The organism is Streptomyces sp. NPDC026377, from assembly GCF_055567715.1.
The window spans coordinates 56730-114005 of record NZ_JBVHPV010000016.1; the positions used below are offsets into that span (position 1 = coordinate 56730).

The window sequence follows — 57276 nt, forward strand, 5'->3', positions numbered from 1 at the left end:
CATGATGGGCGACGGCAAGGCCCTGCAGCTGGGCACCAGCCACGAGCTCGGCACCAACTTCGCCAAGGCCTTCAACACCCAGTACCTGTCCAAGGAGGGCAAGCAGGAGCTGGTCTGGCAGACCTCGTGGGGCGTCTCCACCCGCATGGTCGGCGGTCTGATCATGTCGCACGGCGACGACAACGGCCTGCGGGTGCCGCCGCGCCTGGCGCACGTCCAGGTCGTCGTCATGGCGATCAAGGGCGACGAGGCCGTCGCCAAGGTCCGCGAGATCGGCGCCCGCCTCAAGGCGCTCGGCATCCGCGTCCAGGTCGACGACCGTGTGGACACCCCCTTCGGCCGCCGCGCGGTCGACTGGGAGCTCAAGGGCGTGCCCGTACGCGTGGAGATCGGCCCGCGCGACCTGGAGGCCGGCACCGCGATGCTCGCCCGCCGCATCCCCGGCGGCAAGGAGCCCGTCTCCATCGACGCGCTCGGCGACCTGCTGCCCGCGGTCCTGGAGGAGGACCAGGCGCAGCTGCTGCGCGAGTCCCGCGAGCGCCGCGAGGCCCGCACCAGCGACGTGACCACCCTCGAAGAGGCCGCCGAGGCGGCCACCGCGGGCGGCTGGGCGCGCATCCCCTGGGCCACGCTCGGCGCCGAGGGCGAGGCCAAGCTCGCCGAACAGGCCGTCTCCGTACGGTGTCTGGTCGCCGAGGACGGGTCGGTCCCCGAGACCGACGACGCACCCGGTACCGTCGCCATCGTCGCCCGCTCCTACTGAGTCGCTCCCGCGGAGCCGCTCTCACGGACCGTTCTCACGGAACGGCGCGCGGCCTGTTCCGGTCGGCCGAAAACGCCTCTTGCGTACCGGCCGGTTCCTGGAATCCCGGCGTGTGGACATCATCTACGCGCCGGGGCGTACGCGCCGCTACGTACTACCTTGGTGCGAGCTGTGAGGCTTCTGGGCAGATCAGCGCACCCGCCCTCGTCCGGACGCATCAACGGCAACTGACGGGTACGTGCAAATTATTTGGGATGCCCCGGAATAGGAACACCGGGGCACTCCGGCTCGTTGTCACGACGTGAGCACGACACCACCTGTTCTCGCCGCAGAGCTGGCGCAGGCGTGGGCCGACATTCAGCGGTACCACCCCGAGCTGCCTGACCTTGCCGCGCCCGAGTCCCTGATCGGAGAGTCGTCGTCCGCCTGCGGCGCCGAGCTCTCCTTCGAGCGACTGCTCCACGAAGCAGTCCACGGCATTGCCGCCGCCCGGGGTGTCCGCGACACATCCCGGGCCGGGCGGTACCACAACCGCAGATTCCTGGCGATCGCCGAGGAGCTCGGCCTCGACCATCCCGAGGAGCCGCACCCCAGCAGCGGCTTCTCCCTGGTCGCGCTGAATCCCGAGGCCAGGCGCCGCTACCGGCCCACCATCGAGCGGCTGCAGCGGGCCCTCAAGGCGCACACCGTGGCCACCGCCGCCGACACCAAGCGCTCCTTCCGGGGCCCGGCCGCACGGCACGGCTCCTCGGGCGGCGGCGTCCGCGTCAAGGCCGTCTGCGACTGCGGCCGCAACGTGCGCGTCGTCCCCTCCGTGCTCGCCCAGGCGCCGATCGTCTGCGGCGGCTGCGGCAAGCCCTTCCGCATCCCCGAGGTCGTGGCCGCGGCGAGCTGACCCCGGACCGGCCGCCCGACGGGGGCGGCGCGGGCCGGAAGGCGCGGACACACACCGTGCGCCGCCCGGGGGTGCCCCACGGACCCCCGGCGTGCCCGGCGCCGGCGTGTGGCACAATGGACAGCTGTACTCGACAGCCGCACAGGAACCCTCTCGCCTCCGGCTGACGCGTCCATCGGGCACTTTGAGTACCGCAACCCCACGTGGCATCCCGTTGTGCCCAACCACGTCAAGACCAGGAGACACCACTCCAGTGGCAGTCAAGATCAAGCTCAAGCGCCTCGGCAAGATTCGCCAGCCGCACTACCGCATCGTCGTCGCCGACGCCCGCACCCGTCGTGACGGTCGCGCGATCGAAGAGATCGGTATCTACCACCCGACGTACAACCCGTCGCGCATCGAGGTCAACGCCGAGCGTGCGCAGTACTGGCTGTCGGTCGGCGCCCAGCCCACCGAGGCTGTCCTCGCCATCCTGAAGCTCACCGGTGACTGGCAGGCGCACAAGGGCCTCCCGGCCCCCGCGCCGCTGCTGCAGCCGGAGACGAAGGAGAGCAAGCGCCGCTCCTTCGACGAGTTCGCCAAGGCTCTCGAGGGCGACGACACCAAGGGTGAGGCCATCACCCCCAAGGCCAAGAAGGCTGACAAGAAGGCGGACGAGGCTCCGGCCGACGCCGCCGAGTCGACCGAGGCCTGAGCATGCTCGAGGAGGCTCTTGAGCACCTCGTGAAGGGCATCGTCGACAACCCCGACGACGTGCAGGTCGCCTCGCGCGCCCTGCGCAAGGGGCGCGTGCTGGAGGTCCGGGTCCACCCCGACGACCTCGGCAAGGTGATCGGCCGCAACGGCCGCACCGCCCGCGCCCTGCGTACCGTCGTGGGCGCCATCGGTGGCCGTGGTATCCGCGTCGACCTCGTCGACGTGGACCAGGTCCACTGACAAAGTTGGTTGTTTTATCAGATGCGCCGGCTCGGGCCGGGGAGGGCCACGCGGCCTCCCCGGCCCGCAGTCGTCTGTGCGGCCGCGGTCGCCGTGCGGACGCGGTCACCGAGAACGCCGCACCACCAAGAACGCCGCAGCACCGAAAAGCCGTAGTCCCCGAAAAAGCCGTAGTCACCGAAAAGCCGTAGGCATCCGACAGGAAAGTTGAACGACGTGCAGCTGGTAGTCGCGCGGATCGGCCGCGCCCACGGCATCAAGGGCGAGGTCACCGTGGAGGTGCGCACCGACGAGCCGGAGCTGCGGCTCGCCCCCGGTGCCGTACTGGCCACCGACCCGGCCTCCACCGGACCGCTCACCATCGAGACCGGCCGCGTCCACAGCGGCCGCCTGCTGCTGCGCTTCGAGGGCGTACGCGACCGGACCGCCGCCGAGGCCCTGCGCAACACGCTGCTCATCGCCGACGTCGACCCCGACGAGCGCCCCGACGAGGACGACGAGTACTACGACCACCAGCTCATCGACCTCGACGTGGTCCTCACCGACGGCACCGAGGTCGGCCGGATCACCGAGATCTCGCACCTGCCGTCCCAGGACCTGTTCATCGTGGAGCGGCCCGACGGCACCGAGGTCATGATCCCGTTCGTCGAGGAGATCGTCACCGAGATCGACCTGGACGAGCAGCGCGCGGTCATCGACCCGCCCCCCGGCCTGATCGACGACCGCGCCGAGATCGCCTCCGGCCGGGACGAGGCCGACGAGGACGGGGCGGACGACGGCACCGGGACCGACGGGGACGAGACCGACGGGACCCGGAACTGATGCGGCTCGACGTCGTCACGATCTTCCCCGAGTACCTGGAACCGCTGAACGTCTCCCTCGTCGGCAAGGCACGCGCGCGTGGACAGCTCGACGTCCACGTGCGCGATCTGCGGGAGTGGACCCGCGACCGGCACAACACGGTCGACGACACCCCCTACGGCGGTGGCCCCGGCATGGTCATGAAGACCGACCCCTGGGGCGCCTGCCTCGACGACGCCCTGGCCGACGGCTACGAGGCGGGAGCGCACGGTCCCGTCATGATCGTCCCCACCCCCAGCGGACGGCCCTTCACCCAGGAACTCGCCGTCGAGCTCTCCCGCAAGCCGTGGCTGATCTTCACGCCCGCGCGCTACGAGGGCATCGACCGCCGCGTCATGGACGAGTACGCCACCCGCATCCCGGTGTACGAGGTCTCCATCGGCGACTACGTCCTCGCGGGCGGGGAAGCCGCCGTCCTGGTCGTCACCGAGGCGGTGGCCCGGCTGCTGCCCGGCGTCCTCGGCAACGCCGAGTCCCACCGCGACGACTCCTTCGCCCCCGGCGCCATGGCCAACCTCCTCGAAGGGCCGGTCTACACCAAGCCCCCCGAGTGGCGCGGACGCGGCATCCCGGACGTCCTGCTCAGCGGCCACCACGGCAGGATCGCCCGCTGGCGCCGGGACGAGGCGCTGCGCCGCACCGCCGAGAACCGGCCCGACCTGATCGAGCGCTGCGACCCCGCCGCCTTCGACAAGAAGGACCGCGAGGTGCTGTCCATCCTCGGCTGGGCCCCCGAGCCCGGCGGCCGATTTTGGCGCAGGCCGCAGGACGTGGAAGAATAAGCCGCTGCTGTACGCCCGGCCCATGCCCCTGCCACAGGGGGAAGGGCAAAGCGTTCCCCGCGCACGCGGGAGTCGCCCCACGGCGGTCCGGTCGCGGACAGCACCTCGAACCCCATCACGTATTCCGCTGATGACCTGTGGCATCGGCGAGGAAGCAGAAGAACATGGCCAGCCTGCTCGACTCCGTCAACGCCGCGACGCTGCGCAGCGACGTCCCCGCCTTCCGCCCGGGTGACACCGTCAACGTCCACGTCCGCGTGATCGAGGGCAACCGCTCCCGTATCCAGCAGTTCAAGGGCGTTGTCATCCGCCGCCAGGGCGCCGGCGTCTCCGAGACCTTCACGGTCCGCAAGGTCTCCTTCTCCGTCGGCGTCGAGCGCACCTTCCCGGTGAACTCCCCGATCTTCGAGAAGATCGAGCTCGTCACCCGCGGTGACGTCCGCCGCGCGAAGCTGTACTACCTGCGCGAGCTTCGCGGCAAGGCCGCGAAGATCAAGGAGAAGCGCGACAACTGAGCTCCGGCTCGGCGGTGAGCTGCGGCCCACCACGCGCGCGTACGGGTCCACAGGACGGGCGGATAGGCTCAGCCCCCGATGGACACCGAAGCACAGCACACGGAGCGCGACCTCCCCTCCACCCCTCAGCCGGGGCCGGAGCGGAGGTCGCGCTCCGCGCGTTTTCCCGCCCTCGCCGGCCACCTGGAAGGGCCCTGGCGCAAGAGCGCCGCCCTGCTCGCCGTGTGCCTGCTCTTCCTGCTGCTGCTCAGCCACTTCGTCATGCAGCCCTTCCTGATCCCCAGCGGCTCGATGGAGCCCACCCTGAAGGTGGGCGACCGGGTCATGGTCAACAAGCTGGCGTACCGGTTCGGCGGCCGTCCGGCCCGCGGTGACGTCGTCGTCTTCGACGGCCGCGGCTCGTTCACGGACGAGCCCCCCGAGGGGAACCCGGTGGGCAGGGCCCTTCGTTCAGCGGTGGCGGCCCTGGGCCTGAGGGAACCGGCCGGGAACGTGTACGTGAAGCGGGTCGTCGGAGTCGGCGGGGACCGGATCGTGTGCTGCGACAAGGGCGGGAGGGTCCAGGTGAACGGGACACCGGTGACCGAGGAGTACGTGCATCCGGGCGACGCACCCTCCCAGGTGCCGTTCGACATCGTGGTGCCCGACGGCACGCTGTTCGTCCTGGGCGACCACCGCTCGCGCTCCAGCGACTCCCGCGACCACCTGGGCTCCCCGGGCGGCGGCATGGTGCCGGTGGACCACGTGGTGGGCCGGGTCGACTGGATCGGCTGGCCGCTCGGCCGCTGGTCGGGAGTCGACGGCTCCGGCGCCTTCGCGCGCGTGCCCGCAGCGGGCGGCGCCCATGGGTAGCCGTGGGCGCCCGCGCTCGGCGCCCCGCCCGGCGGACGAGCCCCTGCCCACCGGCACGCGGCCGACCTCGCGCGCGGGGGCACGCTCGGCCCGGGGCGGCGCGGGGCGCGGTGACCTGCCGGGCGCGCCCCGACGACGTGCCAGGGCCGCCGAGGAGGCCGCGACCGGCCGACGTGCCGGGCCCGCAGAGGAGGCCGGGACCGAGCCGCTAGGCGACGCCTTCGCCGCCGACGGGACGCCGTCGGCGTACGCGAGCGGCTCCGCGGGGCTCTTCCGGGCTGCCGACGCCGTGGAGGCCGCGGACCCCGCGCAGGCCGCCCCGCCCGCCGCCGAGGCCGCACCGGCGGCCGCCTCCGCTCCCGCGCGCCCGCCCGGCCGCCGGGCCCAGCAGGGCCGGGCCGACCGGCGCAGGCTCGCCCGCAAGGTGAAGCGGCGCCGGCGCAGGTCCGCGGTCAAGGAGATACCCCTGCTCGTCGGAGTGGCGGTGCTCATCGCCCTCGTACTGAAGACGTTCCTCGTCCAGGCCTTCGTGATCCCCTCCGGCTCCATGCAGGAGACGATCACCATCGGCGACCGGGTGCTCGTCGACAAGCTCACGCCCTGGTTCGGCTCCCGGCCGCAACGCGGCGACGTCGTCGTGTTCAAGGACCCGGGCGGCTGGCTGAAGGACGAGAAGAAGACCACCGGAGACAGCGACCCGGTCGTCGTCAAACAGGTCAAACAGGCCCTCACCTTCATCGGCCTGCTGCCCTCCGACAACGAGCAGGACCTGATCAAACGGGTGGTCGCGGTCGGCGGCGACACCGTGAAGTGCTGCGACGGCAGCGGCAGGGTCATGGTCAACGGCAGACCCCTGGACGAGCCCTATGTGCATCCCGGCAACCCGCCCTCGGAGATCACCTTCGAGGTGAAGGTGCCCGAGGGGCGGCTCTTCGTGATGGGCGACCACCGCTCGAATTCAGCCGATTCCCGCTTCCACCTCGACGAGCCGTACCACGGCACCGTCTCGGAGAGCGGGGTCATCGGACGGGCCGTCCTGATCGGCTGGCCCTTCGACCACTGGCGCTGGCTGGAGGAGCCCGGGACATTCGGCTCGGTGCCGGACGCGCCCGGCAGGTCGGACACCGCACTCGGCATGTCGCATAGGGTGTCCTCCCGGGATCCGGCTGCGGATCCCGGCAGATCACATGAAGTCGCAGTACATACATCGATATCGGATGACCCGAAATCGAACGAAGCGATCCGGCTCCCGAGCCCTGCGGAACTCCCGCTCGTTATGGGAGTGGTGGGCCTGCGCCTGGCACGGCGCGGGCGGTGGCACGGAGTGAGGAGTGGATGTGGGGGATTTGGCGGTCGGCGCACGATCCGGACACGACGAGCCCGAGGAGCGGCCGGACGGGTCCGCCGACTCTCCCGCACAGGCCCGGACCGGCGGTGGCGGTGGCGGCACCGCCGACGGCGGCTCGGGAGGTGACGGCGAGCCGGGCGGCGGCTCGGACCTCGCCCCCAGGAAGCAGCGCTCCTTCTGGAAGGAGCTGCCGCTGCTCATCGGCATCGCGCTGATCCTCGCGCTGCTGATCAAGACGTTCCTGGTACAGGCGTTCTCGATCCCCTCGGACTCGATGCAGGACACCCTCCAGCGCGGAGACCGGGTCCTGGTGGACAAGCTGACCCCGTGGTTCGGCTCCACCCCCGAGCGCGGCGAGGTCGTCGTCTTCCACGACCCGGGCGGCTGGCTGGAGGACCAGAAGCCGGCCGAGCCCAACGCGGTGCAGAAGTTCCTCAGCTTCATCGGCCTGATGCCGTCCGCCGAGGAGAAGGACCTGATCAAGCGGGTCATCGCGACCGGCGGCGACACCGTGGAGTGCAAGAAGGGCGGCCCGGTCAAGGTCAACGGCAAGGCCCTGGACGAGCCGTACATCTACCCCGGCGACAGCGCCTGCGACGACATGCCGTTCGGCCCGATCAAGATCCCCAAGGGCCGGATCTGGGTGATGGGCGACCACCGGCAGAACTCGCTGGACTCGCGCTACCACCAGGAGCTGCCCGGCGGCGGCACGGTCTCCGACGACAAGGTCGTCGGCCGCGCCTTCACCATCGCCTGGCCGCTCAACCGCATCGACTGGCTCGGCATCCCGGGCACCTTCGACCAGAAGGGCCTCAACGGCATGGCCTCGACGGCCCCAATGGCGGCGGGGCTCGCGGGCGCGGTGCCGATCGTGCTGTGGCGTCGGCGCCGGTTCACCCGCACGAGTGACGTAAACGAGGGCACCGACCTCACCCGTGAGGGCTGACCGCACGGATACCGCCGGGTAGGGTGCCGTCCCAGATCGTCGATCTCCGGGGCCCGCGCAGGACGCGGGCGACCGGGGGAGGAGCACTGGGATGAGCGCGACAGGACGCAACGACGACGGCCGCGGCCGTGGTCTCGGCCATCTGCTGTCGGGACTGGCCGTGGCCGTCGGCTGTGTGCTCTTCCTCGGCGGGTTCGCCTGGGGCGCCATCGCGTACAAGCCGTACACGGTGCCGACCCAGTCCATGAACCCCACCGTCAAGGCGGGCGACCGGGTCCTCGCGCAGCGCATCGACGGAGCCGACGTCAAACGCGGTGACGTGGTGATCTTCAAGAACAAGGCCTGGGGCAACGTCCCCATGGTCAAGCGCGTCGTCGGCATCGGCGGCGACACCGTCAGCTGCTGCGACCGGGGCGGCAAACTCACCGTCAACGGCCGGGAGATCGACGAACCGTATCTGCACAACACGGCCGCCTCCACGACCAAGTTCCACGCCACCGTCCCCAAGGACCAGCTCTTCCTCCTCGGCGACGAGCGCGACGTCTCGCTGGACTCACGGGTGCACCTGGAGGACGCGGCCAACGGCTCCGTGCCGCGCTCGGCCGTCAGCGCGCGCGTGGACGCCGTGGCATGGCCGCTGGACGGCATGCTGAAGCGCCCGACGGGCTTCCAGGCCCTCCCGGGCGGCATCTCCCAGCCCGGCCCGCTGAGGCTGGTGGTGGGGGCGGTGGTCGCCGGAGCGGTACTGATCGTGGTGGGCGCGGCGTACGGGCCGGTGGCGCGGCGGTTCGGACGGGGGAGGGTGGCGGCCGGTGCCCGGTGAGGCCGGGGGGCCGGGCGAGCCCGCGGGCTCCGGTCGGCCGCAGGCGCGGGGCGAGACGGCGCAGGAGTTCCGCAGGGTCGCCCGGGTCGTCCTGCTCGACCCGCAGGACCGCATCCTGCTGATGCACGGATACGAACCGGACGACCCCGCAAAGACGTGGTGGTTCACCCCGGGCGGCGGCCTGGAGGGCGACGAGACGCGGGAGGAGGCCGCGCTGCGCGAACTGGCCGAGGAGACCGGGATCACCGAGGTACGGCTCGGCCCGGTGCTGTGGCGCCGGACGTGCTCGTTCCCCTTCGACGGCCGCCGCTGGAACCAGGACGAGTGGTACTTCCTCGCCCGTACCACCCGGACCGAGGCCGCGCCGACGGACCTCACCGAGCTGGAACGACGCAGTACCGCGGGGCTGAGGTGGTGGACCTCCGCCGAACTGTCGGCGGCCCGTGAGACGGTGTACCCGACCAGACTCGCCGAGCTGCTGCGCACGCTGCTCGACGAGGGTCCTCCGCGCGCGCCGGTGGTCCTCGCTCCCGAAATCGTCTAGGGGCCCGGGGGGCTGACGCACAATAGGGGGACGCACGGCTGAAGGGGAACATGCCATGAGCGCCGAGGACCTCGAAAAGTACGAGACCGAGATGGAGCTGAAGCTCTACCGGGAGTACCGCGACGTCGTCGGTCTGTTCAAATACGTGATCGAGACCGAGCGGCGTTTCTATCTCACCAACGACTACGAGATGCAGGTGCACTCCGTCCAGGGTGAGGTGTTCTTCGAGGTGTCGATGGCTGATGCCTGGGTCTGGGACATGTACAGGCCGGCCCGGTTCGTCAAGCAGGTCCGCGTCCTCACGTTCAAGGACGTGAATATCGAGGAGCTCAACAAGAGCGATCTGGAGCTTCCGGGGGGCTGAGCGGGCGGACGGTTCGGCTCCCGGCCGGAGGGGCCGGACTGATCGGTCTCGTCGGTCTCACCGGTCTTTCCGCCGGTCTGGCCGGTCTCGTCGGTCTTCCCGCCGGTCTGGCCGGTTTCACCGGTCCCACTGGCCTCAATGGGCTCGCGGGCCTCAATGGGCGCGTCTTCCCGGTGGACCGATCCCGCCGCCGTGCGTGCCACAGGCGTCAACGAATCGCAGAGATTCCCCCTTGCGGGTGGCTGGGTTTTCCACAACGTCCCGGCTGTCCACCAAGATCCACAAGGTGGCGGCGGGTGCGTGAAAGTCGGTGCCGGAGGTGGTGCCGAGATGAACGCACGAGGAGCGCTCGGACAGTACGGCGAAGACGTGGCGGCCCGACTGCTGGCCGACGCCGGAATGACCGTGGTCGCCCGCAACTGGCGGAGCGGCCGGACCGGAGAGATCGACATCGTCGCCCGCGACGGCGACGTCCTGGTGGTCTGCGAGGTCAAGACCCGCAGAGCGGGCGGCCCGTTCGAACACCCCATGGCGGCCCTCACCCCCGCCAAGGCCGAGCGGCTCAGGCACCTCGCCGAGCGATGGCTCGCCGACCACGGAGGACCACCGCACGGCGGCGTCCGCATCGACCTCGTCGGCATCGTCCTGCCCCGCCGCGGCGCGCCCCGAGCCGAACACGTGCGGGGGGTGGCGTAGATGGGATTCGCCCGCACCTGCTCGGTGGCGCTCGTCGGCGTCGAAGGCGTCGTCGTGGAAGTCCAGGCCGACCTGGAACCCGGCGTCGCCGCCTTCACCCTCGTCGGACTCCCCGACAAGAGCCTCAGCGAAAGCCGCGACCGTGTCCGGGCCGCCGTCGTCAACTCCGGCGGCGACTGGCCCCAGAAGAAACTCACCGTCGGCCTCAGCCCCGCCTCCGTCCCCAAGAGCGGCAGCGGCTTCGACCTCGCTGTCGCCTGCGCGGTCCTCGGCGCCGCCGAGCGCATCGACCCCAGAGAACTCGCCGACCTGGTCATGATCGGCGAACTCGGACTCGACGGCCGGGTCCGCCCCGTGCGCGGCATCCTGCCCGCCGTCCTCGCCGCCGCGGAAGCCGGATACGAGCAGGTGGTCGTCCCCGAACAGACCGCCGCCGAAGCATCCCTCGTCCCCGGCATCTCCGTCCTCGGGGTACGCAGCCTGCGCCAGCTCATCGCCGTCCTCACCGACGAACCCGTCCCCCAGGAGGAACCCGACCGAGAAGGCCGCCCCGACGCCATGCTCGCCGGACTCGTCGTCCCCGGCGCCGGAGTCGGCACGGGCCTCTCCGCCGACGCCGACACCAACCCGCCCGACCTCGCCGACGTCGCCGGACAGCGCACCGCCCGCACCGCCCTGGAAGTCGCCGCCGCAGGCGGCCACCACCTTCTGCTGTACGGGCCGCCGGGCGCGGGCAAGACCATGCTGGCCGAACGGCTCCCCGGCATCCTGCCGCCGCTCACCCGCCAGGAATCCCTCGAAGTCACCGCCATCCACTCGGTCGCGGGAATCCTGCCCCCCGGCAAACCCCTCGTCCACAAAGCCCCCTACTGCGCACCCCACCACTCGGCGACCATGCAGTCCCTCATCGGCGGAGGCAACGGCCTGCCACGACCCGGCGCCGTCTCCCTCGCCCACCGGGGCGTCCTGTTCCTCGACGAAGCCCCCGAGTTCACCGGCAAGGCCCTCGACTCGCTGCGCCAGCCCCTGGAAGCCGGACACGTCGTCGTGGCCCGCAGCGCGGGCGTCGTCCGCCTCCCCGCCAGGTTCCTCATGGTCCTCGCCGCCAACCCCTGCCCCTGCGGCCGCCACACCCTCCACGGCGCCGGCTGCGAATGCCCCCCGTCCGTCATCCGCCGCTATCAGGCCCGCCTCTCCGGCCCCCTCCTGGACCGCGTCGACCTGCGCGTCGAGGCCGAGCCCGTCCGGCGCGAGGACCTCCTCGCCCAGGGCGGCCGCGGCGAAACCAGCGCACAGGTCGCCGAGCGCGTCCTGACAGCCCGGGCACGGGCCGCCACCCGCCTCCAGGGCACCCCGTGGACCACCAACAGCGAAGTCCCCGGCCACGAGCTGCGCACCCGCTGGGTCACGGCCCCCGGCGCCCTCGCCGCGGCCGAACGGGACATGGAGCGCGGCCTGCTGACCGCCCGAGGCCTCGACCGCGTCCTGCGCGTCGCCTGGACCCTGGCCGACCTCTGCGGCCACGACCGCCCGGACGAGACCCACATCGGCCTCGCCCTGGAACTCCGAACCGGGATCTCCAGGGGCGCGCCACTGCCAGTGGGAGGCACGGGGTGAGCGGGGGAGTGCCGGGCACGGGGGAGGTGGCCGATCCCGGGGGCGCGTCCCGCGCGGCCGAGAACGGCCAGGCCTCCGGCCGCCCGGAGTCGTGCCGCCCGGAGTCGTGCTGCCTGGAGTCGTGCTGCCTGGAGTCCGGCTGCCCCGCCGGTGATCCCGAGCGACTGGCGCGCGCGGCGCTGACCAGGATCATCGAGCCGGGGGACGAGCGGGGCGGCCGATGGCTGCGCAGCTACGGGGCAGTGGAGCTGCTACGGCGCCTCACCTCCCCGGAAGACCCCGACGACCCCCTCACCGGAGTGAGCGCCGCCCGGCTCGCCGGGTACCGCAGACGCGCGGCAGGCGCCGACCCCGAACGAGACCTGGCCGCACTGAGCGCACTCGGCGGCCGGTTCATCTGCCCCGGGGACCACGAATGGCCCGGCCAGCTCGACGACCTCGGTGACGGCCGCCCCGTCGGCCTCTGGCTCCGAGGCCCCGCCGACCTGCGACTCTGGGCACTGAGATCCGTCGCCGTGGTCGGCGCACGGGCCTGCACGCCCTACGGCGCCCACATGGGGGCCACCCTCGGCGCCGGCCTCGCCGAAAAGGGCTGGGTCGTCGTCTCCGGCGCCGCCGCCGGTGTGGACGGCGCCGCCCACCGAGGCGCCCTGGCAGCAGGCGGCGCCACCGTCGCCGTCCTCGCCAGCGGCGTCGACGTCGTCTACCCGCGCGCCCACACCGAATTGATCGGCCGCATCGCCGAACAAGGCGTCCTCGTGGCCGAGTTGCCGCCCGGGGACCACCCCACCCCCAGCCGATTCGTGCTCCGCAACCGCGTGATCGCGGCCCTCACCCGGGGAACCGTCGTGGTCGAGGCCGAATACCGCAGCGGCTCCCTCGTCACCGCACGCAACGCCCAACGGCTCGGCCGCCACACCATGGGCGTCCCGGGCCCCGCCACCAGCGGCCTCTCCGCCGGAGTCCACGAACTGCTGCGCGGCGAAGCCGCACTCGTCACCGACGCCGCCGAAATCATCGAACTCGTAGGAGAGATGGGCGATCTGGCGCCCGTGCGCCGGGGCCCCGTCCTGCCCCGGGACCTCCTCGCCCCCGGCACCGCACGCGTACTCGACGCACTACCGGCCCGTGGCAACCTCGCGGTACCCGACATCGCCCGTGAGGCGGCAACGACTCCTGAGGAAGCCCTCGGCAGGCTGTACGAACTGCACTCCCTGGGGTTCGTCGAACGCGAAGGAGACACCTGGCGGTTGGCGTCAAGCCCGCTCCCCACCCCCAGCACGCGGCGAGGCGGTGCTTGACCTGGGGCATTCGGGTGAAAAGGTAAGGCCGATGACCACCGAGGGCCGCACACCGCCGCTTTCGGGGCCGACGCGACCGGCGACGGCCCCCACCCCCGCGCGCGCCCGTCCGCCCGTGCCGAGCCGCCCCGATCCCCCGGCGTTCGCGCACCGCAACGAGCCGGTCACGCTACGCTCACGAGAACCCCGCACCAGAGACAACCCCCCGCTCACGTCACAGCAGAACGGCTCAAGGCAACGAATGCCCCAGCACACCTCCGGGTCTGATCGCACGGCAGCTCCCCCCGCTGCCCGCGCCGGCGGCACCGTGCGACCACCGGCGCCCTCATCCGTCGACGAACTGTGGCGCTCGTACAAGAACAGCGGCGACGAGCGCCTGCGCGAACAGCTCATCCTGCACTACTCGCCGCTGGTCAAATACGTCGCGGGCCGCGTGAGCGTAGGCCTGCCGCCCAACGTCGAACAAGCCGACTTCGTCTCCTCCGGAGTCTTCGGACTCATCGACGCCATCGAGAAGTTCGACATCGAACGCGCCATCAAGTTCGAGACCTACGCCATCACCCGCATCCGCGGCGCGATGATCGACGAACTGCGCGCACTCGACTGGATCCCGCGCTCCGTTCGACAGAAGGCCCGCGCCGTCGAGCGCGCCTACGCGACCCTCGAAGCACAGCTGCGCCGCACCCCCTCCGAGAACGAAGTCGCGGCCGAGATGGGCATCGCCGTCGAGGAACTCCACTCCGTTTTCAGCCAGTTGTCACTCGCCAACGTGGTCGCGCTCGAAGAGCTGCTGCACGTCGGCGGCGAGGGCGGCGACCGGCTCAGCCTCATGGACACCCTGGAGGACACCGCCGCCGACAACCCCGTCGAGGTCGCCGAGGACCGCGAGCTGCGCCGCCTGCTCGCCCGCGCCATCAACACGCTGCCCGAGCGCGAGAAGACGGTCGTCACCCTCTACTACTACGAGGGCCTCACCCTCGCCGAGATCGGCAACGTCCTCGGCGTCACCGAGAGCCGCGTCAGCCAGATCCACACCAAGTCCGTCCTCCAGCTGCGGGCCAAGCTGGCCGACGTGGGCCGCTGAGCACCACCCCCGCGCATCACCCCTCCGCGGATCACCGCCCCAGCCTTACAGTGGAGCGGTGCCAAGGATTCGAGCGGCCTCAGTGGCCGAGCACCGCACGATGCAGCGCGCCGCCCTGCTGGACGCCGCACGCTCCCTCCTGTCCCAGGGCGGCACCGAAGCCCTGACCTTTCCTGCCCTGGCCGAGCGCACCGGGCTCGCCCGGTCCTCCGTGTACGAGTACTTCCGCTCCCGGGCCGCAGTCGTCGAAGAGCTCTGCTCCGTCGACTTCCCGCGGTGGGCCGCCGACATCGAAGCCGCGATGCAGCAGGCGGGCAGCCCCGAGGAGAAGGTCGCGGCGTACGTACGCCGCCAGCTGGAGCTCGTCGGCGACCAGCGCCACCGCGCCGTCGTCGCCATCTCCGCCAGCGAGCTGGACGCCGGCGCCCGCGAGAAGATCCGCGCCGCCCACGGCGGCCTCATCGCCATGATCGTCGAAGCCCTGGGCGACCTCGGCCACACCCAGCCCCGCCTCGCCGCGACCCTCCTCCAGGGCGTGGTCGACGCCGCGGTACGCCGCATCGAACTGGGCGCGGCGGAAGACCCGACGGCGATCACGGAGGCGGCGGTGGGGATGGCGCTCCGAGGCGTGATCGGCTGATCCGGGGGGCCTCCCCCCTCCCGCCCCCTCCCCCCCCACCCCCCGGACCCCACCCCTCAGCCAGACCTCACCCCCACTCCCGCCCCCGCCCCCACTCAGTCCCCACATCCACCCCCACCACCGGCAACAGCCGCGAATGCCCCCAGCGCACCAGCGCCAGCGGGTTCACATAGGCATCCCCGCGTTTCAGCCCCCAGTGCACGCACCCCACCTCCCCGCAGTGGCGTGGTTCGGCCTCCACGGTGGCGACCGGTCGGCCGGGGAGGACGTGCTCGCCGGGGCGGACCAGTGGGTGGACCGGCTCGTACGTGGTGCGCAGCGGTGGGCTGCCCGAGCCGGTCAGGGTGATGGTCAGGACTCCCTTGTCCGCGATCCGGCCCGCGAACGTGACCCGGCCCTCCGCGACCGCGCGGATCTCGGTCCCCGGTGGTGCGGCCAGGTCGACGCCTCGGTGGCCGGGGCCGTACGGCGCGGCCGGAGGGTTCCAGCCCCGGACGACCACCGGTTGTCCGGGGACCGGCCAGGTCCCGCCGGGCGCCGACTGCGGCAGGCCGTTCGCCGTCCCCACCGGGGCAGCCCGCACCTGTATCAATCCAGCCGGCACCCACGGCACCGCCCCCACCACCCTCCCTGTCCCCATCACCCCCATGAACCCCACCACCCCCAAACCGGCCAAGCTCCGTGCGAGTCCCGGCCCGAGTCCCGGCCCGAGGCCCGGCCCGAGTCGCAGCCCCCGTCGTAACGCGCGTCGCACGCATTCCCGCCGCATTGCTTCCATGGGGAAAGGATCGCGAGGACGGGCGTTTCGCGGTGATCATGGGCTGGGGCTGTGGACAACCGGGCCGTTGTGGACAGCGGCGTCACCCGGCACGGTGAGGGTCCCGTACACTTCTTGTGGCGATCCGGGTCACCGGGTCGACTTCGCACGCCCCGCCGGTGGTCCAGACCATCGGCCGCGTCTCTCGGTCCTTCACCTGTTCAGTCCGGTGCGGGGCACGGCGCACCGGGGCGTCAGGCGCGGCAGCCGCCCGGCGGCCGCGATAACCGAGTACCTCAAGGAGTACGGCCATGGCCGTCGTCACGATGCGGGAGCTGCTGGAAAGCGGCGTCCACTTCGGTCACCAGACCCGTCGCTGGAACCCGAAGATGAAGCGCTTCATCTTCACCGAGCGCAACGGCATCTACATCATCGACCTGCTCCAGTCGCTGTCGTACATCGACCGCGCCTACGAGTTCGTCAAGGAGACCGTCGCGCACGGCGGCTCCATCATGTTCGTCGGCACCAAGAAGCAGGCGCAGGAAGCGATCGCCGAGCAGGCGACGCGCGTGGGCATGCCCTACGTCAACCAGCGCTGGCTCGGCGGCATGCTGACCAACTTCTCCACCGTCTACAAGCGTCTGCAGCGCCTCAAGGAGCTCGAGCAGATCGACTTCGAGGACGTCGCGGCCTCGGGTCTCACCAAGAAGGAGCTCCTGGTCCTCTCGCGCGAGAAGGCCAAGCTGGAGAAGACCCTCGGTGGTATCCGCGAGATGTCGAAGGTCCCCAGCGCCGTCTGGATCGTCGACACCAAGAAGGAGCACATCGCCGTCGGTGAGGCGCGCAAGCTCCACATCCCGGTCGTCGCGATCCTCGACACGAACTGTGACCCCGACGAGGTCGACTACAAGATCCCGGGCAACGACGACGCGATCCGCTCCGTCACCCTGCTCACCCGCGTGATCGCCGACGCCGTCGCCGAGGGCCTCATCGCCCGTTCCGGCGCCGCCACCGGCGACTCCAAGCCGGGCGAGAAGGCCGCCGGCGAGCCGCTCGCCGAGTGGGAGCGCGACCTGCTCGAGGGCGACAAGAAGGCCGACTCCGAGGAGTCCGCCGAGGCTGCGGCCCCCGCGGCCGAGGCCGTCGAGGCTCCGGCCGCCGAGGCCGAGAAGCCGGCCGAGGACGCTGCGGAGGCTCCGGCCGCCGAGGCGCCGGCCGCGGACGCCGAGCAGGCCTGACCTTCGGGTCCTCGCTTCGGCGGTGACGGCGGGGGCACACGCTGTGCCCCCGCCGTCACCCCGTAGCCCCGTAGATCTTTCAGACTTCGAGTCAGACTTCGAGAGAGAAACCCAGACTCATGGCGAACTACACCGCCGCTGACGTCAAGAAGCTCCGCGAGCTCACCGGCGCCGGCATGATGGACTGCAAGAAGGCGCTGGACGAGGCCGACGGCAACGTCGACAAGGCCGTCGAGGCGCTGCGCATCAAGGGCCAGAAGGGCGTCGCCAAGCGCGAGGGCCGTTCCGCCGAGAACGGCGCGGTCGTCTCCCTCATCGCCGAGGACAACACCTCCGGTGTGCTCCTCGAGCTGAAGTGCGAGACGGACTTCGTCGCCAAGGGCGAGAAGTTCCAGGCCACCGCCGCCGCTCTGGCCGCGCACGTCGCCAAGACCTCCCCGGCCGACCTGGACGCGCTGCTCGCGTCCGAGATCGAGGCCGGCAAGACCGTCCAGGCGTACGTCGACGAGGCCAACGCCAACCTCGGCGAGAAGATCGTCCTGGACCGCTTCGCGCAGTACGCGGACGGCTTCGTCTTCGCGTACATGCACCGCACCATGCCCGACCTGCCGCCGCAGATCGGTGTCCTGGTCGAGCTGGACAAGGCCGACGCGGACGTCGCCAAGGGCATCGCGCAGCACATCGCCGCGTTCGCCCCGAAGTGGCTCTCCCGCGAGGACGTCCCGGCCGAGGTCGTCGAGACCGAGCGTCGTGTCGCCGAGGAGACCACGCGCGCCGAGGGCAAGCCCGAGGCCGCGCTCCCGAAGATCGTCGAGGGTCGCGTCAACGGCTTCTTCAAGGACGCCACGCTCCTTGGCCAGCCGTACGCGCTCGACAACAAGAAGTCGGTCCAGAAGGTTCTGGACGAGGCCGGTGTCACCCTGAAGCGCTTCACGCGCATCAAGGTCGGCATCTGAGTCCGTCCGGCGATCGACGGAAGACCCCGCTAGGGTCTGAGGCAGTCGTCGGCCGCGCTCGCGACGGACGACCGCAGATCTGACGAGGAGGCCATTGCCGCTCAGGGACACAGCACCCACCGGCAATGGCCTTCTTCGTATGTGTACGAGGAGATCCCCATGAATCAGGGCGCGGACGCCGCCACTCAGGCTGACCACAAGCGCGACGACGGCAAGGTGACCGGGCGCTTCATGCTGAAGCTCTCCGGCGAGGCGTTCGCCGGCGGAGGGGGTCTCGGCGTGGACCCCGACGTCGTGCACGCCATCGCCCGCGAGATCGCCAACGTCGTACGGGACGGGGCGCAGATCGCCGTCGTCATCGGCGGCGGCAACTTCTTCCGCGGGGCCGAGCTCCAGCAGCGCGGCATGGACCGGGCCCGCTCCGACTACATGGGCATGCTCGGCACGGTCATGAACTGCCTCGCTCTCCAGGACTTCCTGGAGAAGGAGGGCATCGACTCCCGGGTCCAGACGGCCATCACCATGGGCCAGGTCGCGGAGCCGTACATCCCGCTGCGCGCCGTGCGCCACCTGGAGAAGGGCCGCGTCGTCATCTTCGGCGCGGGCATGGGCATGCCGTACTTCTCCACCGACACCACGGCCGCCCAGCGTGCCCTGGAGATCGACGCCGAGGCCATGCTGATGGGCAAGAACGGGGTGGACGGGGTCTACGACTCCGACCCCCGGGTCAACCCGGACGCCGTGAAGTTCGACGCGCTGGAGTACGGCGAGGTCATCACCCGCGACCTGAAGGTGGCGGACATGACGGCCATCACCCTCTGCCGCGACAACAACCTTCCCATCCTGGTCTTCGAACTGCTCGCCGCGGGCAATATCGCGCGCGCGGTCAAGGGTGAGAAGATCGGCACGCTCGTGAGCGACCAGGGCACCCGGGCCTGACCGGGGGATGGACAATCCCCTGACGGTCGGACACCGTGCAGGGAAAGACGCGGGTTACGCAGGGCCGTCGAGCACCCGACACGACTCCCGGCCCACTCAAGACATGCAGGAGCAAGTGGTGATCGAAGAAATCCTCCTCGAAGCCGAGGAGAAGATGGAGAAGGCCGTCGTGGTCGCCAAGGAGGACTTCGCCGCGATTCGCACCGGCCGTGCGCACCCGGCGATGTTCAACAAGATCGTGGCGGACTACTACGGTGCGCTGACGCCGATCAACCAGCTGGCCTCGTTCTCGGTGCCCGAGCCGCGTATGGCCGTGGTGACCCCGTTCGACAAGAGCGCGCTGCGCAACATCGAGCAGGCGATCCGCGACTCCGACCTCGGCGTCAACCCGAGCAATGACGGCTCCATCATCCGGGTGACGTTCCCGGAGCTGACGGAGGAGCGCCGCCGGGACTACATCAAGGTCGCCCGGACCAAGGCCGAGGACTCCAAGGTGTCGATCCGCTCCGTGCGCCGCAAGGCCAAGGACGCCCTCGACAAGCTGGTCAAGGACAAGGAGTCCGGCGAGGACGAGGTCCGCCGTGCGGAGAAGGAGCTCGACGACACCACCGCGAAGTACGTCTCGCAGGTGGACGAGCTGCTCAAGCACAAGGAAGCAGAGCTGCTAGAGGTCTGATGAACGACTCTTCCTGGGGGGCTCCGCCGCGACCCGAGCACTGGGGGCCACCCGACCAGGGGCCTTCCCAGGAGGTGCCTTCGGCGGGGGCTGCCTACGATGCGTATGACGCCCCGTCCCGGACACAGCCCATGCCCGTAGTGACCGACGGCGTGGGCACAGACGCCGTGGTCCGCGAAGAACGTGACCGGGGGACCGCTCGGGTGAGCGGCCCCCTGTTCCGCGAAGAGACGCCGCAGGAGCCCATGCCCAGCTCGGTACCACCTTCGACTCCGCCGCAGCCGCAGCGGCCCGCGCAGCCGGAGAAGAAGCGGGCGGGGCGCGACCTGCGGGCCGCGATAGGGGTCGGCGTCGGGCTCGGCGCGGTGATCCTGGCGTCGCTGTTCGTCGTCAAGGCCGTCTTCGTCGGGGTGGTCGCGGTGGCGGTCGTCGTCGGCCTGTGGGAGCTCGCCTCCCGGCTGGACGAGCGCAAGGGCATCAAGGTGCCGCTGGTGCCGCTCGCGGTGGGCGGCGCGGCGATGGTCGTCGCCGGCTACGCGCGCGGTGCCGAGGGCGCCTGGGTGGCGATGGCGCTCACCTCGCTGGCGGTGCTGGTCTGGCGGATGACGGAGAAGCCGGAGGGCTATCTCAAGGACGTCACCGCCGGTGTCTTCGCCGCGTTCTACGTGCCGTTCCTCGCCACGTTCGTCGCGATGATGCTGGCCGCCGACGACGGGCCGTGGCGGGTCTTCGTCTTCCTGCTGCTGACCGTGGTCAGCGACACCGGCGCGTACGCGATCGGCTGGCGCTTCGGCAAGACCAAGCTGGCGCCGCGCATCAGCCCCGGAAAGACCCGCGAGGGTCTGGTGGGGGCGGTGACGTTCGCGATGGCGGCGGGCGCGCTGTGCGTGCAGTTCCTCATCGACGACGGCCAGTGGTGGCAGGGCCTGCTGATCGGCCTCGCGGTCGCGGCGAGCGCCACGCTCGGCGACCTCGGCGAGTCGATGATCAAGCGGGACCTCGGCATCAAGGACATGGGCACGCTCCTGCCGGGCCACGGCGGCATCATGGACCGGCTGGACTCGCTGCTGCCGACGGCGCCGGTGGTGTGGTTGCTGCTCGTCGCCTTCGTCGGCAGCTGAGAAGTACGCGGCCCAGGCTCTGACCTGCGCTTTCACCGGTCAGGGGCTCGTTGTCCACAGGACGGCGGGCCCCTTTCCGTATGTCTGAGACACTTGAGGAACCATGCCGAAGCCCGGAGAACTCACTTTCGTCGCCCCCCGCGGAGCCAAGAAGCCGCCGCGGCACCTCGCCGACCTCTCGCCCGCCGAGCGGAAAGAGGCTGTCGCCGCGATCGGCGAGAAGCCGTTCCGCGCCAAGCAGCTCTCGCAGCACTACTTCGCGCGGTACGCGCACGACCCGGCCCAGTGGACGGACATCCCCGCGGCCGCGCGCACCCGCCTCCAGGAGGAGCTGCTGCCGGACCTGATGTCGGTCGTGCGGCACATCTCCTGCGACGACGACACCACCCGCAAGACGCTGTGGCGCCTGCACGACGGGACGCTGGTGGAGTCGGTCCTGATGCGCTACCCCGACCGGGTGACGATGTGCATCTCCTCGCAGGCCGGCTGCGGTATGAACTGCCCGTTCTGCGCCACCGGCCAGGCCGGCCTGGACCGCAATCTGTCCACCGCCGAGATCGTGCACCAGATCGTCGACGGCATGCGCGCGCTGCGCGACGGCGAGGTCCCCGGCGGCCCCGCCCGGCTGTCGAACATCGTCTTCATGGGCATGGGCGAGCCGCTCGCCAACTACAAGCGGGTCGTCGGCGCCATCCGCCGCCTCACCGACCCCGAGCCCGACGGCCTGGGCCTGTCCCAGCGCGGCATCACCGTCTCCACCGTCGGTCTCGTCCCCGCGATGCTCCGCTTCGCCGACGAGGGCTTCAAGTGCCGCCTCGCCGTCTCGCTGCACGCGCCGGACGACGAGCTGCGCGACACCCTCGTGCCCGTCAACACCCGCTGGAAGGTCCGCGAGGTCCTGGACGCGGCCTGGGAGTACGCGGAGAAGTCCGGCCGCCGCATCTCCATCGAGTACGCCCTGATCCGCGACATCAACGACCAGGCCTGGCGCGGTGACCTGCTCGGCCGCCTCCTCAAGGGCAAGCGCGTCCACGTCAACCTGATCCCGCTGAACCCGACGCCGGGCTCGAAGTGGACCGCCTCGCGCCCCGAGGACGAGAAGGCGTTCGTCGAGGCCATCGCCGCCCACGGGGTGCCGGTCACCGTCCGGGACACCCGTGGCCAGGAGATCGACGGAGCGTGCGGGCAGCTCGCGGCGTCCGAGAGGTAGTCTGAGCGGGAAATCGGCACAGCCCGGCTCCCGCACAGCTCCACGTCCCGCAGTTCGACATCCGCACAGCTCGACATCCGCACAGCTCGACATCCGCATAGCTCGACATCAGTATTCCGACAGGGGAGCGCCACAGCGCTGAGAGTGCGACACCGTCAGGTCGCAGACCCTCTGAACCTCGCCCAGGTCATTCTGGGTAGGAAGTTCGGTCATCACTCAAGCTGTTGCGCCCTGCTCGCCGCCGCCCGGCGAGCAGGGCCGCGTCTCTTCCTGGTCACTCCAGGAGGAATCACCACCATGCGCAGTACGAAGAAGATGGCGGCCACCGCGCTCGCCGCCGCCCTCGGGGTCAGCACGCTCGCCGCGTGCGGCGGCAAGGACGACGACAGTTCGAAGACCGACGGCTCCGCCACGTCCAAGACCGTCACCCTGGTCAGCCACGACTCGTTCGCCGCCTCCGACGCGGTGCTCAAGGAGTTCACCGCCCGGACCGGCTACACGGTCAAGGTCCTCAAGAGCGGCGACGCGGGCGCGGCCCTCAACCAGGAGATCCTCACCAAGGGCTCCCCGCGCGGCGACGTGTTCTTCGGCGTCGACAACACCCTGCTCTCGCGCGCCCTCGACCACGGCATCTTCACCCCGTACGAGGCGAAGGGCCTCGCGGCCGTCCCCGCCGCCGTCCAGCTCGACAAGGACAGGCACCGGGTCACGCCCGTCGACACCGGCGACATCTGCGTCAACTACGACAAGAAGTACTTCGCCGACAAGAAGCTCGCCCCGCCGAGCACCCTCGCCGACCTGATCAAGCCCGAGTACAAGGGCCTGCTGGTCACCGAGAACGCGGCGACCTCCTCGCCCGGCCTCGGCTTCCTGCTCGCCGGCGCCGCCCAGTACGGCGACGACGGCTGGCAGGACTACTGGAAGAAGCTCAAGGACAACGGCGTCAAGGTCGTCGACGGCTGGGAGCAGGCCTACAACCAGGACTTCTCCGGCTCCGCCGGCGGCAGGAAGGCCAAGGGCGACCGCCCGCTGGTCGTCTCCTACGCCTCCAGTCCGCCCGTAGAGGTCCTCTACGCCAAGCCCCAGCCCGCCGACGCCCCCACCGGCGTCGCCACCGGCACCTGCTTCCGTCAGACCGAGTTCGCCGGACTGCTCAAGGGCGCCAGGAACGAGGCGGGCGGCAAGGCGCTCCTGGACTTCCTCATCTCCAAGAAGTTCCAGGAGGACATGCCGCTCACCATGTTCGTCAACCCGGTCCTTCAGGACGCCAAGCTGCCCGAGCTGTTCACCAGGTTCGGCGCCAAGGTCACCGAGACGCACGACGTCGCTCCGGAGAAGATCTCCAAGAACCGTGAGCAGTGGGTCAAGACGTGGTCCTCGCTCGTGCTGAAGTAAGCCGCGCGTCCCGGGCGGGGAAGGTGCGCGCGCACGCGGTGCGGCTCGGTCTGATGGCCCTGCCGCTCGCGTTCTTCGGGCTCTTCTTCGCCTGGCCCGTGGCCGCGATCGTCGGCCGCGGGCTGCGGGTCGACGGCGTCTGGCAGCTCGGCCGGATCGTCGAGGTGATCACCGAACCCGACATCGGGCAGGTGCTGTGGTTCACCACCTGGCAGGCGCTCGCCTCCACCTCCCTCACCCTGCTGATCGCCCTGCCCGGCGCCTACGTCTTCGCCCGCCTGGACTTCCCCGGCCGCCAGCTGCTGCGGGCCGTGGTCACCGTCCCCTTCGTGCTGCCCACGGTCGTCGTCGGCACCGCCTTCCTCGCCCTGCTCGGCCGCGGCGGGCTGCTGGACGAGCTGTGGGGCGTACGGCTGGACACCACGGTGTGGGCGATCCTGCTCGCGCACGTCTTCTTCAACTACGCCGTCGTCGTACGCACCGTCGGCGGCCTGTGGGCCCAGCTCGATCCGCGCCAGGAGGAGGCCGCCCGGGTCCTCGGCGCCTCCCGGCTCGCGGCCTGGCGCACCGTGACCCTGCCCGCCCTCGGGCCCGCCGTCGCCGCCGCCGCCCTGATGGTCTTCCTCTTCACCTTCACCTCCTTCGGCGTCGTCCAGATCCTCGGCGGCCCCACCTTCTCCACCCTCGAAGTGGAGATCTACCGTCAGACCGCCGACCTCCTCGACCTGCCGACCGCCGCCGTCCTCACCCTCGTGCAGTTCGCCGCCGTCGGCGCGGTGCTCGCCGTGCACGCCTGGACCGTACGCAGGCGCGAGAGCGCCCTGAAGCTCGTCGACCCCGCGCACACCGCCCGCCGCCCGCGCGGCGCCGCGCAGTGGACGCTGCTCGCGGCGGTGCTCGCCGTGGTGGCGCTGCTGATCCTGCTGCCGCTCGGCGTACTCCTCGCCCGCTCCCTGGAGACCCCCGACGGCTACGGCTTGGGCTACTTCCGCTCCCTGCGGACGGTCGGGGAGGGCGGCACGTTCCTGGTGCCGCCGCTGGAGGCGGTGGGGAACTCGATGCAGTACGCCCTGGCCGCCACCGGTATCGCCGTCGTCGTCGGGGGCCTCGCCGCCGCGGCCCTCACCCGGCGCGGCGGCCGCCTCGTCCGGGGCTTCGACGCGCTGCTCATGCTGCCGCTCGGCGTCTCCGCCGTCACCGTCGGCTTCGGCTTCCTGATCACCCTGGACCGGCCGCCGCTGGACCTGCGCACCTCCTGGATCCTGGTGCCGCTGGCCCAGGCCCTGGTCGGCGTGCCGTTCGTCGTACGGACCATGCTTCCCGTACTGCGCGCGGTCGACGGACGGCTGCGCGAGGCCGCCGCCGTGCTCGGCGCGTCCCCCTGGCGGGTGTGGCGGGAGGTGGACCTGCCGCTGGTGCGGCGGGCGCTGCTGATCGCCGCCGGGTTCGCCTTCGCCGTCTCCCTCGGGGAGTTCGGCGCGACCGTCTTCATCGCCCGCCCCGACCGCCCCACCCTGCCGGTCGCGGTCGCCCGTCTGCTGGGCCGGGCCGGAGACCTCAACTACGGGCAGGCCATGGCGCTCAGCACGATCCTCATGGTGGTGTGCGCGGTGTCCCTGTTGCTCCTCGAACGCGTACGCACCGACCGGACCGGAGAATTCTGATGCTGAGGCTCGACGGGGTGACGGTCCGGTTCGGCGAGCGGGCCGCGCTCGACGCGGTCGACCTGGAGGTCGCCGACCACGAGACGGTGTGCGTGCTCGGCCCCAGCGGCAGCGGCAAGTCCACGCTGCTGCGGGTGGTGGCGGGCCTCGAGCCCGCCGACGCGGGGCGGGTCCTGCTCGGCGGCGCGGACCAGAGCGGGGCGCCGGTGCACCGGCGCGGGCTGGGCCTGATGTTCCAGGACCACCAGCTGTTCCCGCAGCGGGACGTCGCCGGGAACGTGGCCTTCGGGCTGCGCATGCGCGGTGTGCCGCGCGGGCGGCGGGACGAGCGGGTCGCGGAGCTGCTGGAGCTCGTGGGGCTGCCGGGCGCGGGGCGGCGGGCGGTCGGATCGCTCTCCGGCGGCGAGCAGCAGCGCGTCGCCCTCGCCCGGGCGCTGGCCCCCGAGCCCCGGCTGCTGATGCTCGACGAGCCGCTGGGCCAGCTCGACCGTACGCTGCGCGAGCGGCTCGTCGTCGAACTGCGGGCGCTGTTCGCGCGGCTGGGGACGACCGTGCTGGCCGTCACGCACGACCAGGGCGAGGCGTTCGCGCTCGCGGACCGGGTGGTGGTGATGCGGGACGGGCGCGTCGCGCAGAGCGGGACGCCGCTGGAGGTCTGGCAGCGGCCGGCCTCGGAGTTCGTGGCGCGCTTCCTGGGCTTCGAGAACGTGGTGGGGGCCAGCGTGACGGGGGAGGTGGCGGCGACGCCGTGGGGGAAGGTGCCGGTGCCGGCCGGATCGGCGCAGGGGGAGGTACGGCTCCTGGTGCGTCCCGCGGGCGTCCTTCTGCTTCCGGCGGGGCAGGGGCTGGGGTGCGAGGTGGAGTCCCGTACGTTCCGGGGCCACCACGTGGCCCTGCGCCTGCGCCCGCGCTCCGGGCCGCCGCTGGAGGCGGAGTGCGGGGTGCGGGAGGCGCCGGGGGTGGGGGAGTTGGTGGGGGTGGGGTTCGTGGGGGCGGAGACGGTGGTACTGGACGCGATCTAGCCCCTCCCCGCCCCTTCCCCAAACCCTCCGGGGGTGGGTGGGTGGCGAAGGGGTTTTCCGGGGGCTACGCCCCCGACCCCCTGGCGGGGCCTGCGGCCCCTGCACCCCACCACGGGGCTCCGCCCCGGGCCCCGCTCCTCAAACGCCGGAGGGGCTGATTGCGCCGCGCCAGGAGTTACCCAAGGGGCGCGGGGAACTGCGCGCCAAGCCCCCACCGGCCCGCAGCCCAAACGACACCCAAGCACCCCGGCTCGTCAGCAGCCGGAGGGTGCCGAGCCGCGGGTTACCCAGGGGCGCGGGGAACTGCGCGCCAAGCCCCCACCGGCCCGCAGCCGAAACGACACCCAAGCACCCCTCACCCCTCACCCCGCACCCCTCACCCCCGGAGGGTTTCGGGAAGGGGCGGGGTGGGGGAGGCCTCCCCGGGCCCGGAGCCGGGCCCGGCGGCCCCGGACCCGGCACCCGCCCCGGGCTCCGCCCCGAACCACGCCACCCCCACCGCCCCCCCGACCGCCAGCACGAACCCCGCCACCGCCAGCCACCCCAGCCCCGCCCGGGACGCGTCGCCCAGCCACAGCACGCCGATCGCGCCGGGCAGTACCGTCTCGCCCACCACCAGCGCCGCCGTCGCCCCGTTCACCGAGCCGATCTGGAGCGCCACCGTGTGCAGGTACATCCCGCCCGCCCCGGCCACCCCGATCGCGTAGAGCGCGGGGTCCGCGAGCAGGCGGCCGACGTCGAAGGGGTCGACGCCGTTCAGGACGCGTACGCCGACCCCGAGCGCGCCGAAGCCCAGGCCCGACAGCAGGCCCGCCGGGATCGCGGCCCGGGCGCCCAGCAGGCGTACCACCACCGCGCCGCCCGCCATCAGCACCACCGACACCACGAGCAGCCACCAGTGCGTGGCCAGGGGCGTGTGGCCGCCGCCCTCCGCGCCCGCCGCCGTGGCCAGCAGCACCAGGGCGGAGCAGACCACCGCGATGGAACCCCACTCCGCCCGGCTCAGCCGCAGACCCAGCAGCCGTACGCTCAGCACCGCCGTGATCACCAGGTTCGCGCTGATGACCGTCTGGGACAGGAACAGCGGGAGCAGCCGCGCCGCCAGCGCGCCCAGGGCGAAGCCCACGAAGTCCAGCACCGTGCCGACCATGAACTCCCAGGTCAGCGCCGCCTTCGCGGTGGAGGACAGGCTGGGGCCGCCGTGCTGGGTGCGGGCCGTCGCCGCCGCCTCGCGGCGCGCGGACCTGCGGGAGCCGACGGCTTGCAGGACCGAGCCCGTGCCGTAACAGATCGAGGCCGCGATCGCGGTCAGTAGGCCGATCAGCACCAGAAGCTCCGTTCAGGGGGTGGGGGGACATTCCGCTCCTCAGCAGCAGACGTTCTCCGCCCCTTCCGCGTTGCCCGATGTGATCCATCCCGTACCGCCGCCGGCCGCGTCCCTCACGCCGACAGCCGCGCCAGCGCGTCCGCCGCCTCGTCCACCGAGTCCACCAGCGTGATCCGCGCCGCCATCGGGCGGCCCTCGGCGAGCGCCTGGAGCAGCGGCCACGCCGGCAGGTGGCGGGTCCAGTGGTCCCGGTCCACCAGCACCATCGGCGTCGGCTCGCCCCGCGAGCCGTAGTAGTTCGGGGTCGCGTTGTCGAAGATCTCCTGTACGGTCCCGGCCGCGCCCGGCAGGAACACCACGCCCGCGTTGGAGCGGGCGAGCAGGCCGTCCTCGCGGGTGGCGTTGGCGAAGTACTTGGCGATGTGGCTGGCGAACGCGTTCGGCGGCTCGTGGCCGTAGAACCAGGTGGGGATGCCGACCGAGACCCCGCCCCCGGGATGGCGTCCGCGCACCTCGAAGGCGGCCCGCGCCCAGTCCGAGACGGACGGAGTGAACGAGGGCGCCTTGGCGAGCAGGCCGAGCGCCTCGCCGAGCACGGCGTCGGCGAGGGGTGCGGTGTACGCGCCGAGGTTCGCCGCCTCCATCGCCCCCGGCCCGCCGCCGGTGGCCACGGTGAACCCGGCCCGGGCCAGCGTGCGCCCCAGCCGGGCCGCCCCGGCGTACGCGTCGGAGCCCCGGCCCATCGCGTGCCCGCCCATCACGCCCACCACCCGTGTCCCGGCGAGGAACTCCTCCAGCGCGTCCGAGACGGAGTCGTCGTGGATGGAGCGGAGCATCGAGGCGAAGACGTCGCCGTCGGACCGGGTGCGCTGGAACCAGGCGTACGAGCGGGCGTCCGGCGTGTGCTCGTAGCCGCCGTCGAGGTCCTCGAACAGCTCGTCGGGGGTGTAGAGCAGGCCCCGGTACGGGTCGAAGGGCAGATCCGGTACGGGCGGGAAGACCAGGGCCCCGTCGGCCCGGACCTTGGTGGTGGCGTCCGGTGCCATCCGGCAGCCCAGGAAGACGGCGCCCGCGGTGTCGGCCGCCAGGAGCGCGGACGTACGGTCCGTCAGGTCCAGGGACTGCAGGCGGTATCCGGCCAGCGTGCCGCGCGCGGCCACCTCGTCGAACTCGGCGACGGACTCGATCTCCCGGTCCCGTGCGTCCGGCACCCGCTGAAAGTCTTCACTGGCCATCGGGCCACCCTAGAACGTCACCGGGCCGACGGACCGGCCGGGTGCCCGCACGGCCCGGCTCAGCCCGTCAGGGGCAGAGCCGCCAGCTCCGCGATGCCCCAGGTCACCGGGGCGAACAGGGCCACGATCGCCGCCGCGCGCAGCGCGGCCGAGGCGCGCAGCACCCTGACCGGCGCGCCCAGGCGCAGCAGCGCCTCGGTGGTGTCGCCGCGCAGGTGCCTGGACTCCAGGGCCGCGGTCAGCAGCGTCGCCACCGAGCAGCTCGTCACCAGCGCCGCGCCCAGGCCCGTGAGCGGGCCGAAGGGCTGCGGGCCCGCCCCGTCGCCGTACAGCGAGGCGGCGGCGATCGTGGCCGAGGCCACCGCGCACACCACTCCCAGCGGGCGCCCGATGCGGCGCGCCTCCTCCATCAGGACCCGCCCCGCGAGCAGCCGGGCCGCGCCGGGCCGCGCGGTCTGGAGCAGCCGCCCGCACAGATGGGTCAGGGCCGGACCCGCGACGGCCAGGCCCAGGGCGGTGAGGACCCAGCCCGCGAGGACGCCCGCGGGACTGCTGTCGGGGTGGCCCGGCATGGGGATCGCCGAGCCCGGGCCGCCCCGGCTCGCGAACGACTCGATCGCCAGGCCCGCCGTGATCAGGGTGATGCCCCAGGGCAGCCCGGAGGGGACGGAGGCGGGGGGCCGCTCCTTGCCGCGCGGGCGGGGCGGCCGATCGCGCGGGCGCAGGGCGAGCCCGGCCGCCGCCGACGCGGTCACCGGCAGCACGGTCAGCAGGGTGAGCGCGGCGGCGAGCGGCAGCGGCCGGTCCGCGGCGAGCAGCCCGGCCGCCGCTCCGTCGAAGGGCAGCCCGGTGATGTCGCCGCGCAGATGCAGATAGACGAGGAGGGCGACCGTGGAGCCGAGGGTGCAGGACACGGCCGTGGAGGCCGCGGCGATCGCGGCGAGCCGTCCGGGGCCCAGGCCCACCGCGGAGAGACCGGGGCGGGGTCGGGTGCTCGGGTCGGTACGGGCCACGGCGACCGCGAAGTGGACGGTGGCGGCGAGCGGCACCGCGCACCACAGCAGCCGCAGCACCGAGCCGCCGGGGTGCGCCACCGCGTGTCCCAGGGTGCACAGGAGCAGGAAGCCGACGCCCGCGGAGGCCGCGGCCACCAGCAGGCGGCGCAGCAGGACCAGCGGGTGGGTGCCCCGGGCTAGGCGGAGAGCGAGCACGCGGCGCGGCCCTCCGGGTCGGGGGTCCCGGCGGGAGCGGCCGCGGTCACCCGGCGCCCGTCGAGCAGCCACACCGTACGGTCGGCGTGGGCGGCGATCTTGGGGTCGTGGGTGGCCAGGACCGTGGTGATGCCGTGCGAGCGGGCCGCGGCCGTCAGGGTGCGCAGCACCTGGGCGCCCTCGGCGCGGTGCAGGGTGGCGGTCGGCTCGTCCGCGAAGAGCACCGCGGGGGAGGTGACCAGGGCGCGGGCGATCGCCACGCGCTGGCGCTGGGTGGTGGCCAGGGCGTGCGGGCGGCGGCGGGCGCAGGCGCCGATGTCGAGCCGCTCCAGCCACTCCAGGGCGGCCTTCTTGGCGGCGCGGTGGCCGATGCCGCGCAGCAGCAGCGGCAGCGCCGCGTTCTCCCAGGCGTTGAGCTCGGGCACCAGGGTGGGCTCCGGGTCGATCCAGCCGAACCGGTCCCGCCTCAGCCGCTCGCGCGAGAGCGCTCCCATGGTGTGGACGGGGGCGCTGTTGAACCACACCTCGCCCTGGTCGGGCACGAGCTGGCCGGACAGGGCGCGCAGCAGGGTCGTCTTGCCGCTGCCGCGCGGGCCCCCGACGGCCAGGATCTCTCCCTCGCGGATACCGAGGGAGACCCCGGTCAGGGCGGGCGAGCCACCGTGGGAGTGGTGCAGGGAACGTCCCCAGAGCACATCGTTGTCCGGCGGGGCCACCATGGCGTACACCTCGGTTCAGATCAGATTGCCTGCTCCCCCGTACGGGGGAACGAAGGCAGGGCCGATCGGTCACTGGGCACCGTAGGGACTCGTGCGCGCGGCTCCCGACAGCACGCGGCCCGGTGGCGCCCATCTCACTCGGATGGGGGCCACCGGGCCGGTGCGTTCAGACGAATCGCGCGGAGGGCGCGGGGACGGTTACAGCTTCGTCCAGGCCTCGGTGAGGACCTGCCGCAGGACGCCCTCGATCTCGTCGAACGTCTTCTGGTCGGAGATCAGCGGCGGGGCCAGCTGGACCACCGGGTCGCCCCGGTCGTCGGCGCGGCAGTACAGGCCGTTGTCGAAGAGCGCCTTGGAGAGGAAGCCGTACAGGACGCGCTCGGTCTCCTCCTCGTTGAAGGACTCCTTGGTGTGCTTGTCCTTGACCAGCTCGATGCCGTAGAAGAAGCCGTTGCCGCGCACATCGCCGACGATCGGCAGGTCGTGGAGCTTCTTGAGGGTGTCGAAGAAGGCGCCCTCGTTGTCGAGCACGTGCTGGTTGAGGCCCTCGCGCTCGAAGATGTCGAGGTTGGCCAGGCCCACGGCGGCGGAGACGGGGTGGCCGCCGAAGGTATAGCCGTGCAGGAAGGTGTTGTCGCCCTTGTAGAACGGCTCGGCGATCCGGTCGGAGATGACGCAGGCGCCGATGGGGGAGTAGCCCGAGGTCATGCCCTTGGCGCAGGTGATCATGTCCGGTACGTAGTCGAACTTGTCGCAGGCGAACATCGTGCCCAGGCGGCCGAAGGCGCAGATGACCTCGTCGGAGACGAGCAGCACGTCGTACTTGTCGCAGATCTCGCGCACCCGCTGGAAGTAGCCGGGCGGCGGCGGGAAGCAGCCGCCGGCGTTCTGCACGGGCTCCAGGAAGACCGCGGCGACGGTGTCGGGGCCCTCGAAGAGGATCTCCTGCTCGATCTGGTCGGCGGCCCAGCGGCCGAAGGCCTCGGGGTCGTCCTGGTGGATCGAGGCGCGGTAGATGTTGGTGTTGGGCACCTTGTGCGCGCCGGGGACCAGCGGCTCGAAGGGGGCCTTGAGCGCGGGCAGACCGGTGATGGACAGGGCGCCCTGCGGGGTGCCGTGGTAGGCGACCGCGCGCGAGATGACCTTGTACTTCGTGTGGTTGCCGGTGAGCTTGTGGTACTGCTTGGCCAGCTTCCAGGCGGTCTCGACGGCCTCGCCGCCGCCGGTGGTGAAGAAGACCTTGTTGAGGTCGCCCGGGGCGTAGTCCGCCAGGCGCTCGGCGAGCTCGACGGCCTTGGGGTGGGCGTAGGACCACACCGGGAAGAAGGCCAGCTCCTGCGCCTGCTTGTAGGCGGTCTCGGCGAGCTCGTGGCGGCCGTGGCCGGCGTTGACGACGAAGAGGCCGGAGAGACCGTCGAGGTACTTCTTGCCCTTGTCGTCGTAGATGTAGGTGCCCTCGCCCCGCACGATGGTGGGAACGGGCGCGTTCTCGTACGACGACATGCGGGTGAAGTGCATCCACAGGTGGTCGTAGGCGGTCTGGCTCAGGTCCTTGCTCACGGCTATCGGGTTCCCCACATATAGGTCTGCTTCTTCAACTTGAGGTAGACGAAGCTCTCGGTGGAGCGCACGCCGGGGAGGGCGCGGATCCGCTTGTTGATGACGTCCAGCAGGTGGTCGTCGTCCTCGCAGACGACCTCCACCATCAGGTCGAAGGAGCCCGCGGTCATCACCACGTACTCGCACTCGGCCATGGCCGTGAGCGCGTCCGCGACGGGGTCGAGGTCTCCCTCGACGTTGATGCCGACCATCGCCTGGCGCCGGAACCCCACGGTGAGGGGGTCGGTGACGGCGACGATCTGCATCACGCCCTGGTCCAGGAGTTTCTGCACGCGCTGGCGCACGGCCGCCTCGGACAGGCCCACGGCCTTGCCGATCGCGGCGTACGGGCGGCGCCCGTCCTCCTGGAGCTGCTCGATGATCGCCAGGGACACGGCATCGATCGACGTTCCCCCGCTGCGACGCGGAGCGTCTCCTTGCGGGGCGGTGGTCGGGTGACGGGGGGGCGATCCGTTACCGGTCCTGGGGTCTGCGCTTCGACTGGCCACGGAGCAACTGTGCACCCGACTCGTCTGTCTCGCAACCCCAAAGCGATGAAATTCGTTGTTCCATGACCGTGGAAGCACTGAATCCGAAGTTACTGGGCGGCAGGTCTGTCGAAAGCGACACTTCACCGACTAAGGTGGGTTGTCTCACCCATCGGACATCGGACCGGGAGGCCAGCGAAGTGACCACCGAACTGCGTCGTTTGCGCAACTACATCGACGGAGAGTTCCGCGATGCCGCCGACGGGCGGACCATCGAGGTGGTCAACCCGGCCACGGGCGAGGCGTACGCCACCTCTCCGCTCTCCGGCCAGGCGGACGTCGACGCCGCCATGGCCGCCGCCGCCGCGGCCTTCCCGGCCTGGCGCGACACCACCCCGGCCGAGCGCCAGAAGGTCCTGCTGAAGATCGCGGACGCCTTCGAGGAGCGCGCCGAGGAGCTGATCGCGGCCGAGTCGGAGAACACCGGCAAGCCGCTCGCGCTGACCGCCAGCGAAGAGATCCCGCCGATGGTCGACCAGATCCGCTTCTTCGCGGGCGCCGCGCGTCTGCTGGAGGGCCGCTCGGCCGGTGAGTACATGGAGGGCCTGACCTCCATCGTCCGGCGTGAGCCGGTGGGCGTCTGCGCGCAGGTCGCGCCGTGGAACTACCCGATGATGATGGCCGTGTGGAAGTTCGCCCCGGCGCTCGCCGCCGGCAACACGGTCGTCCTCAAGCCCTCGGACACCACCCCCGCCTCCACCGTCCTGATCGCCGAGATCATCGGCGCGATCGTCCCCAAGGGCGTCTTCAACGTCATCTGCGGCGACCGCGACACCGGCCGCGCGATGGTCGAGCACCCCGTCCCCGCGATGGCCTCCATCACCGGCTCGGTGCGTGCCGGTATGCAGGTCGCCGAGTCGGCGGCCAAGGACGTCAAGCGCGTCCACCTGGAGCTCGGCGGCAAGGCGCCGGTCGTGGTCTTCGAGGACGCCGACATCGCCAAGGCCGTCGAGGACATCGCGGTCGCGGGCTACTTCAACGCCGGCCAGGACTGCACCGCCGCCACCCGCGTCCTGGTCCACGAGTCCATCCACGACGAGTTCGTCTCCGCGCTGGCCAAGGCCGCCGCCGACACCAAGACCGGCCAGCCGGACGACGAGGACGTGCTGTACGGCCCGCTCAACAACGCCAACCAGCTCAAGCAGGTCAGCGGCTTCATCGACCGCCTCCCGGCGCACGCCAAGGTCGAGGCGGGCGGCCACCGCGTGGGCGACAAGGGCTACTTCTACGCCCCGACCGTCGTCTCCGGCCTGAAGCAGGACGACGAGATCATTCAGAACGAGGTCTTCGGCCCGGTCATCACCGTCCAGTCCTTCACGGACGAGAAGCAGGCGCTGGAGTACGCCAACGGCGTCGAGTACGCCCTGGCCTCCTCGGTCTGGACGAAGGACCACGGCCGCGCGATGCGCATGTCCAAGTACCTGGACTTCGGCTGCGTCTGGATCAACACGCACATCCCGCTGGTCGCGGAGATGCCGCACGGCGGCTTCAAGAAGTCCGGCTACGGCAAGGACCTCTCGGCGTACGGCTTCGAGGACTACACCCGCATCAAGCACGTGATGACCTCGTACGAGAGCTGATTGCCCTCGTACGTACGGGACTTGTGGTGCGGCGCCGGACGGGGTGCCGCACCACACGTGTATGCGGGGGCCGTTGGCGGTCGACAGGTTGTCGGGCCCGTCCCGTACCGCTGTACGCACCGTCCATTGCCCCGTGCGCCGGCGCCCCGGCATCCTTCCGGGGTGCGAGCCACCCCCTTGAACCCCCTGACCCGCCGCCGTCTGCTGCGCGCGCTCGGCGGCGGCGCCGCGGCGGCCGCGCTCGCGGGCTGCGGAGTGCCCGCAGCCTACGTCGCGCCCGGTGAGCGCGGAGCGCGCGACCGCTCGGCCACCGACCACCGGCTCACCTTCGCCAACTGGCCGCTGTACATCGACACCGACGAGGACGACACGTCGAAGCGGCCCACCCTCGACGCCTTCACCGAGCGCACCGGGATCTCCGTCACGTACACCGAGGAGATCAACGACAACGACGAGTTCTTCGGGAAGATCAGCCCGGCTCTGATGAACCATCAGGCGACCGGCCGGGACATCGTCGTGGTCAGCGACTGGATGGCGGCGCGCTTCGTGCGGCTCGGCTGGGTGCAGGAGATGGACCGCTCCCGCCAGCCGCACGTCGCCCGGTACCTGGACCCGCAGCTGGCCACACCGGGCTTCGACCGGGGGCGGCTGCACAGCGTGCCCTGGCAGTCCGGGATCACCGGCATCGCGTACAACAGGAAGAAGCTCGGCCGCGAGATCAAGCACACCGGCGACCTGTGGGACCCGCGGCTGGCGGGCCGGGTGACGCTGCTGTCCGGGCTCGACGAGGCGTTCGCGCTGCTGATGCGGGCCGACGGCGTCGATGTGACGCGGTGGACCGCGGACGACTTCCACCGGATGTGCGACCGGGTCGAGAAGCAGGTGCGCAAGAAGCAGATACGCCGCTTCACCGGCAACGACTACATCAAGGACCTCTCCACCGGCGATGTGCTGGCCTGCCAGGCGTACTCGGGCGACGTGATCCAGCTCCAGGCGGACAACCCCGACATCGAGTTCGTGGTTCCGGAGGAGGGCGCCGAGCTGTGGGCGGAGTCGATGATGGTCCCCAACCTGGCCCGCCACAAGGCCAACGCGGAAGCGCTGATCGACCACTACTACGACCCCGAGGTGGCCGCGGAGCTCGCGTTCTGGGTCAACTACGTCTGCCCGGTCCCGGCCGCCCGCGAGGTGCTGGCCGCCTCCAAGGACAAGGAGCGCGCCGAACTGGCCGAGGACCCGCTGGTATTCCCGGACGCGCGGATGCGCGCGCGGCTCGCGATCGCCCGGGACATCACGTCGGGGGAGCGGGTGGAGTTCGCGAAGCGGTGGAATTCGATCGTGGGGCTGTAGACGCCTCCCCGGAGATCCCCGGCGCAGATGTGAACGCGTTCAAACCGAGGCGTACGCTGCGATCATGAGCGAGCCAAAAGCTGCCCTCGTGCGGCGCATACGCCTGTGGCTGGGCGTCTTCATCGTCTGTCTCGTGCTCAGCGGGCTCACCGCGTTCCCGTTGGTGCACGAACTGCGCTGGACGCAGGGCCTGGTGCGGTCGACGCCGGTCGGGGACTGGTTCCCGGGCCTGGCGGCCTGGATCGACCGGGTGCGTCAAGGGCTCGACGCGACGGACGCGGACTACCCCTTCGTCCTCTACGGAACGGACTGGCTGGCGTTCGCGCACCTCGTCATCGCCGTCGCCTTCTACGGGCCCTACCGCGATCCGGTGCGCAACATCTGGGTGATCGAGTTCGGGATGATCGCCTGCGCCGGGATCATTCCGCTGGCGCTGATCTGCGGCCCGGTCCGGGGGATCCCCTTCTGGTGGTCGGTGATCGACATGTCGTTCGGGGTGTTCGGCGTCATCCCGCTCTGGGTCGTCCGCCGCAGGATCAAGGAGCTGGAGGCGCTCATGGGGCAGGCCGCGCCGGGGGCGCCGGGGGCGCCCGCGCCGGCGTGAGGGCCGCCCTGGCGTGAGACCCGCGCCCCGCGCGGCCGCGCCGTCAGGCTGTCGGCCGCCCGGCGCTCGTTCCGCCCCGGCCTTCCGCCAGGACCGCGCGCAGCGCGTCCAGCCGGTTGGTGGTGATCGCGTCCACGCCCTGTCCGACCAGCCGCCGCATCGTCCGCCGGGTGTCCGCGGTCCACACCGACACCAGCATTCCGTCGCGGTGGATCCGTGCCGCCAGCTCCGGACTCATCAGCCCGAAGCGGTAGTTGAGCCAGCGCGGCTTCACCGCCGCGATCAGCTCGGGGCGCGGCGGAGCCAGGGTCGTCCAGGTCAGGGCGATCTCGGCGGACGGGTCGGCCGAGCGGACCTTCAGCATGGCGGACGCGCCCGCGCAGTACGAGACGCTCTCGCCCGCACCGCACTCGCGCACCGTGGCGACCACCGCGCGCACCGCCGCGTCGGTCGCACCCGGCAGATCGATCATCAGCCGGTGCCCGCCCGCCGCCGCCAGGGCCGCGCGCAGCGTGGGCACGCCCGAGCGGGTCAGCTCGCGCACATCCTCGTACACCAGGGAGGACAGCGGGCGGTCGTGGCCCCACAGCCGCTCCAGGGTGGCGTCGTGCAGCAGGACGGGGACGCCGTCGCGGGTGAGTCGTACATCGATCTCGACCACGTCCGCGCCCCGCTCCAGCGCCGAGTGGATCGACGGGAGCGTGTTCTCGCGGACGCGGTAGGGGTCGCCGCGGTGGGCCACGGCAGTCACGGTGCGCATGGGCCCATTGTGGTCGGGCGTTACCGCGCGAGCCACCGCGCGGTGTAGTCGTCGATCTCGGCGGCGAGCCGCGTCTTGCCCGCCTCGTCCAGGAAGGACGCCTCGACGGCGTTCTTGGCGAGATCGGCCACGCCGCGCTCGTCCAGCTCCAGCAGGCGGGCGGCGACCGCGTACTCGTTGTTGAGGTCGGTGCCGAACATCGGCGGGTCGTCGCTGTTGACCGTGACCAGCACGCCCGCCTGGACCATCTCCTTTATCGGGTGCCGCTCGATGTCGGTGACGACACGGGTCGCCAGGTTGGAGGTCGGGCAGACCTCCAGGGCGATCCGGTGGTCGGCGAGGTGCTGGAGGAGGTCGCGGTCCCGGGTGGCGCTGGTGCCGTGACCGATGCGCTCCGCGCGCAGATCGCGCAGGGCGTCCCAGATGGACTGCGGGCCGGTGGACTCGCCCGAGTGCGGCACCGAGTGCAGGCCGGCGGCGATGGCCCGGTCGAAGTAGGGCTTGAACTGCGGGCGCGGTACGCCGATTTCGGGGCCGCCGAGGCCGAAGGAGACCAGGCCCGCGGGGCGGACGGCGTCGTCGGTCGCGAGCCGGGTCGTTTCGGCCGCTGCCTCCAGACCGGCCTCACCCGGGATGTCGAAGCACCAGCGCAGGACCGTGCCGAGCTCCTTCTCGGCCGCCTCGCGGGCGTCCTCGATCGCGTCCATGAAGGCGCGCTCGTCGATGCCGCGGCGGGTGGAGGAGAAGGGGGTGATGGTCAGCTCGGCGTACCGGATGTTCTGCCGGGCCATGTCGCGGGCGACCTCGTACGTGAGAAGGCGCACATCCTCCGGGGTGCGGATCAGGTCGACGACCGAGAGGTAGACCTCGATGAAGTGCGCGAAGTCGGTGAACGTGAAGTAGTCCGCGAGGGCCTCGGGGTCGGTGGGGACCTTCGAGTCCGGGTGGTGGGCGGCGAGTTCGGCGACGATGCGGGGGGAGGCCGAGCCGACGTGGTGCACATGGAGCTCCGCCTTGGGCAGCCCCGCGATGAACGGGTGCAGATCGGTCATGGTTCTTCCTCCGCGGCTGTCGGCTTCGCTCGTCGGGGATCATGTTAGGCCGGGCGGGTCGCCCGGATCCCGTGGATCGCGCCGCGGGCGGGAGCTTTAGCATGTCGGAACCACGATGGGGGAGGCCCATGTCAGACAACCGCGATCAGCCGTCCCCGGGCGCGGAGCCCGTGGACCCGTGGGCGCCGCCGGAGCGGAAGGTTCCGCTGGAGAAGCCGGTGCATGACCAGCCGACGGTGACGTCGATGCCGGCGGCGGGGGAGCAGCCCTGGGCGGGGCCCGCGACGGGGCCCGCGACGGGGCCCGCGACGGGGCCCGCGACGGGGTCCGCGGGCGGGGCGGTTCCGCCGCCTCCCACGGCGCCGGGTGGGCCCGGGGGTCCTGGGGGCCCTGGTTCTCCGGGGGGCTACGGCTACCCGGCGTATCCCGCCTACCCCGGCTACCCGGGGTACGGCCACCCCGGCTGGACCGGCATGGGCGCCCCGCTGAACGGTTTCGGCACGGCCGCGCTGGTGCTGGGGATCCTGTCGGTGGTGCTGTTCTGCCTGTGGGGCCTCGGGATCGTGCTCGGGATCCTGGCGCTGATCTTCGGGTTCCTGGGGAAGGGGCGGGCGAAGCGGGGCCAGGCCACGAACGGGGGGCAGGCGCTGGCCGGGATCATTCTCGGGGCGGTGGGGATTGTGGTGAGCGGGGTGTTTCTGGGGCTGATGATCTGGGCGGTGACGAATGATGAGGATTCGGGGGAGTCGTCGAGGTATGACGATCCGTTCGCGACGTCGCTGGTGGTGAGGGATTCCCCCACCCCGCCCCTTCCCTGAACCCTCCGGGGGTGGGTGGGGGCAAAGGGGGTCTACCCGGGGGCTACGCCCCCCGACCCCGGAGCGGGGGCTCCGCCCCCTGCACCCCCAGCGGGGCTATGGCCCGGCCCCGCCCAGCGGGGGCTCTGCCCCCTGCACCCCTGAACGAACGGGGCTCCGCCCCGGACCTTGCGGTGGGGGCTGCGCCCTGCACCCCTGGTGAGGCCCCACCCCTGCGCGCAGCTGGGCCGGCCCCGGTCACCGCCCCGAGCGGAAGCCGCCCCGCGCCCCGACGAAGCCCTCTCGCCCCAACCCCCTCAGGGGCGCGGGGAACTGCGCGACCAGCCCCCACCGGCCCGCAGACAGAACACCCCCGCCCCCGGCCGCCGCACCCCGCCGAACGCCACACAATCCCGCCCCCCAACCCCCTCAGGGGCGCGGGGAACTGCGCGACCAGCCCCCACCGGCCTGCAGACGAAAGCGCCCCCAGGACCGGCCCGCCGCAAGGCACCCCCACCGGTCCGCAGGCCAAAGCGCCCCCAGGACCGGCCCCCGCCGGCCCTACCCCGCCCCTCCCCCCAACACCCCCCGAACCTCCATCAACGCGAACCCCAGCAAGTTCTCCCCCCGCCACCGCGCCGGATCCGACGCCTCGGGGGCGTCCGCCGGGAGACCGATTCCCCAGATCCTGTCCAGGGGGCTCGCCTCCACCAGGACGCGGTCACCCGTGGTCAGCAAGTACTCCTTCAGCGGTGCGGACTGGCCGAACTTGTGGAGGGAGCCCTCCAGCACGATCCCGTACCGTTCACGCCTCCACACCTCCTCCTCGAAGCCCCGCACCAGCCGGCCCGCCTTCTTGGCCTCGGCGGGAGTCCGTGCCGCGAGGGCCGCCCGCTCCGCCTCCTCGTCGGCGAAGAGGCGGGCCTTGGCGGCCATCATCCAGTGCTCCGCCGTCGCGTAACCGACCCCGTCCACCGTGAACGGCGAGGGCCACCACTGGCTGAGGCAGCTCGGTCCGAGGGTGCCGTCACGGCGGGGCGTGTGCCCCCAGAAGTGCAAGAACTTGAGCCGTTCACCATCCTTGACCTGCGCGATCAAATTGTCGATCTTCTCCATGCACGCGAGTCTGGCATCCGCCACTGACACTCCGTACGGGTATTTACGGCAGGACCCGACACATGGTCGACAGATTCCGTCGCGTAACCAAAAGGCAACAACGGAATCACTTGTTGGTCAGATGCCGCTCTGTCAGGATCGGCACTCAAATCGAGCTGGAGCTACGGAGACCGTGAGCGAGATGGGCAACAGCAACAGCAGTCGCTTCCCGGCGCAGGACCGTTTCGCAGGCGGCGCCCAGTACATCGGCGGGCGTCTGGCTCCCGGCACCTCCGGGCGCAGGCAGGACGTCGTCGACCCCGCCAGTGGCGAGGTCGTGTACACGTACGAGCTGGGTGGGAGCGGCGACGTGGACGCCGCCGTCGCCGCCGCCAAGGACGCCTTCCCGGGCTGGTCCGGCGCCACCCCCGCCGAACGCTCCGACGCCCTGCACCGCTTCGCCGCCGTCCTCGCCGACCGCGCCGAGGAGTTCGCGCAGGCCGAGTCCCTCCAGTGCGGCAAGCCGATCAAGCTCAGCCGGGAGTTCGACGTCCCCGGCACGGTCGACAACACCGCCTTCTTCGCCGGGGCCGCCCGCCACCTCCAGGGGCAGTCCGCAGGGGAGTACTCGGGCGACCACACCTCCTACGTCCGCCGCGAGGCCCTCGGGGTGGTCGGCTCCATCGCCCCCTGGAACTATCCGCTCCAGATGGCCGCCTGGAAGGTCCTCCCGGCGATCGCCGCCGGCAACACCATCGTCCTCAAGCCCGCCGAGATCACCCCCCTGACCTCGCTGCTCTTCGCCCAGGCCGCCACCGCCGCCGGGATCCCGGACGGGGTCGTGAACATCGTCTGCGGCGCCGGGCGGGACGCCGGGGAGCATCTCGTCGGGCACCCGGACGTTGCCATGACCTCCTTCACCGGGTCCACCGCCGTCGGCAGGCGCGTCGCCGAGATCGCCACCGCCACCGTCAAGCGCACCCATCTGGAGCTCGGCGGCAAGGCCCCCTTCGTGGTCTTCGACGACGCCGACCTGGAGGCCGCCGTGCACGGCGCGGTCGCCGCCTGCCTCATCAACACCGGGCAGGACTGCACCGCCGCCACGCGCGCGTACGTCCAGCGTCCGCTCCACGACGCCTTCGTCGCGGGGGTCGCCGACCTCATGGCGACCGTCCGCGTCGGTGACCCCTTCGATCCGGCCACCGATCTCGGGCCGCTCATCAGCCACGTCCACCGCGACCGCGTCGCCGGTTTCGTCGAGCGCGCCCGCTCCTACGCCCGCGTCGTCACCGGCGGCTCGGCCCCCGCGGGCAGGGGAGCCGCGACGAACAGGGGCGCCTTCTACCTGCCCACCCTGATCGCCGACGCCGCGCAGGACAGCGAGGTCGTCCAGGCCGAGATCTTCGGACCGGTGCTGGCCGTGCTGCCCTTCGACTCCGACGACGAGGGAATCCGGCTCGCCAACGACACCCCGTACGGCCTCGCCGCCTCCGCCTGGAGCCGGGACGTCTACCGGACGGGCCGCGCCACCCGGGAGATCAAGGCCGGGTGCGTCTGGGTCAACGACCACATTCCGATCATCAGTGAGATGCCGCACGGCGGCTATGGGGCGAGTGGCTACGGAAAGGACATGTCGGCGTACTCGTTCGAGGAGTACACACAGGTCAAGCATGTGATGTACGACAACACCGCGGTCGCCGCGAAGGACTGGCACCGCACGATCTTCGGGGACCGGTAAAGCATCCGACCAGCGGCGCCGCGCCGCGTGGCGGCCGTCCGACCAGCGGCCGCCACCTCCACCCGAAAGGGCACACAGCGCATGGAGAGTTACGAGCCGGACCGCCTGTCCGGGCCCCAGCTGGCCGCCGTACAGCGCAGCCTGAGCAGCGGCCGGGGCGCCCTGACCCGCCGCTCCCTGATGCGGGCCACCGGCTTCGGCGCGCTCGCCGTCGGCGGCCTGGCGGGGCTCGCCGGCTGCGGGATCCCGGCCGCCAGGAAGGACGGCGGCCAGGCCCCGGCCTCGGACGACCACTCGGCCGAGGAGAAGGCGATCAGCTTCTCCAACTGGACCGAGTACATGGACGTCAGCGACGACAACAAGCACCGGCCGACGCTGGACGCCTTCACCAGGCGGACCGGCATCCAGGTCAAGTACACCGAGGACATCAACGACAACGTCGAGTTCTTCGGGAAGATCAAGCCGCAGCTCGCGGCCGGGCAGGACATCGGGCGCGACCTCATCGTCGTCACCGACTGGCTGGCCGGGCGGCTCATCCGGTTCGGCTGGGCGCAGAAGCTCGACGCCTCGAAGCTGCCGCACGCCTTCGCCAACCTCTCCGCGCCCTTCCGCACCCCCGACTGGGACCCGGGCCGGGCCTACTCCTACCCGTGGACCGGCATTCCGGCGGTCATCGCGTACAACGCCAAGGCGACCGGCGGCCGGACCGTCGACTCGGTGACCCAGTTGCTCGACGACCCCACCCTCAAGGGCCGGGTGGGCTTCCTCACCGAGATGCGCGACACCGTCGGGATGACCCTGCTCGACATGGGCAAGGACCCGGCGAACTTCACCGACGCCGACTACGACGCGGCGATCGGGCGGCTCCAGAAGGGCGTCGACAAGAAGCAGATCCGGCGTTTCACCGGCAACGACTACACCGGCGACCTGGACAAGGGCGACCTCGCCGCGTGTGTGGCCTGGGGCGGGGACATCACCCAGCTGCGGACCGACAACCCGGACATCAAGTACGCGATCCCGGCGGCCGGTTACATGCTCTCCAGCGACAACCTGCTGGTCCCCGCCAAGGCCCGGCACCGGGCCAACGCCGAGCGGCTGATCGACTACTACTACGAGCCGGCGGTCGCGGCCAGGCTCGCCGCGTACATCAACTACGTGTGCCCGGTCGACGGCGTACGCGAGGAGCTCACCAGGATCGACCCGGAGCTCGCCCGGAACACGCTGATCCTGCCCGACAGGGCGATGGCCGCCAAGGCGCACTCCTTCCGCTCGCTCACCAGCGAGGAGGAGACCAAGTACGAGGAGAGGTTCGCCAAGCTCATCGGCGCCTAGGCCCACGGCCCGCCCTCCTCTGCCCCCTCGTCCCTCTCCACCCCTGGGATCGCAACCCATGACTGACGACAAGAACGACGGCGGCGACGTCCGCCTCACCGGGATCAGCAAGACGTACGGCTCCTTCACCGCCGTCCACCCGCTCGAACTGACCGTCCCTCAGGGCTCCTTCTTCGCCCTGCTCGGCGCCTCCGGCTGCGGCAAGACCACCACCCTGCGCATGATCGCCGGACTGGAGGAGCCCACCACCGGGACCGTCTTCCTCGGCGACAAGGACGTCACCGGACTCCCGCCCTACAAGCGGCCGGTGAACACCGTCTTCCAGTCGTACGCGCTCTTCCCGCACCTCGACGTCTCCGAGAACGTCGCCTTCGGGCTGCGCCGCCGGGGCATCAAATCGGTGAAGAAGCAGGTCGACGACATGCTGGAACTCGTCCAGCTCGGCGACTTCGCGGGGCGCAGGCCGCACCAGCTCTCCGGCGGCCAGCAGCAGCGCGTGGCGGTCGCCCGGGCGCTCATCAACCACCCGCAGGTACTGCTCCTCGACGAGCCGCTCGGCGCCCTCGACCTCAAGCTGCGCCGCCAGATGCAGCTGGAGCTCAAGCGGATCCAGACCGAGGTCGGCATCACCTTCGTGCACGTCACCCACGACCAGGAGGAGGCCATGACCATGGCCGACACGGTCGCGGTGATGAACGGCGGCCGCGTCGAGCAGCTCGGCGCCCCCGCCGACCTCTACGAGAACCCCAGGACCACCTTCGTGGCGAACTTCCTCGGCACCTCCAACCTCATCGAGGCCGAGATCGTCGAGAAGAGCGGCGAGGACCTTATCGTCACGGCGGGCGGAGCGAAGCTGAAGCTGCCCGGCGGACGATGTCCGGCCCCCGACACCAGCGCCGGGAAGATCCTCGTGGGCGTGCGCCCGGAGAAGATCTCCCTCGCCCACCGGGACGACGAGGGCTCGACAGCGGCAGGCCGCAACCGTGTCCCGGGCCGCATCGTCGGCTCCTCCTTCATCGGTGTCTCCACCCAGTACGTCATCGACTCCCCGGCGGGCCGCGGGCTCGCGGTGTACGAGCAGAACATCGAGCGCGACACGCGGCTCGTGCCCGGTGCCGAGGTCGTCCTGCACTGGAACCCGGCGCACACCTTCGGCCTGGACGCCGCGCAGGCGATCGACGCGGGCGTGGAGAAGGTCGAGGACGCCGCGTGAGCGCCCTGACCGAGGCGCCCCTGGCCGCCGACCTCCCCGTACGCAAGGCACCGGCGCGCAAGCGCCTTGTGCCCTACTGGCTGCTGCTGCCCGGCATCCTGTGGCTGATCGTCTTCTTCGCGCTGCCGATGGTCTACCAGGCCTCCACCTCGGTGCAGACCGGCTCCCTGGAGAAGGGCTTCCAGGTCACCTGGCACTTCCAGACCTACTGGGACGCCTTCCGGGAGTACTACCCGCAGTTCGTGCGCTCGCTGCTCTACGCGGGCACGGCGACCGTACTGTGCCTGCTGCTCGGGTATCCGCTGGCGTATCTGATCGCCTTCAGGGCGGGCCGCTGGCGCAATGTGATCCTGGTGCTGGTCATCGCGCCGTTCTTCACCAGCTTCCTGATCCGCACCCTCGCCTGGAAGACGATCCTGGCGGACGGCGGCCCGGTGGTGCACACGCTCAACTCGCTGCACGTGCTCGACGTGACCGGCTGGCTGGGCCTCACCGAGGGCGACCGGGTGCTGGCCACGCCGATGGCGGTGGTCTGCGGCCTCACGTACAACTTCCTGCCCTTCATGATCCTGCCGCTGTACACGTCCCTGGAGCGGATCGACTCCCGGCTGCACGAGGCCGCCGGTGATCTGTACGCGACCCCCGCGACCACCTTCCGCAAGGTGACCTTCCCGCTCTCCATGCCGGGTGTCGTCTCGGGCACGCTGCTCACCTTCATCCCGGCGAGCGGCGACTACGTCAACGCCGAACTGCTCGGCTCCACCGACCAGAAGATGGTCGGCAACGTCATCCAGTCGCAGTTCCTGCGGGTCCTGGACTATCCGACCGCCGCCGCCCTCTCCTTCATCCTGATGGCGGTCGTGCTGGTCATGGTCACCGTCTACATCCGCCGAGCCGGGACGGAGGACCTGGTCTGATGCGCTGGCTCCGACGCAACGTCATCGTCATCGCGGGGCTCGCGACCCTCGCGTACCTGATCCTGCCGAACGTCGTCGTGATGGTGTTCTCGTTCAACAAGCCGAACGGGCGCTTCAACTACTCCTGGCAGCGGTTCTCCACCGACGCCTGGAAGGACCCGTGCGGGGTCGCCGACATGTGCGGCTCGCTCTCGCTCTCGCTCCAGATCGCCGCCTGGGCCACGGTCGGCGCGACGGTGCTCGGCACGATGATCGCCTTCGCGCTGGTGCGCTACCGGTTCCGGGCGCGCGGCGCGATCAACTCGCTGATCTTCCTGCCGATGGCGATGCCCGAGGTCGTCATGGCCGCCTCGCTGCTCACCCTCTTCCTCAACCTGGGCGCGCGGCTCGGCTTCTGGACCATCCTCATCGCCCACATCATGTTCTGCCTCAGCTTCGTGGTGACGGCGGTCAAGGCGCGGGTGATGTCGATGGACCCGAGGCTGGAGGAGGCCGCGCGCGACCTCTACGCGGGCCCGGTCCAGACGTTCGTGCGGGTCACCCTGCCGATCGCCGCCCCCGGAATCGTCGCGGGCGCGCTGCTCGCCTTCGCGCTCTCCTTCGACGACTTCATCATCACCAACTTCAACGCGGGCTCCACCGTGACGTTCCCCATGTTCGTCTGGGGATCGGCGCAGCGGGGCACGCCCGTTCAGATCAATGTCATCGGTACGGCGATGTTCGTCATCGCCGTGGTGGTGGTCGTCGCCGGCCAGCTCGTGGCGAACCGGCGCGGCAACCGTACGAAAGCCTAGGAAGCAACCGACCGAACCCTTCGAGGGAGTTGGAAGTCATGGCCGTCACCCGAGCCATGCGCAGTGCGGCAGCCCTTTCCCTGACGGACGCCCAGCCCGTCCCCTTCTGGCTGGAGGACCCGGGCAGGCCCGGGGCCCACCCCGCGCTCGCGGGCGACGAGCGCTGCGACCTGCTCGTCGTCGGCGGCGGCTACAGCGGACTGTGGACCGCGCTCCTGGCCAAGGAGCGCGACCCCGGCCGCGACGTGGTCCTCATCGAGGGCAAGGAGACCGGCTGGGCGGCCTCGGGCCGCAACGGCGGCTTCTGCGCCGCCTCCCTCACCCACGGCCTGGGCAACGGCCTGGCCCGCTGGCCGGACGAGCTGCCCCGTCTGGAGAAGCTGGGCGCGGCCAACCTCGACGCGATCGAGGAGGCCGTCGCCCGCTACTCGCTGGACTGCGACTTCGAGCGCACCGGTGAGATCGACGTGGCCACCGAGCCGCACCAGCTCGACGAGCTGCACGAGATGTACGAGGAGGCGGCCGGGCTCGGCTTCCAGGGGCTCGAACTCCTCGACCAGGACGCGATGCGGGCCGAGGTCCACTCGCCGACCTTCCTCGGCGGCCTCTGGGACCGGCGCGGCGTGGCGATGCTGCACCCCGCCAAGCTCGCCTGGGGCCTGAAGCGGGCCTGTCTCGATCTGGGCGTACGAATCTACGAACACACCCCGGGCCTGGACCTGGTGGCGGCCGGGCCGGGCATGGCGGTGCGCACCCCGTACGGGCGGATCCGCGCCGGCCGGGTCGCGCTCGGCACCAATGTGTTCCCGTCCCTGGTCAAGCGGGTGCGCGCGTACACCGTCCCGGTGTACGACTACGCGCTGATGACCGAGCCGCTCAGCGCGGAGCAGCTGGCGTCGGTCGGCTGGCGGAACCGCCAGGGGCTCGGCGACTCGGCCAACCAGTTCCACTACTTCCGGATCACCGCCGACCAGCGGATCCTGTGGGGCGGCTACGACGCGATCTACAAGTACGGGGGTAAGGTCCGGGCCGAGTACGACGACCGGCCCGCCACCTACCTCAAGCTGGCCGAGCACTTCTTCCGCTGCTTCCCCCAGCTGGAGGGGCTGCGTTTCAGCCATGCCTGGGGCGGGGCGATCGACACCTGCTCGCGCTTCTCGGCGTTCTTCGGGACGGCCCACGGCGGGAAGGTGGCGTACGCCGCCGGGTACACCGGCCTCGGCGTCGGCGCGACCCGCTTCGGCGCGGACGTGATGCTCGACCTGCTGGCGGGGGAGCGGACCGAGCGCACCGAGCTGGAGATGGTCCGCAAGAAGCCGCTGCCGTTCCCGCCGGAGCCGGTCGCCTGGGCGGGCATCGGCATCACCAAGTGGGCCCTGGCCCGTGCGGACGCCAACGGCGGGCGCAGAAACCTGTGGCTGAAGGCGATGGACCGGGCGGGTCTCGGCTTCGACAGTTGACCGTGTGACCATCGCGTTTTCAACTGGATCATGCGCTCCCCTCCGCGCGGGGGGCGCACAACCGTGATCATGGAGCGCCCCGGTTCACTACCGCCAGGTAGCGAAACCCGCGTCATAGCCGGCGCCCACCCCGCTCTCCCCCCGTGACCGCAACTCGGCGCTCACGAAAGGAAGACCGGGTGATGAACGGCTCGGGACCCAGGACAGCGGTGGAATGGCTGGCGTCGGTGGCGCCGGAGCCCGACGCCTGCCGGTGGGAGTGGGAGCGCAACCCCCTGGGGGTCGCCCTCCTCCCCGCCGGCAGGCGCTGGGACGTACTGATCCTGCCGGGCGAGCTGGGGCACCCCGCCCTGGACGTCCTGCTCAGGCTCGTCGACCGGCCGGGGCCCGTCCTCGCCGACTTCGGCGACGCGCGGCTGGGGTTCTTCGTCCCGCCGGGCACGGCCGCGGGCTGGCTCGGCACCGGGGTGCGCGGGGCCGGAGAGGGGACCTGGATCGTGGTCCCCTACCCCGGCCGGGTCAGCGGCGGGGTGCGCTGGCTCGTCCCGCCCGACGGCTCGGGCGTCCTCACCGATCCCGCGCTGCTGGAACTCGCGATGCACGAGGCGGCGGCGCACATCGCCCGGGACGGGCGGGACTGAACGGGTTGTGCCCCCACCCGACGGGCTCCTGCCGGAAGTCTTGACAAGGTCATTGGTCTGGACCACATTGTGGCGGGCTCGGCCCCATCCCCGCCATCCCCGGATCCGCTCCCACCCGCTGCCGGATCCGGTCCCCCCATGCCCGGAGGACATCGTGGACCGCACCGAAAGCCCCGCCGGCACCTCCAGACCCAGCCGACTCCTCGCCGCCCTGACGGCGGTGGTCCTCGCCGCAGGGGCCCTGGTCGCCTCCGCGCAGACCGCCCGCGCCGCCGACACCGAACTGGCGCGCAACGGCGGCTTCGAAGCCGGACTGGACGGCTGGAGCTGTACGGCGGGCAGCGGCGCGGTGGTCACCTCGCCCGTGCACGGCGGCGCCAAGGCGCTCAGAGCCACCCCGGCCGGGAACGACAACGCCCAGTGCTCCCAGACGGTCGCGGTCCGGCCCGGCTCCACGTACACCCTGAGCGCTTGGGTTCAGGGCAGCTACGTCTACCTGGGCGCGACCGGGACCGGCACCACCGACGTCAGCACCTGGACCCAGTCCGCCCCGTCCTGGCAGCACGTGCGCACCACCTTCACCACCGGCGCCGCCACCACCTCGGTGACCCTCTACACCCACGGCTGGTACGGCACCGGCGCCTACCACGCCGACGACGTGAGCCTGCTGGGGCCCGGCGGCGGGCCCGTCCAGCTCCCGGCCGCCCCCACCGGTCTGACCGCGGGCTCCGCCACCTCCTCCAGCATCGGCCTGAGCTGGACCGCCGTTCCCGGCGCCACCGGCTACACCGTCTACCAGGGCGGCGCCAAGGCCCTGTCGGTGAGCGGGAACTCGGCCACCGTCACGGGTCTGACCGCCTCCACCGCGTACACCTTCCAGGTCGCCGCCACCAACACGGCCGGCGAGTCGGCCAAGTCCGCCCCCCTCACCGCCGCCACCACCAGCGGTGGCGGAGGCAGCCCCGGTGGCGGTCTGCCCGCGCACGCGCTCGTGGGCTATCTGCACACCAGCTTCGCCAACGGCTCCGGCTACACCCGGCTCGCCGACGTCCCCGATTCCTGGGACGTGATCGACCTCGCCTTCGGCGAGCCGACCTCCGTCACCTCCGGCGACATCCGCTTCAGCCTCTGCCCGGTGAGCGAGTGCCCCGGCGTGGAGACGGCCGCCGACTTCAAGGCCGCCATCAGGGCCAAACAGGCCGCGGGCAAGAAGGTCCTGATCTCCGTCGGCGGCCAGAACGGCCAGGTCCAGCTCACCACCGCGGCTGCCCGCGACACCTTCGTCGCGTCCGTCTCGAAGATCATCGACGAGTACGGGCTCGACGGCCTCGACGTCGACTTCGAGGGCCACTCCCTCACGCTCGCCACCGGCGACACCGACTTCCGCAACCCCACGACACCGGTCGTCGTGAACCTCATAGCGGCGCTGAAGACCCTCAAGGCCAAGTACGGCGCGAAGTTCGTGCTGACGATGGCCCCGGAGACGTTCTTCGTCCAGCTCGGGTACCAGTACTACGGTTCCGGTCCCTGGGGCGGCCAGGACCCGCGCTGCGGCGCCTATCTGCCGGTCATCCACGCCCTGCGCGACGACCTGACGCTGCTGCACGTCCAGGACTACAACTCGGGCCCCGTCATGGGCCTGGACGACCAGTACCACTCGATGGGCGGCGCGGACTTCCACGTCGCCATGACCGACATGCTGCTCACCGGCTTTCCGGTGGCGGGCGACAGCGCCCGGATGTTCCCGGCCCTGCGCCCCGACCAGGTCGCCATCGGGCTGCCGGCGTCCACCAACGCGGGCAACGGCCACACCGCCCCCGCCGAGGTCACCAAGGCGCTGGACTGCCTGACCAGGAAGGCGAACTGCGGCTCGTACCAGACCCACGGGGCCTGGCCGGGGCTGCGCGGGCTGATGACCTGGTCGGTCAACTGGGACCGGTTCAACGGCGGGGAGTTCTCCCGGAACTTCGACGCGTACCCGTGGAGCTGAGCAGCAGGAGCACCCCGCACAGGCAGCCGCTCGCCAGCACGTCCAGGGGCCAGTGGTAGCCGTGCAGCACCAGACCGATGCCCGTCGCCGCGGTGAGCACGCCCGCGGTGGCGGGCATCATCCACGCGCGGCGGGAGGCGGTGCGGCGGGTGAGCAGCAGGGCCGCGCCGCCGTACGCCACCATCGCGGTGGCGGTGTGGCCGGACGGGTAGTAGCCGGTGTCGGAGGTGAGCGGGCCCGCGCGGTCGGTCCAGATCTTCAGCGGTACGACCAGGGCCGGGACCAGCGCCATCGTCACCGCCGCGAGCAGCGCGTCCCGGCGCGCACCCCGCCACACCGCGTACGCCAGGGCGAGGGCCAGCACCGGCAGGGCGACGGGCAGGGAGCCGAGGTCGGCCAGGACCTGGGCAGGGCCCTGGGGGCCGCGGCCCGCGAGCTGTCCGCCGACGCGTTCGTCCAGGCGGCGCAGCGGGCCGTCGGTGACGACCTGCCAGGTCAGCAACGCGAAGAGCGCCGTGAGGGCGGCGCAGGCGGGGAGGAGGAAAGCCGGCCGTCCCGGAACAGGGGGGGAGGTTCCGGGACAGCCGGTGCGACCGGTGTGCCGTACGCCCCGGGGGGTGTGGGGCGGACGGCCGTCCGATCGGTGAGGAGTTCCGGCGCCAGAGGCACCGGCGGTGTGCGCCAGGGCACGACCAGAACGAGGCTGAGGATGCGCCGCCCTGGAGCCGCCCGTGGTTCCCCGCGGGCGAGGTGTTTCTCTCATCTGCGGAAACCGTACGGCAGTGGGAGGGGGACCGACAGCCGGATTCCCATCCCGCCATCGGCCCCCCACACGTTCTTCACAGGACGGGGCGCCGCCTGGTGATCAGAGCGCGGCGAAGGCCTGCTCGATGATGTCGAGACCCTCGTTCAGCAGGTCCTCGCCGATGACCAGCGGCGGCAGGAAGCGCAGCACGTTGCCGTAGGTGCCGCAGGTCAGGACCAGCAGGCCCTCCGCGTGGCAGGCCTTGGCGAGCGCCGCGGCGGCGGCCGCGTGCGGCTCCTTGGTGGCGCGGTCCTGGACCAGCTCGATGGCGATCATGGCGCCGCGGCCACGGATGTCGCCGATGATGTCGAACTTCTCGGCCATGGCGGAGAGGCGGCCCTTCATGACCTCCTCGATGCGCTTCGCCTTGCCGTTGAGGTCGAGCTCCTTCATGGTCTCGATCGCACCGAGCGCGCCGGCGCAGGCCACCGGGTTGCCGCCGTAGGTGCCGCCGAGGCCGCCCGCGTGCGCGGCGTCCATGATCTCGGCGCGGCCGGTCACGGCGGAGAGCGGCAGACCGCCCGCGATGCCCTTGGCGGTGGTGATCAGGTCCGGGACGATGCCCTCGTCCTCGCAGGCGAACCACTGGCCGGTGCGGCAGAAGCCGGACTGGATCTCGTCGGCGACGAAGACGATGCCGTTGTCCTTGGCGAACTGGGCGATCGCGGGCAGGAAGCCCTTGGCCGGCTCGATGAAGCCGCCCTCGCCGAGGACCGGCTCGATGATGATCGCGGCGACGTTGTCGGCGCCGATCTGCTTGGTGATGTTGTCGATCGCCTGGGCGGCGGCCTCGGGGCCGCAGTTCTCGGCGCCGGTCGGCCAGCGGTAGCCGTAGGCGACCGGGACGCGGTAGACCTCGGGCGCGAACGGGCCGAAGCCGTTCTTGTACGGCATGTTCTTGGCGGTCAGCGCCATCGTCAGGTTGGTACGGCCGTGGTAGCCGTGGTCGAAGACGACGACGGCCTGGCGCCGGGTGTACGCACGGGCGATCTTCACCGCGTTCTCGACGGCCTCCGCGCCGCTGTTGAACAGGGCGGACTTCTTGGCGTGGTCGCCCGGGGTCAGCTCGGCGAGGGCCTCGGCGACCTCCACGTAACCCTCGTACGGCGTGACCATGAAGCAGGTGTGGGTGAAGTCCGCGAGCTGCGCGGAGGCGCGGCGCACGACGGCCTCGGCGGAGGCGCCGACGGAGGTCACGGCGATGCCGGAGCCGAAGTCGATCAGACGGTTGCCGTCGACGTCCTCGATGATGCCGCCGCCCGCGCGCGCGGTGAAGACGGGCAGGGTGGAGCCCACGCCGGCCGCGACCGCGGCGAGGCGGCGGGCCTGCAGCTCCTGCGACTTGGGGCCGGGGATCGCGGTGACGATGCGGCGCTCCTGCGGGATCGCGGTCATGGGGGCTCCTGGAGGATCTGGGGTGGGGCTTTCGGACGCTTCCGTTGCTTTCTTCGCAGGCTAGGGGGCGGGGGGTGGTGCGGGCATGCGCCGTTCGGGAGTGGTGGGGGTGATTCGTTGTCCTTGGCGGACATAGCGGGGGCGGAATGCGTTGTCGGTCGGGTGCGGCGCGTCCGTGGCTGGTCGCGCAGTTCCCCGCGCCCCTGAATGTGCCCCGCCGGGGCACCCGGGGGATCGCCCCGCAGCGGCATCCACAGGGGCGCGGGGAGCCGCTCGGCCGGCCCGCCGCCGGCCCGGCGGCAAAGACCGGGGCCAAACAGGGGCGTGCTACCCCCCGTAGTCCCCCCGTTCCGTTTAGATTGGCCGCTGGACTCGGTTACGGACCTGGCTGGTCAGGGGGCGAAGGGTCGATGGACACCGAAGGCACGCACGACGCTCGGGGCACCGGGGCGCGGCCGGTGCCGCGCCCCGCCGCGCCGCCGCCCGTCCCGGCGCAGCCGCCCGCCTTCCCGCCGCAGCCCGCCGGGCCCCCCGGACGCCCGGCGCTCACGGAGTGGCTGCGCACCCCGCGCGCCACCGCCGAGCCGGGGCTGTGGCGGTACGGGTACCGGCCGCGCCCCGCCGAGGCCGTCCACCGCGTGCCGGACCGGGCGCTGCTCGGCGGCGCGGTGATCGCGCTGCTCGCGGCCGTCCTGGCGTGGTCGCTGTGGCGCAACGGGTACGTGCCGCACCGCAGGGTGCCGCTGGAGCTGTTCACGCCGTCCGACTGGTGGGCGCCCTTCCACTCCAGGCCCCCGGCCGCGCTGACCGCGCTCGCCGCCTACAACAGCCTGGTCGCGGTCGCGCTCATCTACGTCTTCGGGCACTTCGGCAACTGGCGCGAGGTCTTCCGGCGGTACGCCGTGGACCACCCGCAGCCCGCGCGCGCGGTCCGTACCGCGCTCGTCGCCGTCGCCCTGGCCTGGTTCGTGATCTGGGCCGACGACTGGCTCCCCTTCTACGCGCTCGCCTTCGGCGTGGTCCCGCACTCGTGGATCTTCAGCGACGACCCGGTGGCCACCAAGGACGCCACCGACACGGTGACCACCGTCTACCACCTGCTGGTGGTCGCGGCCGCGCTCTTCGTGTGCGGCCGGGCGGGCGACTGGGCCGGGCTGCTGCGCGAGCGCACCGGCCGCGCCCCGAGCGTGCCGCCGGCCGCGACCCCCGCCGACCGCAGCGCCGCCGACTGGCCCCAGCTGCGCGACGCCGGGCAGCACGCCGCCGCCGACCGGCTGGCCGCCGACGCCCGGAGCGGCCGGATGAACGACGTGGACTGCGCCCGGATCCGCCGCGCCTGGGCCTCGGTCGTCGCCGACCCGGCCCGGCTGGCGGCGTTCACCGACGCGGTGCTGCGCGACGGCTCGCGCGCCTGTCCGCACCCCTCCGGCGACCGCGACCTGCCCGCCCGCGCCGCCACCCACGACCTGCTCACCTCGCAGGTGCGGCTCGGCCGGTACGCGGACCTGGAGAACAACCCGCCCGCCCGCCGGGGCGCGGGCGCGGCCGTCGACCCGGCGGCGCTCGGCACCTCGCTGCTCGCCGTCGGCCCCTCCGGCGCGGGCAAGACCCGCCATCTGGTGCGGCCCCTGGTGGAGTCGCTGGCGCTCCAGGCGCTGGCAGGACAGGCCGCGGTGGTCGCCGTCGGCGCCGCTGGCACTCCGCTGGGCGCGGACGAGGCGTACGACGTGATCGTCCGGCCCGGCGACCCCGCCTCCGAGTACGACCTGGACCTCTACGGCGGCACCCTCGACCCCGACGAGGCCGCCGCGCTGCTCGCCGAGGCCTGCGCCGGGGACCTGCCCGACGCCGACGTGCGGCGTGCCGCGACCGCGCTCGCCCAGCTCCTCGGGCCCTACCGGGCCGCGTACGGCCGCTTCCCCTCGGTGCCCCGGCTCCGTGAACTCCTGGACGGCTCGGGCGACGCGCTCGACGAGCTCCGCGCCGACCTCGACCGCGAGGCGCACCCGGCGCTCCACCGCGAACTGGACGCGCGCGCCCGCAACGCCGGCGTCCCCGGCGACCCGGGGCCGGTCCTCGCCGACCGGCTCGCCCCGCTGGACCGGCCCGCCTTCGCCGCGTTCTTCGACACCACCGGCCACAGCCGCCCGTTCTCGCTGCGCGCCCTGGAGCATCCCGTACGGGTCCGGGTCGACCTGCCCGAACGGGCGCACCCGGAGGCGGCGCGGCTGCTGAACCGGCTGCTGCTGGTCCAGTTCACGACGAACGCCCTGGCCCGCCAGGACCGCTCGCTCTTCGCCTGCCTGGTCCTGGACGACGCCACGCACGCGGTGACCGCCGGTTCGGTACGGGCCTTGCAGCGGCTGCGCCAGGCCAACGCCGGGGTGGTGCTCACCCTGCGCGCCCTGGCCGACGTGCCCGAACGGTTGCACACCTCGCTGCTCGCCTCGGTCGGCTGCCAGATGGCGTTCCGGGGCGTCACCACCTGGGACGGGCAGCTCCTGTCGCAGCTGTGGGGCACCGAGTGGGTGGAGACGACGGAGATCGCCCAGCACGCCGTCTTCGCCGACCAGCCGCTCACGCGCGCGCTGCACTCGCTGCGCAAGCTGGCCACCGGCAAGGCGGTGACCCGGGACGCGGTGACCGTGCGCAAGGTCGAGCGGGAGCGCTGGTCGGCGTCCCAGCTCGCCCACCAGGTGCCCGCCGGGCACGCGGTGCTCTCGGTCACCGAGGTCGGGGGCGAGCACGCGCCGCCGCTCCTGGTGGACCTGCGGGGCTGAGGGGGCGCCGGGACCCCGCCGTCCTGGCAGAATCGGGGTGCGCCCTTCATACGGGACGGCGCATTCCCCCGCACCCCTCGAAGGTCGTCGAAACCACCCATGCCGCCCACCCTCGCCTCCCTGGTCCAGCACTCGGCGCTGAAGCTCACCGTGCGCGCGGGCGAGGACCGGCTGGACACACCGGTGCGCTGGGCGCACGTCAGCGAACTCGCCGACCCCGTCCCGTACATGGAGGGCGGTGAGCTCCTCCTCACCACGGCGATGACGCTGGACGCCGAGGACCCGCAGGCCATGCGCCGCTATGTGCGCAGGCTGGCGGGCGCCGGGGTCGTCGGGCTCGGCTTCGCGGTCGGCGTCAGTTACGAGGCCGTACCGGACGCCCTGCTCGACGCGGCCCGCGCGGAGGACTTCCCCCTGCTGGAGGTGCCGCGCCGCACCCCGTTCCTGGCGATCTCCAAGGCGGTCTCGGCGGCGATCGCGGCGGATCAGTACCGGGCGGTGACCGCGGGCTTCGAGGCCCAGCGCGAACTGACCCGGGCGGCGCTCGCGGGCCCCGGGGAGCTGCTGGCCCGGCTCGCGGCGCACGTGGACGGGTGGGCCGCGCTGTACGACACCTCGGGCGCGGTGGTGGCGGTGCGGCCCGAGTGGGCGGGGCGGCGGGCGGCCCGGCTCACCGCGGACGTGGCCCGGCTGCGGGACCGGGCCGCCCCCGCCAGCGCGGTGGTCGGCGGCTCGGACGACCGCGTCGAGCTCCAGTCGCTGGGTACGGGCCGGCGGGTGCGGGGCGCGCTCGCGGTCGGTACCGGGGCGCCTCTCGGTACGGCCGAGCGGTACGCCGTGCACTCCGCAGTCGCGCTGCTGACCCTCACCACGGAACGGACGCGGGCCCTCCAGCTCGCCGAGCAGCGCCTGGGCGCGGCGGTGCTGCGGATGCTGCTGTCCGGGCAGCAGGATCACGCCCGGGCGGTGGCGGGCGACCTCTACGGCGGGCTCCTCGACGCCCCCTTCCGTCTCGTCATCGCGGAGCGGGCGGGGGAGTCGGCCGACCTCGGGGCGCTCACCGAGGCGATGGAGTCGGCGGCGGCGCGGGCCGGGGAGGCGGTCCTGGTGGTCCCCGAGGGCGACCGCCTCGTGGTCCTCGCGGCCGACGGGGGCGACGCGGTGGCCGCGTGCGTCTCCTTCGCCCCGGAGGAGGGCGCCGAACTGGTCGCCGGGCTGTCCGCGCCCGCCGGGCCGATAGCGGCGGCGTCCGCGTACAAGCAGGCCGAGCAGGCGCTGTCGGTGGCCCGCCGCCGGGGCCGCCCGCTGGTCGAGCACGAGGAGCTGGTGGCGGGTTCGCTGGTGCCGCTGCTGGCGGAGGACGCGGTGCGGGCGTTCGCGGACGGGATGCTGCGGGCGCTGTACGAGCACGACGCGACGGGCCGCGGTGACCTGGTCGCGTCCCTGCGCGCCTGGCTGTCGCGCCACGGCCAGTGGGACGCGGCGGCGGCGGACCTCGGCGTCCACCGGCATACGCTGCGCTACCGGATGCGGCGGGTGGAGGAGATCCTGGGGCGGTCGCTGGACGATCCGGACGTACGGATGGAGCTCTGGCTGGCCCTGAAGGCGACGACGTCCCGCGAGGAGTGAATCCCCCGGGGCACCCCCAACCCGGTCCCCCTTGCCCGGGGCTGCGCCCCGCACCCCCTGGCCGGGCTGCGCCCGCAGGCCCCCTTCTTCGCGGGGCCTGCGGCCCCCGCAGCCTGCCTTCGTGTCGATCTGCGGGCCGGTGGGGGCTTGTCGCGCAGTTCCCGCGCCCCTTGTCGGCACCTCCGGCCGCTGCACCGGTCAGGCGCTCCGGCGCACCATTCAGCCCCTCCGGCGCTTGAGGAGCGGGATCCGGGGCGGAGCCCCGATCCTTCGGGGGCGCGGGGAACTGCGCGCCCAGCCCCCACCGGCCCGCAGCGAAACGTAGTCCCGGGGCGCAGCCCTCGAAGCGTGGGGCGGGGTCGCGGGGGCCGTCCGGGGGACGGGGCGCGGCCCCGGGAAAATACCTTCGTCCGGCCCCTCGCCCCCGGAGGGTTTGGGGAAGGGGCCGGGGAGGGGCCCTCCAAAAGGGCGTGCGCCCCGGACCCACCACTCCACCCCGGACAACCCCACCCCCACCCCCACCCCCCTACGGTGGGAGGGACAAGCCCCAGATCCACCTACCTCGGAAGGGCCGGGATTCACAATGACTTCCACCCACGCCTTCTGGCTCGCCGGCCGCCAGGCCACCGGCGAGGACACCTTCGACGTGACCTCCCCCTGGGACGGCCGCCTGGTCGGCACGGTGAGCGTTCCGACCGAGGCCCAGGTCGAGGAGGCCGTCGCCGCCGCGCACGCCGTGGTCGACGAGTTCGCCGCGACC

At 72.0% G+C, this 57276-nt stretch carries 53 protein-coding genes and 1 pseudogene (2 of these 54 running past the window's edge); 42 read left to right on the top strand and 12 right to left on the bottom strand.

Annotated elements, in window-relative coordinates:
* From proS to ACZ4MU_RS27795, 18 genes and pseudogenes are all read left to right on the top strand, one after another.
* Positions 1 to 763: the 3' portion of a proline--tRNA ligase gene (gene proS, locus ACZ4MU_RS27710; RefSeq protein ID WP_467881720.1), read on the top strand. Its footprint begins 650 nt before the window's first position; only the last 763 of its 1413 coding nucleotides appear in the window; its start codon lies beyond the left edge, outside the window; it ends in the stop codon at positions 761 to 763.
* A gap of 301 nt (positions 764 to 1064) precedes the next feature.
* Complete coding sequence (locus ACZ4MU_RS27715) at positions 1065 to 1658, top strand: hypothetical protein (RefSeq protein WP_101390352.1); 594 nt, start codon at positions 1065 to 1067, stop codon at positions 1656 to 1658.
* A 253-nt stretch (positions 1659 to 1911) separates the two neighbouring features.
* Complete coding sequence (gene rpsP / locus ACZ4MU_RS27720) at positions 1912 to 2352, top strand: 30S ribosomal protein S16 (RefSeq protein WP_358835125.1); 441 nt, start codon at positions 1912 to 1914, stop codon at positions 2350 to 2352.
* Positions 2353 to 2354: 2 nt separating this feature from the next.
* Positions 2355 to 2594, top strand: coding sequence for an RNA-binding protein (locus tag ACZ4MU_RS27725; RefSeq protein ID WP_358835126.1), 240 nt, complete (start codon positions 2355 to 2357; stop codon positions 2592 to 2594).
* Between the two features lie 216 nt (positions 2595 to 2810).
* Entirely contained in the window at positions 2811 to 3416 is a 606-nt protein-coding gene (rimM, locus tag ACZ4MU_RS27730; protein WP_467881723.1) for a ribosome maturation factor RimM, read from the top strand.
* The gene (gene trmD / locus ACZ4MU_RS27735) at positions 3416 to 4237 is read left to right on the top strand and encodes a tRNA (guanosine(37)-N1)-methyltransferase TrmD (RefSeq protein ID WP_467881725.1); all 822 of its coding nucleotides are present in this window, start codon (positions 3416 to 3418) and stop codon (positions 4235 to 4237) included. Before rimM ends, trmD begins: the two co-directional genes overlap by 1 nt.
* 164 nt (positions 4238 to 4401) lie before the next feature.
* On the top strand, positions 4402 to 4752 hold the full coding sequence (rplS, locus tag ACZ4MU_RS27740; RefSeq protein ID WP_358835129.1) for a 50S ribosomal protein L19: 351 nt from the start codon (positions 4402 to 4404) through the stop codon (positions 4750 to 4752).
* Positions 4753 to 4830: 78 nt separating this feature from the next.
* Complete coding sequence (gene lepB / locus ACZ4MU_RS27745) at positions 4831 to 5604, top strand: signal peptidase I (RefSeq protein WP_467881728.1); 774 nt, start codon at positions 4831 to 4833, stop codon at positions 5602 to 5604.
* A 289-nt stretch (positions 5605 to 5893) separates the two neighbouring features.
* Positions 5894 to 7021: pseudogene (gene lepB / locus ACZ4MU_RS27750) on the top strand (signal peptidase I); the annotation flags it as partial.
* On the top strand, positions 6951 to 7898 hold the full coding sequence (gene lepB / locus ACZ4MU_RS27755) for a signal peptidase I (protein ID WP_467881856.1): 948 nt from the start codon (positions 6951 to 6953) through the stop codon (positions 7896 to 7898). The pseudogene lepB (ACZ4MU_RS27750) and the gene lepB (ACZ4MU_RS27755), both read left to right, overlap by 71 nt.
* A 91-nt stretch (positions 7899 to 7989) precedes the next feature.
* Entirely contained in the window at positions 7990 to 8721 is a 732-nt protein-coding gene (gene lepB / locus ACZ4MU_RS27760; RefSeq protein ID WP_467881730.1) for a signal peptidase I, read from the top strand.
* Complete coding sequence (locus ACZ4MU_RS27765; protein ID WP_467881732.1) at positions 8711 to 9265, top strand: NUDIX hydrolase; 555 nt, start codon at positions 8711 to 8713, stop codon at positions 9263 to 9265. The genes lepB (ACZ4MU_RS27760) and ACZ4MU_RS27765 overlap by 11 nt, the downstream gene beginning before the upstream one ends.
* Before the next feature lie 55 nt (positions 9266 to 9320).
* On the top strand, positions 9321 to 9629 hold the full coding sequence (locus ACZ4MU_RS27770) for a DUF2469 domain-containing protein (RefSeq protein ID WP_003965949.1): 309 nt from the start codon (positions 9321 to 9323) through the stop codon (positions 9627 to 9629).
* A 300-nt stretch (positions 9630 to 9929) separates the two neighbouring features.
* A complete protein-coding gene (locus ACZ4MU_RS27775) occupies positions 9930 to 10325 on the top strand; it encodes a YraN family protein (protein ID WP_467881734.1) in 396 nt (131 codons plus the stop codon).
* Positions 10326 to 11942 (top strand): YifB family Mg chelatase-like AAA ATPase, encoded by a 1617-nt coding sequence (locus ACZ4MU_RS27780; protein WP_467881736.1) that lies wholly within the window; start codon positions 10326 to 10328, stop codon positions 11940 to 11942.
* Complete coding sequence (gene dprA / locus ACZ4MU_RS27785; protein WP_467881738.1) at positions 11939 to 13243, top strand: DNA-processing protein DprA; 1305 nt, start codon at positions 11939 to 11941, stop codon at positions 13241 to 13243. Before ACZ4MU_RS27780 ends, dprA begins: the two co-directional genes overlap by 4 nt.
* A gap of 241 nt (positions 13244 to 13484) precedes the next feature.
* Complete coding sequence (whiG, locus tag ACZ4MU_RS27790) at positions 13485 to 14327, top strand: RNA polymerase sigma factor WhiG (RefSeq protein ID WP_467881740.1); 843 nt, start codon at positions 13485 to 13487, stop codon at positions 14325 to 14327.
* Between the two features lie 82 nt (positions 14328 to 14409).
* Positions 14410 to 14967 carry a TetR/AcrR family transcriptional regulator gene (locus ACZ4MU_RS27795; RefSeq protein WP_467881858.1) on the top strand — a complete coding sequence of 186 codons (558 nt, stop codon included), beginning with the start codon at positions 14410 to 14412 and terminating at the stop codon, positions 14965 to 14967.
* A 67-nt stretch (positions 14968 to 15034) separates the two neighbouring features.
* Here ACZ4MU_RS27795 and ACZ4MU_RS27800 read toward each other — a convergent pair whose 3' ends face one another.
* Positions 15035 to 15535 (bottom strand): murein hydrolase activator EnvC family protein, encoded by a 501-nt coding sequence (locus tag ACZ4MU_RS27800; protein WP_467881742.1) that lies wholly within the window; start codon positions 15533 to 15535, stop codon positions 15035 to 15037.
* A 500-nt stretch (positions 15536 to 16035) separates the two neighbouring features.
* On the opposite strand from ACZ4MU_RS27800, the gene rpsB reads away from it, so the two are divergent.
* The 9 genes from rpsB to ACZ4MU_RS27845 all read left to right on the top strand — a co-directional run bounded on the left by rpsB (position 16036) and on the right by ACZ4MU_RS27845 (position 25945).
* Entirely contained in the window at positions 16036 to 16962 is a 927-nt protein-coding gene (gene rpsB / locus ACZ4MU_RS27805) for a 30S ribosomal protein S2 (protein WP_365107120.1), read from the top strand.
* Between the two features lie 119 nt (positions 16963 to 17081).
* On the top strand, positions 17082 to 17918 hold the full coding sequence (gene tsf, locus ACZ4MU_RS27810) for a translation elongation factor Ts (protein WP_358836274.1): 837 nt from the start codon (positions 17082 to 17084) through the stop codon (positions 17916 to 17918).
* 159 nt (positions 17919 to 18077) lie between these two features.
* A complete protein-coding gene (gene pyrH / locus ACZ4MU_RS27815; RefSeq protein ID WP_467881744.1) occupies positions 18078 to 18857 on the top strand; it encodes a UMP kinase in 780 nt (259 codons plus the stop codon).
* Between the two features lie 118 nt (positions 18858 to 18975).
* Positions 18976 to 19533 (top strand): ribosome recycling factor, encoded by a 558-nt coding sequence (gene frr, locus ACZ4MU_RS27820; RefSeq protein ID WP_365107124.1) that lies wholly within the window; start codon positions 18976 to 18978, stop codon positions 19531 to 19533.
* Positions 19533 to 20654 (top strand): phosphatidate cytidylyltransferase, encoded by a 1122-nt coding sequence (locus tag ACZ4MU_RS27825; RefSeq protein ID WP_467881746.1) that lies wholly within the window; start codon positions 19533 to 19535, stop codon positions 20652 to 20654. The genes frr and ACZ4MU_RS27825 overlap by 1 nt, the downstream gene beginning before the upstream one ends.
* 103 nt (positions 20655 to 20757) lie before the next feature.
* A complete protein-coding gene (gene rlmN / locus ACZ4MU_RS27830; RefSeq protein WP_344074899.1) occupies positions 20758 to 21864 on the top strand; it encodes a dual-specificity RNA methyltransferase RlmN in 1107 nt (368 codons plus the stop codon).
* A 297-nt stretch (positions 21865 to 22161) separates the two neighbouring features.
* Positions 22162 to 23259, top strand: coding sequence for a thiamine ABC transporter substrate-binding protein (locus ACZ4MU_RS27835; RefSeq protein ID WP_467881748.1), 1098 nt, complete (start codon positions 22162 to 22164; stop codon positions 23257 to 23259).
* A 53-nt stretch (positions 23260 to 23312) separates the two neighbouring features.
* On the top strand, positions 23313 to 24923 hold the full coding sequence (locus ACZ4MU_RS27840; RefSeq protein WP_467881860.1) for an ABC transporter permease: 1611 nt from the start codon (positions 23313 to 23315) through the stop codon (positions 24921 to 24923).
* Complete coding sequence (locus ACZ4MU_RS27845) at positions 24923 to 25945, top strand: ABC transporter ATP-binding protein (RefSeq protein ID WP_467881750.1); 1023 nt, start codon at positions 24923 to 24925, stop codon at positions 25943 to 25945. Before ACZ4MU_RS27840 ends, ACZ4MU_RS27845 begins: the two co-directional genes overlap by 1 nt.
* Before the next feature lie 376 nt (positions 25946 to 26321).
* Here ACZ4MU_RS27845 and ACZ4MU_RS27850 read toward each other — a convergent pair whose 3' ends face one another.
* The 6 genes from ACZ4MU_RS27850 to ACZ4MU_RS27875 all read right to left on the bottom strand — a co-directional run bounded on the left by ACZ4MU_RS27850 (position 26322) and on the right by ACZ4MU_RS27875 (position 32560).
* On the bottom strand, positions 26322 to 27272 hold the full coding sequence (locus ACZ4MU_RS27850; protein ID WP_467881752.1) for a hypothetical protein: 951 nt from the start codon (positions 27270 to 27272) through the stop codon (positions 26322 to 26324).
* 113 nt (positions 27273 to 27385) lie between these two features.
* Positions 27386 to 28507, bottom strand: coding sequence for an LOG family protein (locus ACZ4MU_RS27855; RefSeq protein WP_467881754.1), 1122 nt, complete (start codon positions 28505 to 28507; stop codon positions 27386 to 27388).
* Between the two features lie 59 nt (positions 28508 to 28566).
* Positions 28567 to 29718, bottom strand: coding sequence for a hypothetical protein (locus ACZ4MU_RS27860; protein WP_467881755.1), 1152 nt, complete (start codon positions 29716 to 29718; stop codon positions 28567 to 28569).
* Positions 29700 to 30437 (bottom strand): ABC transporter ATP-binding protein, encoded by a 738-nt coding sequence (locus tag ACZ4MU_RS27865; protein ID WP_467881757.1) that lies wholly within the window; start codon positions 30435 to 30437, stop codon positions 29700 to 29702. Before ACZ4MU_RS27865 ends, ACZ4MU_RS27860 begins: the two co-directional genes overlap by 19 nt.
* A 198-nt stretch (positions 30438 to 30635) precedes the next feature.
* Positions 30636 to 32015, bottom strand: a complete 1380-nt coding sequence (locus tag ACZ4MU_RS27870; protein ID WP_467881758.1) for an aspartate aminotransferase family protein — start codon at positions 32013 to 32015, stop codon at positions 30636 to 30638.
* The gene (locus tag ACZ4MU_RS27875; protein ID WP_467881760.1) at positions 32000 to 32560 is read right to left on the bottom strand and encodes an Lrp/AsnC family transcriptional regulator; all 561 of its coding nucleotides are present in this window, start codon (positions 32558 to 32560) and stop codon (positions 32000 to 32002) included. Before ACZ4MU_RS27875 ends, ACZ4MU_RS27870 begins: the two co-directional genes overlap by 16 nt.
* A 164-nt stretch (positions 32561 to 32724) precedes the next feature.
* Between ACZ4MU_RS27875 and ACZ4MU_RS27880 the strand changes: the two genes are divergently transcribed.
* From ACZ4MU_RS27880 to ACZ4MU_RS27890, 3 genes are all read left to right on the top strand, one after another.
* Positions 32725 to 34164 carry a gamma-aminobutyraldehyde dehydrogenase gene (locus tag ACZ4MU_RS27880; RefSeq protein WP_467881762.1) on the top strand — a complete coding sequence of 480 codons (1440 nt, stop codon included), beginning with the start codon at positions 32725 to 32727 and terminating at the stop codon, positions 34162 to 34164.
* 186 nt (positions 34165 to 34350) lie between these two features.
* Entirely contained in the window at positions 34351 to 35514 is a 1164-nt protein-coding gene (locus tag ACZ4MU_RS27885) for a polyamine ABC transporter substrate-binding protein (RefSeq protein WP_467881862.1), read from the top strand.
* A 64-nt stretch (positions 35515 to 35578) separates the two neighbouring features.
* Positions 35579 to 36118: a hypothetical protein gene (locus tag ACZ4MU_RS27890; protein WP_467881764.1), complete on the top strand. Its 540-nt coding sequence runs from the start codon at positions 35579 to 35581 to the stop codon at positions 36116 to 36118.
* Between the two features lie 43 nt (positions 36119 to 36161).
* Here the strand turns inward: ACZ4MU_RS27890 and ACZ4MU_RS27895 are convergent, their stop codons facing one another.
* Together ACZ4MU_RS27895 and ACZ4MU_RS27900 are read right to left on the bottom strand one after the other, a co-directional pair.
* Positions 36162 to 36878, bottom strand: a complete 717-nt coding sequence (locus tag ACZ4MU_RS27895; protein ID WP_467881766.1) for a glycerophosphodiester phosphodiesterase — start codon at positions 36876 to 36878, stop codon at positions 36162 to 36164.
* 20 nt (positions 36879 to 36898) lie between these two features.
* Positions 36899 to 37930, bottom strand: a complete 1032-nt coding sequence (locus tag ACZ4MU_RS27900) for an adenosine deaminase (RefSeq protein ID WP_467881768.1) — start codon at positions 37928 to 37930, stop codon at positions 36899 to 36901.
* Positions 37931 to 38058: 128 nt separating this feature from the next.
* Here ACZ4MU_RS27900 and ACZ4MU_RS27905 point away from each other — a divergent pair, with 128 nt between their 5' ends.
* Positions 38059 to 38748: a DUF4190 domain-containing protein gene (locus ACZ4MU_RS27905; RefSeq protein ID WP_467881770.1), complete on the top strand. Its 690-nt coding sequence runs from the start codon at positions 38059 to 38061 to the stop codon at positions 38746 to 38748.
* Positions 38749 to 39288: 540 nt separating this feature from the next.
* Here ACZ4MU_RS27905 and ACZ4MU_RS27910 read toward each other — a convergent pair.
* On the bottom strand, positions 39289 to 39843 hold the full coding sequence (locus tag ACZ4MU_RS27910; protein WP_467881772.1) for an NADAR family protein: 555 nt from the start codon (positions 39841 to 39843) through the stop codon (positions 39289 to 39291).
* Positions 39844 to 40024: 181 nt separating this feature from the next.
* Between ACZ4MU_RS27910 and ACZ4MU_RS27915 the strand changes: the two genes are divergently transcribed.
* The 8 genes from ACZ4MU_RS27915 to ACZ4MU_RS27950 all read left to right on the top strand — a co-directional run bounded on the left by ACZ4MU_RS27915 (position 40025) and on the right by ACZ4MU_RS27950 (position 49907).
* Positions 40025 to 41560: a gamma-aminobutyraldehyde dehydrogenase gene (locus tag ACZ4MU_RS27915; protein WP_467881864.1), complete on the top strand. Its 1536-nt coding sequence runs from the start codon at positions 40025 to 40027 to the stop codon at positions 41558 to 41560.
* A gap of 81 nt (positions 41561 to 41641) precedes the next feature.
* Positions 41642 to 42892: a polyamine ABC transporter substrate-binding protein gene (locus tag ACZ4MU_RS27920; RefSeq protein ID WP_467881774.1), complete on the top strand. Its 1251-nt coding sequence runs from the start codon at positions 41642 to 41644 to the stop codon at positions 42890 to 42892.
* Positions 42893 to 42950: 58 nt separating this feature from the next.
* The gene (locus ACZ4MU_RS27925) at positions 42951 to 44105 is read left to right on the top strand and encodes an ABC transporter ATP-binding protein (RefSeq protein WP_467881776.1); all 1155 of its coding nucleotides are present in this window, start codon (positions 42951 to 42953) and stop codon (positions 44103 to 44105) included.
* Positions 44102 to 45022, top strand: coding sequence for an ABC transporter permease (locus ACZ4MU_RS27930; protein WP_467881778.1), 921 nt, complete (start codon positions 44102 to 44104; stop codon positions 45020 to 45022). Before ACZ4MU_RS27925 ends, ACZ4MU_RS27930 begins: the two co-directional genes overlap by 4 nt.
* A complete protein-coding gene (locus tag ACZ4MU_RS27935; RefSeq protein WP_467881780.1) occupies positions 45022 to 45816 on the top strand; it encodes an ABC transporter permease in 795 nt (264 codons plus the stop codon). Before ACZ4MU_RS27930 ends, ACZ4MU_RS27935 begins: the two co-directional genes overlap by 1 nt.
* A 38-nt stretch (positions 45817 to 45854) precedes the next feature.
* Positions 45855 to 47276, top strand: a complete 1422-nt coding sequence (locus tag ACZ4MU_RS27940) for an NAD(P)/FAD-dependent oxidoreductase (protein ID WP_467881781.1) — start codon at positions 45855 to 45857, stop codon at positions 47274 to 47276.
* A 182-nt stretch (positions 47277 to 47458) separates the two neighbouring features.
* The gene (locus ACZ4MU_RS27945) at positions 47459 to 47917 is read left to right on the top strand and encodes a hypothetical protein (RefSeq protein ID WP_467881783.1); all 459 of its coding nucleotides are present in this window, start codon (positions 47459 to 47461) and stop codon (positions 47915 to 47917) included.
* A 154-nt stretch (positions 47918 to 48071) separates the two neighbouring features.
* The gene (locus tag ACZ4MU_RS27950; RefSeq protein ID WP_467881785.1) at positions 48072 to 49907 is read left to right on the top strand and encodes a chitinase; all 1836 of its coding nucleotides are present in this window, start codon (positions 48072 to 48074) and stop codon (positions 49905 to 49907) included.
* On the opposite strand, the gene ACZ4MU_RS27955 is transcribed toward ACZ4MU_RS27950, so the two are convergent.
* Both ACZ4MU_RS27955 and gabT read right to left on the bottom strand, forming a co-directional pair.
* Positions 49858 to 50409 carry a phosphatase PAP2 family protein gene (locus ACZ4MU_RS27955; RefSeq protein WP_467881786.1) on the bottom strand — a complete coding sequence of 184 codons (552 nt, stop codon included), beginning with the start codon at positions 50407 to 50409 and terminating at the stop codon, positions 49858 to 49860. The genes ACZ4MU_RS27950 and ACZ4MU_RS27955 overlap by 50 nt on opposite strands.
* Positions 50410 to 50772: 363 nt before the next feature.
* A complete protein-coding gene (gabT, locus tag ACZ4MU_RS27960) occupies positions 50773 to 52107 on the bottom strand; it encodes a 4-aminobutyrate--2-oxoglutarate transaminase (protein WP_358835081.1) in 1335 nt (444 codons plus the stop codon).
* A gap of 410 nt (positions 52108 to 52517) precedes the next feature.
* On the opposite strand from gabT, the gene ACZ4MU_RS27965 reads away from it, so the two are divergent.
* From ACZ4MU_RS27965 to ACZ4MU_RS27975, 3 genes are all read left to right on the top strand, one after another.
* Positions 52518 to 54887 (top strand): ATP/GTP-binding protein, encoded by a 2370-nt coding sequence (locus ACZ4MU_RS27965; RefSeq protein WP_467881788.1) that lies wholly within the window; start codon positions 52518 to 52520, stop codon positions 54885 to 54887.
* Positions 54888 to 54986: 99 nt separating this feature from the next.
* Positions 54987 to 56516: a PucR family transcriptional regulator gene (locus ACZ4MU_RS27970; protein ID WP_467881789.1), complete on the top strand. Its 1530-nt coding sequence runs from the start codon at positions 54987 to 54989 to the stop codon at positions 56514 to 56516.
* 583 nt (positions 56517 to 57099) lie between these two features.
* Positions 57100 to 57276, top strand: partial view of an aldehyde dehydrogenase family protein gene (locus tag ACZ4MU_RS27975; protein ID WP_467881790.1) — the 5' end (the start) only. Its footprint extends 1269 nt past the window's final position; 177 of the gene's 1446 nt are visible here — the first part of the coding sequence; it begins with the start codon at positions 57100 to 57102; its stop codon lies off the right edge, out of view.

Coding starts and splice junctions, on each gene's coding strand:
- ACZ4MU_RS27725 (WP_358835126.1), top strand. CDS start 2,355: ATGCTCGAGGAGGCTCTTGAGCACCTCGTGAAGGGCATCGTCGACAAC.
- trmD (WP_467881725.1), top strand. CDS start 3,416: ATGCGGCTCGACGTCGTCACGATCTTCCCCGAGTACCTGGAACCGCTG.
- rplS (WP_358835129.1), top strand. CDS start 4,402: ATGGCCAGCCTGCTCGACTCCGTCAACGCCGCGACGCTGCGCAGCGAC.
- lepB (WP_467881728.1), top strand. CDS start 4,831: ATGGACACCGAAGCACAGCACACGGAGCGCGACCTCCCCTCCACCCCT.
- lepB (WP_467881730.1), top strand. CDS start 7,990: ATGAGCGCGACAGGACGCAACGACGACGGCCGCGGCCGTGGTCTCGGC.
- ACZ4MU_RS27770 (WP_003965949.1), top strand. CDS start 9,321: ATGAGCGCCGAGGACCTCGAAAAGTACGAGACCGAGATGGAGCTGAAG.
- ACZ4MU_RS27780 (WP_467881736.1), top strand. CDS start 10,326: ATGGGATTCGCCCGCACCTGCTCGGTGGCGCTCGTCGGCGTCGAAGGC.
- whiG (WP_467881740.1), top strand. CDS start 13,485: ATGCCCCAGCACACCTCCGGGTCTGATCGCACGGCAGCTCCCCCCGCT.
- rpsB (WP_365107120.1), top strand. CDS start 16,036: ATGGCCGTCGTCACGATGCGGGAGCTGCTGGAAAGCGGCGTCCACTTC.
- tsf (WP_358836274.1), top strand. CDS start 17,082: ATGGCGAACTACACCGCCGCTGACGTCAAGAAGCTCCGCGAGCTCACC.
- pyrH (WP_467881744.1), top strand. CDS start 18,078: ATGAATCAGGGCGCGGACGCCGCCACTCAGGCTGACCACAAGCGCGAC.
- ACZ4MU_RS27825 (WP_467881746.1), top strand. CDS start 19,533: ATGAACGACTCTTCCTGGGGGGCTCCGCCGCGACCCGAGCACTGGGGG.
- rlmN (WP_344074899.1), top strand. CDS start 20,758: ATGCCGAAGCCCGGAGAACTCACTTTCGTCGCCCCCCGCGGAGCCAAG.
- ACZ4MU_RS27835 (WP_467881748.1), top strand. CDS start 22,162: ATGCGCAGTACGAAGAAGATGGCGGCCACCGCGCTCGCCGCCGCCCTC.
- ACZ4MU_RS27840 (WP_467881860.1), top strand. CDS start 23,313: ATGGCCCTGCCGCTCGCGTTCTTCGGGCTCTTCTTCGCCTGGCCCGTG.
- ACZ4MU_RS27845 (WP_467881750.1), top strand. CDS start 24,923: ATGCTGAGGCTCGACGGGGTGACGGTCCGGTTCGGCGAGCGGGCCGCG.
- ACZ4MU_RS27855 (WP_467881754.1), bottom strand. CDS start 28,507: ATGGCCAGTGAAGACTTTCAGCGGGTGCCGGACGCACGGGACCGGGAG.
- ACZ4MU_RS27865 (WP_467881757.1), bottom strand. CDS start 30,437: ATGGTGGCCCCGCCGGACAACGATGTGCTCTGGGGACGTTCCCTGCAC.
- ACZ4MU_RS27890 (WP_467881764.1), top strand. CDS start 35,579: ATGAGCGAGCCAAAAGCTGCCCTCGTGCGGCGCATACGCCTGTGGCTG.
- ACZ4MU_RS27895 (WP_467881766.1), bottom strand. CDS start 36,878: ATGCGCACCGTGACTGCCGTGGCCCACCGCGGCGACCCCTACCGCGTC.
- ACZ4MU_RS27900 (WP_467881768.1), bottom strand. CDS start 37,930: ATGACCGATCTGCACCCGTTCATCGCGGGGCTGCCCAAGGCGGAGCTC.
- ACZ4MU_RS27905 (WP_467881770.1), top strand. CDS start 38,059: ATGTCAGACAACCGCGATCAGCCGTCCCCGGGCGCGGAGCCCGTGGAC.
- ACZ4MU_RS27910 (WP_467881772.1), bottom strand. CDS start 39,843: ATGGAGAAGATCGACAATTTGATCGCGCAGGTCAAGGATGGTGAACGG.
- ACZ4MU_RS27915 (WP_467881864.1), top strand. CDS start 40,025: ATGGGCAACAGCAACAGCAGTCGCTTCCCGGCGCAGGACCGTTTCGCA.
- ACZ4MU_RS27920 (WP_467881774.1), top strand. CDS start 41,642: ATGGAGAGTTACGAGCCGGACCGCCTGTCCGGGCCCCAGCTGGCCGCC.
- ACZ4MU_RS27925 (WP_467881776.1), top strand. CDS start 42,951: ATGACTGACGACAAGAACGACGGCGGCGACGTCCGCCTCACCGGGATC.
- ACZ4MU_RS27935 (WP_467881780.1), top strand. CDS start 45,022: ATGCGCTGGCTCCGACGCAACGTCATCGTCATCGCGGGGCTCGCGACC.
- ACZ4MU_RS27940 (WP_467881781.1), top strand. CDS start 45,855: ATGGCCGTCACCCGAGCCATGCGCAGTGCGGCAGCCCTTTCCCTGACG.
- ACZ4MU_RS27945 (WP_467881783.1), top strand. CDS start 47,459: ATGAACGGCTCGGGACCCAGGACAGCGGTGGAATGGCTGGCGTCGGTG.
- gabT (WP_358835081.1), bottom strand. CDS start 52,107: ATGACCGCGATCCCGCAGGAGCGCCGCATCGTCACCGCGATCCCCGGC.
- ACZ4MU_RS27965 (WP_467881788.1), top strand. CDS start 52,518: ATGGACACCGAAGGCACGCACGACGCTCGGGGCACCGGGGCGCGGCCG.
- ACZ4MU_RS27970 (WP_467881789.1), top strand. CDS start 54,987: ATGCCGCCCACCCTCGCCTCCCTGGTCCAGCACTCGGCGCTGAAGCTC.